The following is a 43,317-nucleotide window of genomic DNA, read 5'->3' on the forward strand; positions in this document are numbered from 1 at the left end:
CGCCGCGAACAGGGCAGGACGCCGTTCTCGCCCCGTGAACTGGTCATCCTCGTCGTCTCGGTCGTCGGTGCCGTCACCGGGATCGTCGCCCTGGCGCTGGGCTGGATCAGTCTGTGAACCCGTCCGCCCCCCGCCCGGAGAGAGGCACACCGTGACCAGTGAAGACACCACGAGCCGTCCGCCGTACGGCGTCCACTCCGAGGTCGGCAGGCTGCGCAAGGTCCTGGTCTGCGCACCGGGCCTCGCCCACCGCAGGCTCACCCCGACCAACGCGGACGATCTGCTCTTCGACGACGTGATGTGGGTGGAGAACGCCCAGCGCGACCACGCCGACTTCGTCGACAAACTGCGCGGACGCGGGGTGGAGGTCGTGGAACTGCACGACCTGCTCGCCCAGACCATGGCCCTGCCCCCGGCGAAGGACTGGCTCCTCGACCGGAAGATCACCGCGAACGAGGTCGGACTCGGACTCGTCGACGGCACCCGGGCCTTCCTGGAGTCCCTCGAACCCGCCGCCCTCGCCGAGTTCCTGATCGGCGGACTCTCCACCGCCGACCTGCCCGACGAGTTCCGCACCGGCTACCTCTCCCTGGCCCGCGAATCGACCGGCGTGCGCGAATACCTCATGCCGCCGCTGCCCAACACCCTCTACACCCGCGACACCACGTGCTGGCTCTACGAGGGCCTGACCCTCAACCCGCTCTACTGGCCGGCCCGGCACGACGAGACGCTCCTGATGAAGGCCGTCTACTCCTTCCATCCGGACTTCACGGGCTCCACGGTGTGGTGGGGCGACCCCGAACTCTCCTGGGGCCAGGCCACCTTCGAGGGCGGCGACATCATGCCGGTCGGCAACGGCGTCGTCCTTATGGGCATGAGCGAACGCACCTCCCGGCAGGCCATCAGCCAGGTCGCGGCCGCCCTCTTCCAGGCCGGGGCCGCCGAGCGCGTCGTCGTCGCGGGCATGCCGAAACTGCGCTCCGCGATGCACCTCGACACCGTCTTCACCTTCGCCGACCGCGACCTCGTCACCCTGTATCCGGCCATCATGGACTCGGTGCACACGTTCTCCCTGCGGCCCAGCGACAAGGCGCCCGGCGTCGAGCTCACCGACGAGGGCTCACGCGCGTTCACCGACGTCGTCGCCGAGGCACTGGGACTGCCCGAACTGCGGATCGTCGAGACCGGCGGCGACGTGTACGCCTCCGAGCGCCAGCAGTGGGACAGCGGCAACAACGCCGTCGCCCTGGAGCCCGGTGTGGTGTTCACCTACGACCGCAACACCCAGACCAACGCCCTGCTGCGCAAGGCCGGGATCGAGGTCATCACCATCGTCGGCTCCGAACTGGGCCGGGGGCGCGGCGGCGGCCACTGCATGACCTGCCCCATCGTGCGGGACCCCGTGGACTTCTGACGCCCGTCCGTTCAGAAGGCGTCCGGATCGGCGGCGGCCCAGTCCGACGCCCAGTCCGGGGGCGGCTCGGCCAGCAGGACCCCGGGCGCCAGCCACTCGTAGAGCTCCGCGTACGACCTCACCGCCGTCGGACCGACGCGCCGCATGAGCAGGTCCGGGGTGAGCCCACCGGCATCCCGCACACCCATCGCGGCCATGATCCGGCTCGCGCCGAGCACGGTGGCCCGCTGGTAGCGCCGTACCCGCTCGGACTTGTCGGCCACGTCCAGGGCGCGGACCCGGCGCGGATCCTGGGTCGCCACCCCGGTCGGGCAGGTGTCCGTGTGGCAGCGCCCGGCCTGGACGCAGCCGAGGGCGAGCATCATCGCGCGGGCCGCGTTGGTGTAGTCGGCTCCCTGGAGCAGGCGTCTGACGATGTCCGGGCCGGTGGCGATGCCGCCGCTCGCGCCGATCCTGACCCGGTCCCGCAGCCCGGTGCCGACCAGCGCGTTGCGCACCGTCATCAGCCCCTCGGTCAGCGGCGTACCGACCGAGCCGGCGAACTCCCGGGGACCGGCGCCGGTGCCGCCCTCCGAGCCGTCCACGACGACGAAGTCGGGTGTCACCCCCTCGGCGAGCATCGCCTTGCAGACCGCCAGGAACTGGCGCCGCGAGCCGACACAGAGCTTGAAGCCCGTGGGCTTGCCGCCCGCCAGCTCCCGCATCCGCGCGATGAACAGCACCAGTTCCCTCGGCGTCGAGAACACCCGGTGACACGCGGGCGACACCACGGTCACGCCCTCGGGCACACCGCGCTCACGGGCGATCTCCGCGCTCACCTTCACCCCGGGCAACACACCCCCCACCCCCGGTCCCGCTCCCTGGGACAGCTTCAGCGATACGCACTTCACCTCGGGCAGCGCGGCCTTGTCCGCGAACTCCCGTGCCTCGAAGTCCCCTTCGGGGGTACGGCACCCGAAGTACCCCGTGCCGATCTCCCAGACGAGATCACCGCCGCCCCGCAGATGGTGGTCCGAGAGGCCGCCCTCGCCGGTGTCGTGCGCGAAACCCCCCAGCGCCGCGCCCCTGTTGAGCGCCAGGACGGCGTTCGACGACAGAGCCCCGAAGCTCATCGCGGAGACGTTCAGGAGAGCCATGTCGTAGGGCTGGGTGCAGTCGGGACCGCCCACCCGGACGACGGGCGGCTCGTCCGGCACCCCGACCGGGCGCAACGACGGCTCCAGGAACTCGTGGCCGTCCTCGTACACCGCACGCCCCGTGCCGGACGGCGCCTCGGCCTCGGCCCCCGCGGCACGCTCGTACACCAGCGCGCGGACGCTTTGGTCGTAGGGCCGCCCGTCGACGGCGCGCTCGACGACGTACCGCCGCCACGTCGGGCGCACGGCCGCCGGCAGGAACGGGACGCGGCCCAGCAGCGGATAGTTGCGCAGCACCGAGTCCCGGCGCTGGGCGAGGTCCCGGGCACCGAGCGCGGTCAGCGCGAGCAGCGGGCCCGCCGCGCACCACCACCACGCCGAGACGGCGCCCGCCAGGAGCAGCGCCCCGGCGGCACCGAGGGCGACGAGCAGCAGTGGGAGCATCCGGCGCACATCCCGAGTCAAACCCATGGGGACGAAAGCCGCCGATCGGGAGACCCGCGCGGGTTGTCACGCTCACTCGGTGGGGTGTCCGTCAGTAGCCGTCCGTGTTCTCCGGACCGCAGGAGCTGCCGCTGGCCGGCAGGGACCCGTACAGCAGGAAGTCGTCGACCTTGCGGTGCACGCACTTCGAGGACGCGTACCCGGTGTGCCCCTCGCCCTTGTTGTCGAGGACCACGGCGGAGGAGCCCAGACGCCTGGCGGTCTCCAGGGTCCAGCGGTACGGAGTCGCCGGGTCCCCGCGGGTGCCGACGAGCAGCATCTTGGAGGCGGGTACGTCGCGGACCTTCTCGCGTATGTAGTCGGTGCCCTTCGGACGGCCGTAGCACATCAGCACCTGCGCGAGCCGGTACTGCCCGAAGACCGGGGACGCCTCCTGATAGGAGGCGCGCAGGGCGGCGACCTGCCGTGCCACCTCGCCGGCGCTGGGCCGGTCGGGGTCGTCGGCGCAGTTGATGGCCATCAGGGCGGCGGGGAGGTTGTCGAGGGGGACGTCCTCCGCGTCGACGAGCCCGCCGTTGTGCGGCGGCCGCTGCCGGACGGGCGTGGCGGTGGCGGGCAGGGAGGCGCCGCCGTAGAGCTGGTCGAGTCCGTGGGTGTCGCCGTCCTGGATCAGCTGACCGAGGGCCTGTTCGAGGACCGGCCACATCTGCTTGCTGTAGAGCGCCTGGCTGATCGCCCCCACCAGGTCCTGCCCCGAGAACGCCGGGCCGAAGGCCGACGGCACCGGGTCCTCGTCGAGCGACTTGACGAGCTGGACCATCTGCTCGCCCGCGCTGCGCGGGTCCTGGCCGAACGGGCAGGCCAGGTTCTTCGCGCACCAGGTGATGAAGTCGTCGAGCGCGGTCTGCTGGCCCTCCGCGCCTATGCGGCCCTGTTCGGTGATCGGCTCGGTGAGGGTGTCGACCCCGTCGAGCACCATCCGCCCCGTCCGCTTGGGGAACTGCGCCGCGTAGACCGCGCCCAGCCGCGTCCCGTACGAGAAGCCGAGGTAGTTGAGCTTCTTGTCGCCGAGCGCCGCGCGGATCACGTCCAGGTCGCGGGCGGCGTCGACCGTGCCGATGTGCGGGAGGACGGCCCCCGAGTGCCGGGCGCAGGTGTCGGCGGCCTTCTTGACCGCCTTGAGCGCCGCCTGCACATCGGTGTCGGCCGCGGCGGCCCCGAATATCTCGTCCGCGCCGTCGCCGCAGCTCACCGGCGAGGAACGGCCCACTCCGCGAGGGTCGAAGGTCACCACGTCGTAGCCGTTCGTCAGGCCCATGAAGTCCTTGCCGCTCGCGGCCAGACCGGGAACGCCCGCCCCGCCCGGACCGCCGAAGTTCAGCACCAAGGAACCCCGCGAATGTCCGGTCGCCCGGTAGCGGGCCAGCGCCAGGTCGAGCGTGCCCCGGCCCGGCCGGGCGTAGTCCACGGGGACGGTGACCTTGCCGCACTGCAGGTCCTTGGGCATGCCCTCGCCCTTGCAGGCCGCCCACGTGACCTTCTGGTCCCGGAAGCGGGACAGGTCGGGCCCGTCGTCGGCGGTCGCCGCGGCGGGCAGACCCGCCGCCAGCAGGGTCAGCGTCGCGGTGGCGGCTCCCGCGACCGCGAAGCGTTGGTGCACGGACAGCATGCCTGCCTCCCGGGTCGCCTGCGGTGGACCGGCGATACCTCCCGGATCACGATAGACGCGGCTTTCGGGGCACGCCTCCGGGCGAGCGGCCCGGCCGCCGTCCCCGCCGGGGGGCCGCCGTGCCCCGTGGCCGTGGGCCGCCCCGCCGTACGGGATGCGGCGGCCGTTCGAAAGAGGTGACGCTCGAAGGGGTGAAAGGCCGACAAGCCATAACTCGGATGGTCCGCAGACGTTCTTGGCAATGTGGGCGAGCGCCCACGTCGTTGTCAGGAAGGCAGTGAACGAATGAAACGGGTGACCCGAAATGGTTTGATCGCCGCGGCCGCCGCCTCGGGCGCGCTGGCCGCGGCCATGCCGGCGCACGCCGACTCCGCGGCGGACGGCGCGGCGGCAGGCTCGCCCGGCCTGATCTCCGGCAACACCGTCCAGCTTCCCGTGCACGTGCCCGTGAACCTGTGCGGGAACACGGTGAACGTGGCCGGGCTGCTCAACCCCGCCGCGGGCAACCGCTGCGCCAACCAGGGCGGCGGCACCGCCGCGACCGGCGGCGTGCGGCACGGGGGAGCCGGAGCGCACGCCGGCACCACCGGCCGCGGCGGCACGGCCGGCCACAGCCGCGACGGCGGGGGTGCGGTCGCGCACGGCCGCGGAAAGGATTCGCCGGGTGTTCTCTCGGGCAACGGCCTGCAGCTCCCGGTGGATCTCCCGGTCAACGTCAGCGGCAACTCCGTGACGGTCGTCGGCCTCGGCAACCCGGCCGTCGGGAACGAGTCGGTCAACACCTCCGGTGCGAAGCCCGTGCGGGCCCACCACGGCGTGAAGCCCGCCCCGAGGCCGTCCACCCCGGCGGCGGTCCCCGCCACCGCGGGCCCGGAGCAGGCCACGGAGCGGGACGGAGCCGTGGCCACCCTCGCCCACACGGGCGCGGACGGCGCGATGCCGGCCATCGCGGCGAGCGCGGCGATGCTGCTGGGCGGCGCCGTCCTGTTCCGCCGGTTCCGGCCCGGCGCGGTGCGCTGACCCGCGGCGGTCACGAACGGGAGGCTCCATCGGACGGGTGACCGGTGGAGCCTCCTTCCGGTCCTTCCCCCGTTACGGGGTCCGGGGGCCCGGCCACGACGGGGTCGAAGGCGGGCGGGTGCGCGGAGGTGGCCGAATCCCTTCCGGCGCGCGGTGCCCGTCGCTGCGAGCGGCACGGAGATCGGCAAGGATGCTGCGCGACCGACCGGCCGGCGGACCGCGTGCCCGTACGCCGGCGCGCATCCGACCCGTACGCATTGGAGTGCCCCCATGACCTCTCCGGGACCCGACGGCCTCGTCGTCAGCCAGGCCACGCTCGACGACTGGAAGGTCGTCGGCGGCTGGGCCGCGGACGAGGGATGGAATCCCGGCCTGTCCGACAGCGCGAGCTTCTTCGTACAGGATCCCGGGGGCTTCTTCATCGGACGTGTCGACGGGGAGCCGGTCTCGGCCATCTCGGTGGTCAACCACAGCGACGACTACGCCTTCCTGGGCTTCTATCTCGTACGCCCCGATCTGCGCGGGAAGGGCTACGGCCTCGCCACGTGGGAGACGGCCCTGGCCCACGCGGGCGGCCGGACCGTCGGCCTCGACGGCGTGGTCGCGCAGCAGGACAACTACCGCAAGTCCGGTTTCGAACTCGCCTACCGCACCGCCCGGTTCACCGGCGCGGTGCCGGCCGAGGAGGAGCCGGCCGACGTGCGCGCGGCCGGGCCGGCGGACCACGCGGCGATCACCGCGTACGACAGCGCCTGCTACCCGGCCGACCGGCCGGTGTTCCTGGAGTCGTGGCTGACCGCCCCCGGACACCGCACCTTCGTCCGGCACACCGACGGCCGGCTGAGCGGGTACGCCGTGATCCGTCCGGCGCGTGACTCCCTGCGGGTCGGGCCGCTGTTCGCCGACACCGCCGACGACGCCCGCGCCCTCTTCTCCGCGCTCGCCGCCGCCGCGGACGGCGGGCCGCTCGCCGTCGATGTGCCCCTGATCAACACGGCGGCGGTCGCCCTGGTCGAGGAGCTCGGTCTGGCCCCCTCCTTCGAGACGGCCCGTATGTACACCGGCCCGGTCAGGGAGTTCGCGGGCGAACGCGTGTACGGGGTGACGTCACTGGAACTCGGCTGAGTCCGCGGCCGCGACCCCGGTGAGCAGGACCATGCCGGAGTCCCCGTAGTCCGGCAGGGTCGGGTCCGACGGGATCCGGCTGACCGTGAGCCGGTCGGTGAGCGGGGTGAACACCTCGGTGATCACGTCCGTGTCCACCGGGCAGCCGGGCCAGCGGGACTCCGCGCCGATCCGGTAGGTCGGCATGTTCTCCATGAAGGCGGCGACCAGGTGCCCGCCCGGTGCCGCGCACCGGACGAACCGGCGGCAGAAGTCCTTGAACTCCTCGAAGTCCTCGGTGGCCCCCTCGGCGACGAAGTGCATGGAGGCGAGGTCGTAGCCGCCCGGTTCGATGGACCTCAGGTCGCCGTGCACCAGACGTACCGGGGACAGGGCCGCCTCCAGGGTCTCGGGGACGTCCGGGTTGAGGCTGCGGCACAGGGCGTGGAACGGCAGCCAGCTCTCGTCCGGCGGCCCGCCCAACTGCCGTGACAGGTAGGCGGCGTTGGAGGCACCCGCCTCCACGGCGTCGATGTGACGGCTCGCGGCGGACGCGAGGATCAGCGGATAGAGGTTGGGGCCGGCACCGACCTCCACGGACCGGCGGATGCCGCCCGGCGCGAACGCGCGGTAGAACGCGCTGTGATGGGTGATGACCGCCGCGTCCGCGGGATGCAACTCGCGGTAGTTCTCGCTCAGATAGTCCTCGACGGGCCAACTGTCCCAGTTGACGTCGTCATTGAGAACCGCCATCGCTGACTCCGTCCCTCGGCCGCAGCCGGTAGCGTTCGGTGAGCCGGGTGAGTGTGTCGTTGAGCCGGTCGACGTCCTCGTCGGAGTTGAGGGCGGTGAGCTGGACCCGGAAACCGACCCGGTCGCGTGGTACGAGGGGATAGGCCGCCAGGGTCACGTAGATGCCGTTGTCCCACAGGAACCCGCCGACCCCGTCCAGGTCGTCGGCGTCGGCCAGGGGGATCTCGATGATCGGCAGACGGTCCGTGTTGAGCGTGCCCACCCCGAGCTCCTCCAGATGGTCGAGCACCCGCCCGGTCTTGCGGTACAGATCGGCCCGGATGTCGTCCCCGCGGCTGTCGTTGACGTCGAGCCCGGCCAGCGCCGTGGCCAGGGAGGCGGTGGGGGAGGGACCCGAGTAGAGGTAGGGGCCCGCCGCGGTCTTGAGGCGGTCCTTGAGCGAACTCGGCAGCGCCACGAACGCCAGCAGCGACGAGTACGCCTTGGAGAACCCGCCGACGAGCACGATCCCCTCGTACGACTCTCCCGTGTGCCGGACGATGCTGTTGCCGCGGTCCCCGTACGGACACGACTCGTTCGGGCCGCGCTCCCCGATGACGCCGAAGCCGTGCGCGTCGTCGATGTACAGCAGGGCGTTGCGCGGCCTGCACACCTCGGTGAGCTTCGGCAGGTCGGGGATGTTCCCGCTCATGCTGTTCACGCCGTCCAGGCAGACCAGACGGGGCGACTCGGCGGGCACGGCGTCCAGCATGGTGGCCAGTTCGTCCGGGCGTCCGGCGTGGAACCGGTGCAGCGTCGCGCCCTGTCCGCGGGCCCCCACGCAGCCGTCGAACACGGTCCGGTGCGCCGTGGCCTCGACGAAGACATGACCCTGACCCGCGAGGGCGGGGATCACCGAGGCGTGGATCAGGGTCAGCGTGGGCAGCAGCAGCGTGTCCGGGGCGCCGAGCAGGTCCGCCAGCCGCTCCTCGATGTCGGGGTACAGCCGCGGACTGCCGATCAGCCGGGACCAGCTCGGGTGGGTGCCCCAGCGGCGCACGGCCGGCTCGATCGCCTGGATGATCTCCGGATCGCAGTCGAAGCCGAGGTAGTTGCAGGAGGCGAAGTCGATCATCCAGTGGTCGCCGCTGCGGATGTGCCGGCCACGTACCTCGTCCAGCACGGCGTCGCTCATGGGGCTGGTCTGGCGCAGGTGTTCCAGATCGCGCCAGCGCCTGGAGCGGCGGGTGCTGTCCGACTGCGCGCCGTCCGACCGGGTGCCGTCGGTCCGCTCGCCTTCCGTCCGCCGGCTGTCGGTGCGTGGGCCGTCGCTCCGTGGGCCGTCCTTCTGCGGGTCGTACGGCCGCGGGCCCTCCAGCCGCGGCCCCTCCGACGGCGGACCTTCCGACGGCGGGTGGTCCGACCGCCCGGTGTCGCTCCGCGCCGCCCCGGGCAGGGCGGGCGGCCGTTCGCGCGGGCCGGCGGATTCCGGATCCGTCTGTCCCATGGAGTACCTCGTTTCCGCCGCCCTGTCGGCGGACCGTGCCGGGGTGCGAACCCCGTCGCGCTGCCGCAGCAGGAACTCGCTCTGCTGCACCGTCATCGGCCGGGCGAAAAGGAAACCCTGGCCGAACCGGCACCCCATTCCGGCCAGGAGATCCCGTTGCACCGGATCCTCGATCCCCTCGGCGATCACCTGGATGCCCAGGGTGTCCGCCAGACCGACGATGCCCTCGACGAGTGCGACCTGCCGGGTGTCCAGCGCGATGTCGTCGATGAACGTCTTGTCGATCTTCAAGACGTCCACGGGGAAATCGCGCAGGTACCGCAATGAGGAGTAGCCGCTGCCGAAGTCGTCCACGGCTATATGTACCCCGAGGTCCTTCAGCGAATACAGGACCGCCTGAATCTGCGCGTCCCGGCGCATGAGCACCGTCTCGGTCAGTTCGAGCTGGAGCGACCCCGGGGCGAGCCCCGGGGTCTCCAGCGCCCTGCGCACCTCGGCCAGGAACCCGCTGTCGCGGAACTGGCGGGGCGAGACGTTGACGCTGACGTAGGGCGGGTCCGCCCCGTCGGCCGTCCGCTGGAGTCCGGCGATGTCGGTGGTGGCGTTCGACAGGACCCACGCGCCCAGGGGGGTGATGTGCCCGGTCTCCTCGGCGAGGGCGATGAACTGGTCCGGCGGAACCGGCTCGTGGTGCGGGCGCGGCCAGCGGGCCAGCGCCTCGAAGCCGACGACCTCGCCCGCGCTGATGTCGACGACGGGCTGGTAGCGCAGGGTGAACTCGGACCGGGCGACGGCGCCGTCGAGGCGTGCCTGAAGGTCGTGCCGTTCCACCATCCGCACCCGCAGCCGGGGCAGGAACCTGCGCCACTGCCGCTTGCCCGCGGCCTTGGCCGCGTAGAGGGCCAGGTCCGCGTGACCGAGGAGTTCCTCGGCGTCCGTGCTGTCCCTGGCGGTGGCCACGCCGACGCTCGCGGACACGCTCACCGAGCCCTCGCGCAGACTGAACGGCCTGCTCAGCGCCTGGATCACCTGGGCCGCCAGGAGTTCGGCGTCCAGCGGTTTCTTCGCGTCCTCCATCAGCACCGCGAACTCGTCGCCCCCGAGGCGCGCCGCGGTGTCCGTGCGGCGCAGCGCCCCCGAGAGCCGCTCGCCGACGGCGGTCAGCAGATGGTCGCCGGTGGAGTGCCCCATCGTGTCGTTGACCATCTTGAAGTCGTCGAGGTCGATGAAGAGCAGACAGGTGAGCGTGGTCCCGCGGCGGCTGCGGAGCAGGGCGCGCTCGATCCGCTCCAGGAGCAGGGTCCGGTTGGGCAGACCGGTCAGCGGATCGTGGAACGCCCGCTCCGTCAGCTCGTGTTCCAGGCGCCGTTGCTCGGTCACGTCCCGCAGGGTGATGACCAGACCGGCGACCGTGGGGTCCTTGCGGAGATCGCTGCAGCGCACCTCGACCTCGATGCGGTTGCCGTCGCGCAGCACCCACCAGTGGTCGTGGGTCTCGGGGGCGCCGCCGTTCCGCAGGGCGGCGAGTCCCCTGACCACCCGGGTCCGGTCGCTGGAGTCCACCAGTTCGGGCAGCGGCACCCCGGTCAGCTCCACCTGGCCGAAGACGGCTCGCGCGGAGGGGCTCGCGTACCGGACGGAGTTGTCGTCCTCGACGATCAGGATGACGTCCGAGGCGTTGCGCACCAGCGTGCGGAAGTACGCCTCGCTCTCCTTGCGGATGATCTCCTGGCGCAGCGCGATGCGCTCGACGGCCAGACCTGCGTGCGAGGCCAGGATCTCCAGCGAGCTCTGGATCTCGCGGAGTTGCTGCTCGGGACCCGCCGCCATCAGCACGCCCGGCAGCTCTCCGGTCGGCTCGTCGGGCGGGATCATGGGGCACACCAGGGTGGTCGGCAGACCGTCGAGGCGGCCCGCGATGTCCGCCCCGAGTTCCGTGGTGGGCACGAGATGCGAGCGGCGAGTCGCCAGCCCGCTCGCGTATTCGGCCGGAAGGACGAGACTCCGGTGCAGGACCTTGGGCCCGAACAGCGTGCTGACGGTGGTGTCGCAGGCCCGCGCCACGTCCTGCGGTCTCGATGCCGAGACGAGGGCCGTGGCCGCCGTGCGCAGTGCCTGCTCGCGCGCGACGGCGTCGCGGTGGGCGACCACCATCCCGGAGAGCCGCAGGATCACCAGGAGGAAGAGCGCGGCGGAGAAGACCGCGATCACGGCGGCGTCCTGCGCGTTGCCGCGTCGGCCCTCGTACAGCAGAATCCCGGGTGCCACCAGGGTGGCCGCGGCGAGCAGGAGCAGCCGTCGGGGCGTGGGCCGCAGGGATTCCTGCCGCATCACGGGCCGGGTGAGTTCCACCATCGAGGGATGGAGCCCGGCGAGCCCCCAGGCGGTGTAGAACACGATCCAGCCGGAGTCCAGCAGGGTCCCGGTCTGCCACAGGTCGTTGAGCTGGAGGATCCCGTACGCGATGTCGAAGGTGAGCAGCGTCGCGGTGCCCAGCACGAGGAGCTGCAGTGAGCGGATGCGGCCGGAGCCGTGGCTGGCGGCCAGCAGGCGGGCCAGCATCGCGAGGACGAGGACGTCGCCGATCGGGTAGGCGATGCTGATGGCGCGCTGCTGCCAGGTCATGCCGGGCACATGGGTGAGCGGCTGTACGAGGAAGACCCAGACCGGCAGGGCGAGCCCCAGCGCGAAGATCAGCGCGTCGAGCAGGCTGGGGAGGTCGTGACCGGGCCAGCGGTAGCGGACGAGGCCGTAGAGGCCGCCGGCGAACAGCGGATACACGGCCAGGTAGCAGGCGTCCGCGGGGGAGGGGAACGGGTTGTTGAAGTGGAAGTACGACTCCATCACGTTGTACGACGTGTCGCCCGCGGAGAAGGCCAGCAGCCCGCCGGCCAGCAGGAGCCACGGCCAGCGGTGGGGCGGGCGGTTGACGCGGATTCCGGTGATCATGGCGGCGACGCCGCCGAGCCCGATGACGGCCCACAACGGGGTCCTGGTCGCGGGAACCGCCATGTAGACGACGGTGGTCGCCCCCACCAGGAGGGCGTAGACACCGAGACGCCGTGGCCGCAGGAGGCCGCCTGCGCGGTGATGTGCCCGCAGCAAGCCGAACCGCCTCCCTACGTCGGACGGCACTGGACCGTTCGCCGGGTTCCGGGGCATTGTTGATCGTAGGCACGGGGGGAGGACGGGTGCATCTTCAGTCCGGGGCGAAGCGGTCCAGGAGGGCGTCCAGGCCGGCGTCCAGTCCGTCCGGTCCGCCCCGCTCGGCGAGGGTCGCGGCGATCGCGCGGAGCCGGGGCAGTTCCTGGGGCGGCATCCGGTGCAGGCCCAGCCGGAAGGCGGGGTCCTCCTCGTCCGGGTTGTCCACCATCGCGCGCAGTTCCACGGACACGTAGCCGAGGACCCAGCCGGTGAAGGCGCGGAAGACGGCCGCCGAGCGGGCATCGCCGAGCCCCGCGTCGTGCAGCAGCGCGAGCACCCGTTCGTGTTCCTTGAGCACGGGGAGCGGTCTGCGGGCCAGCGGAACGGCGAGCATGCGGGTGGCGAGCAGCGGCACGGCCCGGGGATGGGAGAGGCAGACCTCGTACATCGCCCGCGCGATCCGGTGCAGTTCGTCGCGCCACGCAGCGGGGTCGGGCGCGGCGGAGCCCTCCGGGGCGGAACCGGCGGACAGGCGCTCGTCGAGTTCGAGGTAGAGGGCCTCGACCAGTCCGTCCAGCAGGGCGTCCTTGCCCTCCGCGTAGCGGTACAGGGCCATGGCCTCGACACCGAGCCGGCCGCCGAGCCGGCGCATGCTCAGGGCCGAGAGTCCTTCCTCGTCCACCAGGTCCAGGGCGGCGGCGAGCACGAGCTTGCGGCTCAGCCGGCCGTAATGGCCCCGGTCGCTGGCGCGCCGCGCCGGTGTGGCGGCCTCACCGCTCTTGTCCCGCGCCCGTTCCCTGGCCATCTCCGCCTCCGTAGGCCCCGCCCGAAGTCCCGCTGCTGTCGACTCTATTCGCCTATGAGACCTACGCGTACGTATACAGCGTATGTGGAGTGAATGTCCTGGATTGACCGGAACGGGTCGCGGGGTGATGATGTACGTATACGTCGTAAATATACGTATTTGCACAGTCGTCCATCGGTGGTGATCGTTGATGCTGTACGGGACTCCCGCCCCCCGCTCGGGGCGGCCGGGCGGCACGGTGGCCGACGGGACGGCGCCGCTCCCGAAGGTCGCGCCCGTCGAGGCACTGCCCCCGGCCCCGCTCCTGCCGCGGATCAAGGTCCTGTACGTCGTCACCCGCTTCGGGGCGGGCGCGGGCGACACCACCCTGCTGGCGGCCGAGGGCACGGACCCCGACCGCTACGAGGTGTGGGTCGCCGGAGCGCCGGGCGGTGACCTGTGGGAACCGGCGCGTGCCGCGGGCGTGCGCACCCTGGGGACACCGGGCTTCCGGCACGCGCTGGGCCCCGCCGACGTGCTCGTGCTGGGACGGCTCCTGCGGCTCATCCGCCGGGAGCGGTTCACCGTCGTGCACACCCATTCCCCGAAGGGCGGGTCCCTCGGCCGGGTGGCCGCACGGCTGTGCCGCGCCCCCGTCGTGGTGCACACCCTCCACGGACTGAGCTTCCACCCGTACACCGCCCGCCCCGGGCACCCGGCCCACCGCGCCCTGGAGCACGTGACACGGCGACTGGCCCACCGGTTCCCCGCTCTCGCCCCGCGCGTGCCGCGGGCGGCGGGGGCCGGGGAGCCTGTGGCGCCGTCGCACCGCGGGGAGGTCCCGCCCGCCGCCGTACGGCCGGGCGACACCCCCGTGACGTTCGACCCGGCGGCCCGCGAGCGGCTCGGCGTCCCGCGCGAGGCGGCACTCGTCGGGACGGTCGGCAGTGCCGGCACCCGGAACAACTCCCTGGCCTTCGTCCGTATGGCGGCCGCGGTCCGTGCGGAACACCCGGACACCGCGTTCGTCATGATCGGGGACGGCCCGCCGGCGGAAGAGATGCGACGGCTCGCCGCGGACCTCGGCGTCGAGGTGACGCTCACCGGACCGCGTCCGGACGCCGACCGGCTCGTGGCCGGACTGGACGTGTTCGTGACCACCTCCCTGTACGAAGGTCCCGGCCGGGCGCTCACCAGGGCCCTGGCCGCCGCCCGTCCCGTCGTCGCGACGGCCGTGAGCGGGGTGCCCGACCTGGTGGAGCACGGAGCCACGGGACTGCTCGTGACACCGGCCGACCCGGCCGCCACCGCACGCGCGGTGGGCTGGCTTCTCGACCATCCGCGCGAGGCGACCGAGATGGGCCGTCAGGGCGGCCGCCGGGTCCGCGGCCCCGTCGTGTCCGAGCCCGCCGTCACGTCCGAGGCCACGTCCGAGGCCCGCCCGGGTCCGGAGAGCCGCCTCGCGCCGGACGCCCCCGTGGCACCGGGGAGCCCCCTCGCGTCCGAGGCCCGCCCGGCGCACGAGACCTCCTTCGCCGACGAGAGTTCATCGGCACCCGACCCCGCCCGCACACCCGACACCGCCCGAGCGCCCGGCACCCCGCGCGGGGCCGTCCGCGCCCGCCGCCGCGGACGGACGGGCCTGCCCGGCGGCGGGCGCGTCCCGGAAGGTGCCGCCCGCCCCTGAATCCTTCGGTCCCACCGACACCACCAGCCCGGCGGCCACGAGCCGACCACACGCCGACCACGGAGAACGACATGCGTCTGACAGTCATCGGCACCGGATACGTCGGCGCGGTGCACGCCGCCTGCATGGCCGACATCGGACACGAGGTCCTCGGCGTCGACGTCGACGAGGACAGGATCGCCGCCCTGACCGCGGGCACGCCCCCGTTCTTCGAACCCGGCCTGTCCGAGACGCTCATGAGAGCCGTGGACACGGGCCGGCTGCGCTTCACCACCTCACCGGCCGAGGCCGCCCGCTTCGCCGACACGCACTTCGTCTGCGTCGGCACCCCCCAGCATCCCGAGACGGGCGCCGCGGACCTCCGCTATGTGGAGGCGGCCGTGGACGGGCTGGCGTCCGGGCTCCGCGACTGCGGTCACGAACGGGTCCTGGTGGTCGGCAAGTCCACCGTCCCGGTCGGCACCGCGGCCCGCCTCGCCGAACGGCTGCGCGCCACCGCTCCGGGAGCCGACGTGGCCTGGAACCCGGAATTCCTGCGCGAGGGCTGCGCCGTCCAGGACACCCTGCGGCCCGAACGCATCGTGGTCGGCACCCGGAAGGGCGCCGACTGGGCCGAGGCGCGGCTCCGCGAGATCTACGCGCCGCTGCTGGAGGCGGGCGCCCCGTTCATCGCCACCGACCCGGCCACCGCCGAACTGGTGAAGGTCGCCTCCAACTCCTTCCTCGCCACCAAGATCTCCTTCATCAACGCCATGGCCGAGATCTGCGAGGCCGCCGGGGCCGACGTGCTCACCCTGGCCGAGGCGATGGGCCGGGACTCCCGCATAGGACCCCGATTCCTCGCCCCCGGACTCGGATTCGGCGGGAGCTGCCTGCCCAAGGACATCCGGGCCTTCGCCACCCGCGCCGAGGAACTCGGACGCGGCGGCTCCGTCGCCTTCCTGCGCCAGGTCGACGAGATCAACACACGGCAGCGACTGCGCACCGTCGACCTCGCGGCGCGCCTTCTGGGAGGCTCCTTCACCGGCCGGAGCGTCGCGGTGCTCGGTGCCGCCTTCAAGCCCGGCAGCGACGACGTCCGGGACTCGCCCGCGCTCGTGGTCGCCGACGAGATACGCCGCCGCGGCGCACAGGTCCGCGTGCACGACTTCGAGGCGATCGACAACGCCCGAGTCGCGTACCCCGCGCTCCAGTTCGCCCTGGACGTGACGAAGGCCTGCGAGCGGGCCGACGTCGTCCTGCACCTCACCGAGTGGCCCCAGTACCGGGACCTGGACCCCGCCGCGCTCGCGACGGTCGTGCGCTCCCCGGTGCTGGTGGACGCCCGGAACACCCTGGACCCGGAACGGTGGGGCTCGGCGGGATGGGCGCTGCACGCCCTGGGCCGTCCGGGACCCACCTGACCTGCGGGAGGAGAGACCATGCGTGTCGTCGTGTCCGGCGGAAGCGGCTTCCTGGGATCGCATCTGTGCGAGGCCCTGCTGAACCGAGGTGACAGCGTCTGCTGTCTGGACAACCTGTCCTCGGGCCGCCCCGCCAACATCGCACCGCTCCGGCACGATCCCCGGTTCGCCTTCGAGGCGTGGGACGTCACCGAGCCGTTCAGCGTCTCCGGGAACGTGGACGCCGTGGTGCACCTCGCGAGCCCCGCCTCGCCCGTCGACTACCAGCGCTTCCCGCTGGAGACCCTGGCCGCGGGCAGCAGGGGTACCGAGAACCTGCTGCGGCTCGCCGACCGGAACTCGGCCCGGTTCGTCCTGGCCTCCACCAGCGAGGTCTACGGCGATCCCAAGGTGCATCCGCAGGACGAGTCGTACTGGGGACACGTCAACCCGATCGGACCCCGCAGCGTCTACGACGAGGCCAAGCGCTACGCCGAGGCCCTGTCCATGGCGTACCGGCGGTCCCGCGCGGTCGACGTGGGGATCGTCCGCATCTTCAACACCTACGGCCCCCGCATGCGCTCCTACGACGGCCGGGTGGTCTCCAGTTTCATCCGCCAGGCCCTCGCCGGCGAGCCCCTGACCCTCTTCGGGGACGGCAGCCAGACCCGCAGCTTCTGTTACGTCGACGACCTCGTCCGGGGTCTGATGGCCATGGTCGACTCCCACCGGCCGGGCCCGTTCAACCTCGGGAACCCCAACGAGCGGACCGTGCGCGAGCTCGCGGAGCTCGTCGTGACGATCACCGGATCGCGCAGCGGGCTGCGCTTCCTGCCCCTGCCCGTCGACGACCCGGTCCGGCGGCGTCCCGTCGTCTCCCGCGCCCGGGAAGCGCTCGGGTGGTACCCGAGGGTGTCCCTGCAGGACGGTCTGCGGCACACCGTCGACTGGTTCGCGGCGCAGTCCCGGGGAACCACGCGGCCCTACGAGCCGTCCCCCGTGGGACGGTCTTCGTGACGGGGCCAGGAGGCGAACTCCCGTGGCGCGGACATATGCTCAAGGGGCTGCAATCTCCACGGCAGCGCGGCTTCGATCATGAACGCACCCATCGAGGACTACGCCCTCATCAGCGATCTGGAAACCGCTGCCATGGTCGGCAGAGACGGCTCCATCGACTGGCTGTGCCTGCCCCGGTTCGACTCCCCGGCCTGTCTGGCCGCGATGCTGGGCACGGAGGACAACGGATTCTGGCGGATCGCGCCGGCCTCCCGCGCGGTGCGCGCTCCCTGTACGGGCCGCGCCTACCGGCCGGACACGCTCGTCCTGGAGTCCCGCTGGGAGACGCCCACGGGCGCCGTCCGCGTCATCGACTTCATGCCGCCGCGCAGTCAACTGCCGTGCATCGTGCGCATGGTGGAGGGGCTGTCGGGCTCCGTGACGATGCGCAGCGAACTGCGGCTGCGCTTCCACCAGGGCAGGGTCGTGCCGTGGATCCAGGCCGGTGAGGCCTGTACGGTCGCGGTCGCCGGGCCGGACGCCGTGTGGCTGAACGCCGAGGGCATGGAGGCGCGGCCCGGTGGCGAGGCCTCCACCGTCCACGAGTTCACGGTCCTGGCCGGGCGCAGGACGACCCTGACGTTCGTCTGGGCACCCTCGTACGTCCCGGAGCCGCCCGCGCCGCTGTCGGTTCCGGCGGAGACGGTGCTCAAGGAGACCGGTGACTTCTGGCGGCGCTGGACCGCCCAGTGCCACTACCAGGGGCCCTGGCGCGACGCCGTCGTGCGGTCCCTGATCACCCTCAAGGCGCTCACGTACGCGCCGACCGGGGGCATCGTCGCGGCCCCGACGACCTCGCTGCCCGGCCGCATCGGCGGCGAGCGCAACTGGGACCACCGCTTCTGCTGGCTGCGTGATTCCGCGCTGACGCTGTCGTGCCTGCTGCGCGGCGGCTACCGCGAGGAGGCCACGGCCTGGCTGGGCTGGCTGCTACGGGCCGTCGCGGGGGACCCCGCCCACATCCAGACCGTGTACGGCGTCGGCGGACAGCGGCTGCTGCGGGAGACGGAGGCGCCGTGGCTGCCTGGCTACGAGGGCTCGCGGCCGGTCCGCTTCGGGAACTCGGCCATGAGCCAGTTCCAGCTCGACGTGTACGGCGACGTGCTCGACGCGCTGCTGCTGTCGCTGCGGGCGGGCATCCCCATGCCCCGTCAGGTGTGGAGCCTGGTGGAGGCCATGATGGGCCAGCTCCGTCTGCACTGGCGCGAGCCGGACCAGGGCCTGTGGCAGGTACGCGGCCCGGCACGGCAGTTCGTCCACTCCAAGGTGATGGCCTGGGTGGCGGCGGACCGCGCGCTGCGGATGGGCGAGCTGCTCGGCAAAAACGGGTCCTCGGACGTCTGGCGGGCGCTGCGGGACGAGGTGCACCGCGAGGTGTGCCGGGAGGGCTGGGACGCGGGACGTGGGTCCTTCGTCCAGTCCTACGGTTCGCCGGCGCTGGACGCCTCGGCGCTGCTGATCCCCCGGCTGGGCTTCCTGCCCGCGGAGGACGAGCGGGTGCGCGGCACCGTGCGGGCCATGCGGGAGCTGAGCGACGGAGGATTCGTGCGCCGGTACGCGCCGAACGGGCAGGGTGTGCACGGGGTGGACGGGATGCCCGGCGGCGAGGGCGCGTTCGTCGCGTGTTCCCTCTGGTACGCCGACGCGCTCGCCGCGAGCGGACACCGGGAGGAGGCGACGGAGGTGTTCGAGCGCGTCCTGGCGATCCGCAACGACCTCGGTCTGCTCTCGGAGCAGTGGGACCCGGAGGCCGGCCGCCAACTGGGCAACGCGCCGCAGGCGTTCAGTCACATCGCGCTGGTGGAGACGGCGTTCCTGCTGTCGGAGTGATCAAGCCACCCCTGTCGGCGTGACCGAGCCGCCCGTGATTGAGCCGTCACGTGACCGAGCCGTCCGTGATGGAGCTGTCAGGGGGTGAGGGCGGGTGTCGACGGGGGAGTTCGGGTGTCAGTCCTTGCCGGAGGAACGCCGGGCGGACCCGGCGTAGCCCTGCGGGTTGAGCTGGATGAACCGCCACGCGTCCCGGCACATGTCGGCGAGGTCCCGTGAGGGGTGCCAGCCCCAGGCGCGCGCCACGGCCGAGGCGTCCGCCACGAGTTCGGCGACATCGCCCGGACGGCGCCCGACCATCTCGTACGGCAGCGGTCTGCCGCATTCCGCGGAGAAGGTGGCGATCACGTCGAGGACCGAACTCCCCTTGCCTATGCCGAGGTTGTACACGTGCATGCCCCGCTCGTCGGCGAGGTGGTCGAGGGCGACGCGATGGGCCTCGACGGTGTCCATGACGTGCAGATAGTCGCGGATCGCCGTCCCGTCCGCCGTCGGGTAGTCGTCACCGAAGACGCGGAGGCGTTCCTGCCGCCCGATGGCCACCTGGGCCAGAGCCGGCAGCAGGTTCTCGGGGGAGTCGCCGGGGTCCTCGCCGAGGAGTCCACTGGGGTGGGCGCCCGCCGGGTTGAAGTACCGCAGGCACAGCACGGTGTACTCCGGGTGGCGGCGGCAGACGTCGGCGAGGATCTGCTCGCAGATGACCTTGGAGGCGGCGTACGGATTCGTCGGCCGGGCCGGGGTCGACTCGTCGAGGGGTCCGCGGCCGGCGTCGCCGTACACGGAGCAGGACGAGGAGAAGACGAGCTGGTGCACACCGTGCTCGTGCATGGTGTTCAGCAGCGCGGTCGTTCCGCCGACGTTGGTGTCGTAGTACTCGATGGGCATCCGCGTCGACGTGCCGACCGCCTTGTGTGCCGCGAAGTGCAGGACGGCGTCGACGGAGTGACGGTCGAAGACGGCCGAGAGCGCGCGGCGGTCACGGATGTCCAGCTCGTAGACGGTGCCGAGGAAGCGGCCCGCGATGCGTTCCACCCGGGCGAAGACCTGTGGGCTGCTGTTGGAATAGTCGTCGACCACGATCAGCTCGTAACCGTGGTCGAGCAGTTCGACGCAGGCGTGACTACCGATGAATCCTGCGCCGCCCGTGACGAGAATGGTCGAGGGGGCGCTCATGTGCCCGGCTCCTTCGTGTGCGCTCGGGCGGCGGTCGGGTGAAGCCAAAGATCAAACGACGTATGTTTACGACGTATATGTACAACTTTGCACCGTTCCGCCCCCTCCGTCAAGTGGCGGCGGGCCCCCGTGGCCGTCGGGCTGGCCGTCGGGCCGGACGGCCGGTCGGGCTCCCGCCGCCCGGCTCGGTCAGCCGGCCAGCTCCCGGGCACGCCGGGCCGCCTGGCCCACCGGAGCGCGGTGCACGGGCCCGTGTCCGGGCAGCAGCACGTCGGCCTCGAGGGTCTCGATCCGTTCGAGCGAGGCGAGCGCTCCGGCCCGCTCGGTGTCGAACATCCTGGGCAGGAGCTGGGGCCCCCGTATCCGCGAGGTGGGGTGCCCGCTCACCAGGGCGTCACCGGAGATCAGTACGCCGGCCTGCGGCAGGTGATAGACGCAGTGGCCGGGTGTGTGGCCCGGCGTGTGCACCGGGACGGGTCGCCCCGGCAGGTCGAGCGGGCCCGCGTGCGGGAAGGCCTCGGGCTTCGTCATGGCCACGTCCGCCGTGCCGCCGGAACGCAGGGCGTGCACCATCCAGGGCAGCACGCCGGGGCGCCACGCCTGCCGCACCACCTGTCCGACGCTCACCTGGTGGAGGAACTCACGGCGCGCGTGCGGCACCTCGGTCTCGTGGAGCTGGACCGGAGTGCCGTAGGTGGCGTTCAGGAACTCGGCGGAGCCGAGGTGATCGCTGTGGGCGTGGGTGATGAGCACGGCGGTCACCGCCTCGGGCGCGTGGCCGAGGGTCTTCAGTGACGCCAGGAGCCTCTCGCGGTCCCCGGGGTATCCCGTGTCGATCAGGGTGACGGAGTCGCCCTCGGACAGCACCACCCAGTTCGTGTTGCTGCCGTGCACCAGATGGACTCCGGGCGCTGCTTCGACGATCGTTTCCTCGCTCATGACCATCCTGACGTCGGACAACCGCTGCAAGCCCAAGGGGCTCTGACAGGGCGAAAGGTATCGCGAACGCGGGATGCGACCGGAGGCGGAGCCGGGACCGGGCCGGGTCCGGGCCGGTCCCGAGCGGGGACCGAGCGGGGACTGGGCCGGGAGGCGATCCGGGACCGCGCGCCGGCCCGTGGAATCGGCCGCCTCAAGTCCGGTGCCGAACTCCGGCCCGTCGGAAGGGAAAACCTCCGTGCCGAGCTCCGCCCGGCCGGACCGGTCGCGGAGACCCCGGTGCCGCGCCCCGGCCCGCCGGAAGGGGAAACCCCCGTGCCGAGCTCCGCCCCGCCGGGCCGGTCGCGGAAAGCCCGGTGCCGCGCCCCGGCCTGCCGGGCCGGTCGCGGAGACCCCGGTGCCGCGCCCCGCCCCGCCGGACCCGTCTCGGAAAACCCGGTGCCGAGCCCCGGCCCCGTTCCCTACACTCGCCACGGAATCGCACACCACCGCTCCCGGTGACGTGTGCGCCGTGACGAACGAGGGGAGCCGGGCCGTGCGTTACCGCACCGCTGTCGTCGTCCCCCCGTCACAGTACGAGGTGATCCTCGTGTCCTCGTGGGCCCGGTACCGGCTGCGCGGCCGGAACCGGACGCCCGCGACGACTCACTGACCTCCGCCCGCACGCCGGCGACCGCACACCCGGTCGCCGTGCGCCGTGCCCGCGGGAGGTCCGCCACCGCCTGATCCAGGCGTGTCGTCCGGGAATCGCGCCGACCCGTTTCCGGATCGTCCGAAAGGCCCTCGGCCGTGCGTACCGACCTGCACCGTCACCTCACCGACCCCGTCACCGGCCCCCTCGCCGTCGTCCGCAACCTGGGCATCCTCGCCCACGTCGACGCCGGGAAGACCACCGTGACCGAACGGATCCTCTATCTCACCGGCACCATCCACAAACGGGGCGAGGTCCATGACGGCACCACCGTCACCGACTTCGACCCGCAGGAGCGCGACCGCGGCATCACCATCTTCGCCGCGGCCGTCACCTGCGCCTGGGACGGCCACCGGATCAACCTGCTCGACACCCCGGGACACGTCGACTTCTCCGACGAGGTCGAGCGCTCGCTCCGCGTCCTCGACGGAGCCGTCGCGGTGTTCGACGCCGTGGCGGGCGTCGAGCCGCAGAGCGAGTCGGTGTGGCGGCGGGCCGACCGGCACGGCGTCCCGCGGATCGCCTTCGTGAACAAGCTGGACCGCGCGGGCGCCGACCTGGACGCCGCCGTCGACTCGATCCGCGAGCGGCTGCATCCGGCGCCCCTGGTCGTCCAGTTGCCCATCGGCACGGAGGACGCCTTCACCGGCGTGGTCGATCTGCTGCGGATGCGCGCGCTGGTGTGGGCCGACGGCGCCGAGTCCGCCGAGGAGATCCCGGTGCCGCGGGACCTGCTGGAGGAGGCCCGGCGCCGGCGCCGGCTCCTGGAGGAGGCGGTGGCGGAACTCCATCCGGCGGCCCTGGAGGAGTTCTGCGTCAGCTCCACCCTCTCGGCACGGACCCTGGCGTCCGCGCTGCGCGACCTGACCCGTACCGGTGAGGGCGTCGTGGTGCTGTGCGGCTCGGCCTACCGCAACCGCGGTGTCGAACCACTGCTGGACGCCATGGTGGCCTACCTGCCCTCGCCGCTCGACGTGCCCGCCGTCCGCGGCACGCACCAGGGCGCGGAACGGGAACGGGAGGCGGACCCGGCGGCACCGTTCGCGGGCCTGGTGTTCAAGGTGAACGCCACCGCGACCGGACGGATGACGTACCTGCGTGTCTACTCGGGCACGGTGGAGAAGGGACAGACGGTGCTGGACGTCGGCACGGGGCGCACCGAGCGGATCGCCCGCATCCTGCGCGTACGGGCCGACCGCCACGCGGAGCTGGAGCGCGCGGTGGCCGGTGACATCGTCGCCGTGATCGGGCCGAAGTCCGCCCGGGCCGGGGCGACCCTGTGCGCCCCCGGGGCGCCGCTGCTCCTCGAACCGCCGGTCGTCGCCGATCCGGTGGTGTCCGTCGCGGTCGAGGCGCGCACGAGCACCGAGACCGACCGCCTGGTGACGGCGCTGGCGCGGCTGGCCGAGGAGGATCCCTCCCTGGTCGTCCGCACCGACCCCGAGACCGGGCAGACGGTGCTGTCGGGCATGGGAGAACTGCATCTGGAGGTGGCGGTGGAGAAGATCCGGCGCGCCCACGGGCTCGACGCCGCCGTCGGGCGGCCGAGGGTGGCCTACCGCGAGACGGTCGCCCGCGGGGTGTCGGGACGGGTGTACCGGCATGTCAAACAGGACGGCGGCGCCGGGCAGTTCGCCCATGTCGTCCTCGACGTGGAACCGCTGGGGACGGACCCCGGCGGTACCGGGGAGGCGGCGACGGGCTTCGTCTTCGGTTCGACGGTCGTCGGCGGCCGGGTGCCGCAGGAGTACGTCCGTGCCGTGGAGGCGGGCTGCCGGGACGCGCTCGCCGAGGGTCCCCTCGGCGGTCACCCGGTGACCGGGCTGCGCGTCACCCTCACCGACGGGGCGACCCATGCGAAGGACTCCTCGGAGATGGCGTTCCGCGCGGCCGGCCGGTTCGGGCTGCGCGAGGCGCTGCGCGCCAGTGCGATGGTCCTGCTGGAGCCGGTGGCCGAGGTCACCGTCACCGTGCCCGAGGAAGCCGTGGGCGGAGTGCTCGGCGACCTCGCGGCCCGGCGCGGAAGGGTCTCGGGCTCGCTCACCCGCGGGAGCACGTCGGTGATCACCGCCACCGTGCCGCTGGCCGAACTCTTCGGCTACGCGACCCGGTTGCGCAGCCGGACCCAGGGCCGGGGCGTGTTCACGACCCGCCCCGCCGGCCTCGCCCCGGCCCCCGCCCAGGGAGCGCCCGCCCGGTGACCCCGAGCGGTCCCGTTCCCGAGGACGCCCGCTGAGGACGGCTGTTGAGGAAGCCCGTCGAGGACGGCTCCGCCCCGAGAAGGGCGGGGCCGTTCTCGCGTCAGCCCATCTGGTCCTCGTCCGAGAGGTGTTCGACCGTCTTCCCGGTCGCGGTGAACGTGCGGGTCACACGGCCCGAGGAGTAGACCCACAGGATGCGCAGCGGCCCGTCGCCGATGTTCCTGAAGAGATGGGGGACGGGGGAGGGGACGTACGTGGTGTCGAAGCGCCTCAGCTTCGTCACCTCACCGTCGACGACCACCTCCGCCTCGCCCTCCAGGATCGTCACGTGCTCGTCGCAGTTGTGGGAGTGCAGAGGGGCTCCGGAGCCGACCGGGTAGACGCTCATCCCGCTGGTGACGCGGTTCTCCCCGCCGGCCGAGCGGGTGGTGATGAGCGGCGTCGTCACGACGGCGCCGCCCCGGTCCAGCAGGGGCACGGACGCGGCTTCGATGATCGTGGTCATCCGGAGTTCCTCTTCGGTCGACGGTGATGCGTCGACCGACGTTAGGTCGCGCGTCCGTGAACGGGTGCCGTCCGGCGTGCAGTTTTACCTTGCATTCCAGGGAGGGTGAGCTTTCCGCGCCCGGCTGTACCGTCCACTGGCATCGCACGGCATACCCGTACGTGCCGGAAACACGCCGGAAAGAAAAGGCAGGTAGCAGCCACATGAGGCTCCCCGTTCTGACCGATGAGGACATGGAACCGCGCCAGCGGGAACTGGCCGCCCGCATCGCCGGCCGGCGCGGCGCCGTCCGCGGTCCCTTCCGGGTCTGGCTGCACAGCCCGGAGATGTGCGAGCGCGCCGAATCGCTCGGCGCCTTCGCCCGGTTCGACTGCGGTCTGCCCCGGCATCTGCGCGAACTGGCCCTGTTGATGGCCGCCCGGAACTGGGACGCCCAGTACTCCTGGAACGCGCACGTGGACCAGGCCGTCGAGGCGGGCGTCCCCGAGGCCGCGGTGAAGGCCGTCGCCGAGAGGCGGGAGGCGGTCTTCGACGACGAGGCCGACCAGGCCTTCTACCAGTTCTGCCGGGAGGTCCTCGAAGAGCACTTCGTCCGCGACGACACCTTCGCCCGGGCGCTCGGCCACTTCGGCCCCAGGGGCCTGGTGGACACCATCGGCGCGCTCGGCAACTTCACCATGCTCGGGATGTGCCTGAACACCTTCCAGGTGGACCTCCAGGCCGACCGCGAGCCCCCCTTCCCCGACATCCGCGGCCACGGGCGTCTGGGCCACGGCGACGGACCGCGGCCGTGACCACCCTCGCGGACCGGGACGCGCAAGGAGGCGCCGCCGTGACCCCAGGAACTCCGACCACGACGGCCGACGGCGCAGGGACCGCCCGTGGACCCGTCCTGCGCGTCCGCGGTGTCACCAAGAACTTCGGCGGCGCCGCCGCGCTCACGGACGTCGATCTCGACCTGTACCCCGGCGAGGTCCACGCGCTCATGGGCATGAACGGCGCCGGGAAGTCGACGCTGGTGCAGATCCTCTCCGGGGTGCACCAGGCCGACTCCGGCACCGTCGAGGTCGACGGACACACCCAGCACGCACTGACCGTGCGCAGGGCCCGACGGCTCGGCATCGCCTCGGTCCCCCAGCGCCGCGAACTGGCGATGGGCCTGAGCGTGGCGGAGAACGTCATGCTCGGCGACCTGCCCACCCGGCGCGGCGCGGTGCGCTGGAGGACGCTCAAGTCCGAGGCCGCGCGGGCCCTTTCGGGGCTCGGCATCGACATCGACGTGGACCGGACCGCGGGTTCGCTGAGCGTCGCCGAACAGACCATGGTCGAAGTGGCCCGCGAGGTGCGCCGCGGCGGCCGGATCCTCGTCCTCGACGAGCCGACCGCCTGCCTGAGCGCCGAAGCCGCCCGCCAGATCAGGGAGTTGGTGCGCACCCTGCGCGACGAGGGTGTCGCCGTCGTCTACATCTCGCACTACATCGACGAGGTGATGGCCGTCGCGGACCGCCTCACCGTGCTCCGCGACGGAGCCGTGGTGCGCAGCGCGCCGGCCGCCGAGCTCGACCCGGACGCGCTGGTGCGCGCCATGGTCGGCCGCGACGTCGTCTCGCGCCGCTCGGAGCGCCCCGCCCCCAAGGACGAGATCGGCCTCGCGGTCCGCGCGCTCAGCGACGGCCGGGCCGTGCGGGGCTTGGACGTCGAGGTGCGCAGGGGTGAGATCGTCGCGGTCCTCGGACCGGCCGGCGACGCGCAGTCCCGCCTCTTCGACCTGCTCTCCGGCCGCCGCCGCCCCGACTCCGGCGAACTCCTCGTCGACGGAGCCCCGGTGCCCTTCGGCCGGGTGCACGCCTCGCTCGCCGGCGGACTGCGCTGCGTCACGGGCGACCGACGGGCCCTCGGACTGGTGCCGGGCATGTCCCTGGACGAGAACCTGATGCTCGCCGGCGACCGCTTCGCCCGCAGACGACTGCACCGACGGGGCGAACTCGCCCGCCGCGCAAGGCCGTTGCGGCGCAGCTACGGAGTCGTGTCGCTCGCCGGAAACCCGCCGGTGAGCGCCCTGTCCGGCGGCAACCAGCAAAAGGTGCTGCTCGCCAAGTGGCTGCAGACGGAGCCGGTCGCCTGCTTCCTCGAAGACCCCACGAACGGCGTGGACATCGCCGCCATGGCCGACATCCACGCCCTGATCGACGACCTCGCCTCGCGGGGCGCGGCCGTGCTGCTCGCGTCCTCGTCCGCCGAGGAGGTCATGCGGCTCGCCGACCGCGTGATCGTCGTCAGCGCGGGCCGCCCGGTCGCCGAGCACGACATCACCGCCATCACCCGCGACGAACTCGTCGCCACCGCACTCGGAGGTCAGCCCCAGTGAGCGTCAAGACACGTCCCGCCGCGCCGGGGGTCGCGGACCCGCAGGGCCGGAGGCGGCCGGGGGACCGCCTCGGCGCGCTGCGCCGCGCCCCGCACACCGGCCTGACCGCCGTCCTGGCCGTCGTGGTGGTGGCCACCGTGCTGCGGACCGACGCGTTCGCCACCGACACGAACGTGATCAACATCCTGCGGCAGGTGAGCGTCACCGCCGTGATCGCGGCCGGCCTGACCCTGCTCATGACCGCGGGCGGCATGGACTTCTCCATGGGCAGCAACGTCTCCGTCACCACCGCCCTCGGCGCGCAGATGCTGTCGCACGGCCACTCCACCGTCCTCACCGTGGTGGCCACGATCGCCCTCGCCACGGCGATCGGCCTGGTGAACGGGCTCGTCGTGACGTTCACCAACGTCGCCCCGTTCGTCGTCACCCTGGCCACGGCCACCCTGCTCGACGGTGTCGCGCTGCTCGTGCTCGACAGCGTCAGCGTCTCCATCGGCACCCGGATGTTCCCGCTGGGCAACGACAAGATCCTCGGCATCCCCTACCTGCTCGTGCTCGCCGTCCTGGTCCTCGTGGCGACGGCCCTGGTCATGCGGTTCACCGTGTTCGGCCGGGACGCCTACGCCATCGGTGGCAACGAGCACGTGGCCCGGCTCAGCGGCATCGACGTCACCGCCCGCAAGCTCACGCTGTACGCCCTCACCGGCGCCCTGTCCGGTCTGGCCGGTCTGATGCTGCTGTCCCGGCTCGGCTCCAGCAGCCCCGGCACGGGCGGATTCTCCCTCCAGCTCACCGCGGTCGCCGCGGTGGTCATCGGCGGCACCTCGCTGGCCGGCGGCCACGGCACCGTGATCGGTACCGCGCTCGGTGTCGTGCTCCTCGGCGTCGTGGCCAACTCGCTGAACCTCCTTCAGGTCTCCAGCAATTACCAGCCGGTCTCCGTGGGCGGGGTCCTGCTCGTCGCGGCCGTGGCCAACGAGTTCCACAAGGCCCGTTCCGCACGGAACTGACGCCGCCCGCGTCACCTCACCCATTCCCGCCCCATCGCAGGCGATTTCCTTCTCCCGCATTCCGAAGGCGATCCCCCCTGCCCTTTTCCCGTCCTGAAAGGCGTACGACCATGAGACTTTCCGTCCGTTCCCGCCGCGCCCTGATCGCCGCGGCCGCCGGCACCACCCTGGTGCTGAGCGGCTGTGCCGAGAACGACGACACCGCCTCGGCCGGGGCGAGTTCCGGTTCCGTCACGCTCGGACTCGTCAACGGCGCCGACACCGCGTTCCACACGTGTCTCCAGAAGGCCGTCGAGCAGGCGGCGAAGTCGGAAGGAGCAAAGGTCTACACGGCCAATTCCCACCAGAACGCCGGGACCGAACTGTCCAACATCGAGGACATGATCTCCCGCGATGTCGACGCGCTGATCGTGCAGACCGTCAACGTCGACTCGCTCGACGGGGACATCGCCAAGGCCAAGGCCTCCGGCATTCCGATCTACCTGACCTCGGTCGCCCCCGCCCAGGCCAACGACATCCTCGGCGCGGCCGTCGTCGACCTCCAGAAGGTCGGTGCCCTGGACGCCGACTGGGTCGGAAAGGACGCGGACGGCGAGAACGTGAAGGTCGGCGTGGTCGCGGGCGCGCCCGGCGCGGCCTCCGACCTGCTCGTGGGCGGGTTCACCAACGAACTGCCGGCCAACGCGAAGGTCGTGGCGAACCAGCCCGGCATGTTCAACCCGGTCAAGGCCCAGGAGGTCGCCGAGAACATGATCCAGGCGCACCCGGACCTGGACTACGCCTTCGTCGCCAACGAGGAGATGGGTTTCGCCGTCCGCAAGGCGTTCGACGCAGCCGGGGCCAAGGACGTCAAGATCGTGACCGTCAACGGCACCGACGAGGGGCTGGCCGCCGTGAAGGACGGCCGGTTCTCCGCGACCGTGTCCAACTCGGCCATGGTCATCGGCCGGACGGCGGTGGAGAGCACCATCGGTCTGCTGGGCAAAGAAAAGGTTGACAAGATTGCCAACATTCCTCTTCTCTTGGTCACCAAGGACAACCTGACCAAGGCCCCGCAGTACTGCCCCACGTCGTAGCGCCCGCACGCCCGAACACCGGCACCGCCGCCGGGGCCCACCCCTGGCAGTCGTGGGCCTCCGGAGGGAACCATGGACCGCTTGCTCCTCATGCACAGCTTCGTCACCGTCGCACAGGTCGGCAGCTTCAACGGCGCCGCCAAGAAGCTGGGCTCCTCCGGCTCCCTGGTCTCACGCCACGTCGCCGAACTGGAACGGCAGGTGGGCGTCAGGCTGGTCAACCGCACGGCCCGTTCCGTCAGCCTCACCGAACCCGGCCGGCGCTACGCCGACTTCGCCGCGCGGATCCTGGAGGAGATCGAGGCCGAGGACGCGGGGATAGCCCAGCTCCACGACCGCGCCGAGGGCACGCTCAGCATCATCTGCCCCAAGTGGATCGGGAGCCTGGATCTCGGCGACGCGATAGCCGCGTTCTCCGCCTCCCACCCGAGGATCCAGGTCCGGTTCGAACTGGGCGGCATGTCCGACCGGACCTACGACTTCCTCGACAGCGGGTTCGACGTGGCCTTCCACACCCGGGACCTGAGGGACTCCAGCGTCCGCCTCAAGAAGATCGCCTCACTGCCGTTCGTCCTGTGCGCCTCCGAGACGTACCTCGAACGCGGCGGACCGCTCACCGAGCCGAACGGGATCGCCGCCCACGAGTGCCTCGTGCACGTCAACGACCCGGTCTGGCGCATCGGTCACGGCCACGCCTCCACCCTGCACAAGATCCGTAACGTCGCCTTCTCGTCGAACTCGTACATCGCGCTGCAGAAGGCCGCCGTGCACGGGCGCGGCATCGCCCTGCTGCCCCAGCGGTCGGCGTACGACGATCTCATCTCGGGCGCCCTCCAGGTCCTGCTGCCCGAACTCGCCGTCCCCGACCGCCCCTTGTACGCGATCTACGGCCCGGGACAGGGCACACCGCGCAAGGTCAGCGTCTTCCTGGATTTCCTCACCGCGTGGTTCTCCCAGAATCCCATTCCGGCCATCCGCTCCTGAAAACCATCCCGTGCGGAACATCCCGAACGGATCCGTCCGTACGGCATTCCCCGGCCGCAAGAAACGATTGCGCATTCCGTCGAACCCGGACCGTTGAGCCCGCCGGAGCCGGAAACCTACGCTCACCAGGCGACCCGCGAAACGAGGAACCCATGGGAATCCAGAGAATCGAATCGGTCACCTACAGCGTCGACGACCTGGACGAATGCGTCCGGTTCTTCGACGACTTCGGGCTCTTCGCGCTGGAACGGACCGACGAGCACGCCGTGTTCGAGACCCGCACCGGCCAGACCCTCCACCTCGACACCGCACCGGGCAGCCCGCTCCCGCCCCCGGTGGAGGACGGACCCACCCTGCGGGAAGTGGTCTGGGGCGTCGACACTCCCCGGGAGCTGGAGCGCCTGGCCGACGCGGCCGGCCGCGACCGCCCGGTCCGGCAGGACGCCGCGGGGGTGTTCCACACCGTGGACGAGACGGGCTTCGGCGCCGGTCTGACCCTCGCCCGCCCCCGGCCCGCCGACGTCACCCCACGGCCCGCCAACGCGCTGGGCAGTGTCACCCGCTGGAACACCGCGATGGAACCGATCACCCGCGTCCGCCCGCTGCGCATGTGCCATGTGGCGCTCAACATCCGCAAGGAGGGCCGCGAGGAAGCCGTCGCCTTCTACGTCGACCGCCTCGGCTTCCGGCCGACCGACGTCGTCGAACCCATGGGCGTCTTCATGCGGGCACCGGGCGACGACGACCAGCACACGATGCTGCTCTGCCACCGCCCCGACAAGGCCGGCGTCAACCACATCGCCTACGAGGTCCCCGGCTTCGACGACGTCGTCGAGGGCGGCAACCAAATGATCGACCGGGGCTGGCGCGAGGCCCGCAGACTCGGCCGCCACACCGTCGGCTCCAACGTCTTCCGTTTCGTGCACGCGCCCTGCGGCGGACGCGTCGAGTACGCCGCCGACATGGACCGGGTCGACGACTCGTACGAGACCCGCGTCCACACGGCCACCCCGCCGCACCACATCTGGGCCCTGCGCACCAACCGCGACCAGCAGGACGCCTCCGCCTCCTGACCGGACCCCGGCCCCCGCCCCACCCCCCGGCCTCCGCGCCGCGGGCTCCCACCGTCTCGTCCGCCGGCCTGAGAGGGCTCCCACCCATGACCACCGACCACGGCTATCCCGCCGTCCGCCTGCACATAGCGGGGCAATGGTGCCCGGGCGGCACCGGACGCACCGCCCCGATCGTCGACCCGGCCACCGAGGAGGTGATCGGAGAGGTCCCCCTCGCCACCACCGCCGACCTCGACCGCGCGCTCGACGCCGCCGCACGGGGATTCAGGACCTGGCGCGACACCCCCGTCGCCCGGCGCACCGCGATCCTGCACACCGCCGCCGACCTGCTCACCGAGCGGGCCGCCGACGTGGGCCGCGTCATGACCCTCGAACAGGGCAAGCCCCTCGCCGAGGCCACCGGGGAGGCCCGCCGCGTCGCCGACACCCTGCGCTGGCACGCCGACGACGCCCGCCGCGCCTACGGCCGCGTCATCCCCTCCGCCCCGGGGACCCTGCTGTCCGTACGCCGTGAACCGATCGGCCCCGTCGCCGCGTTCGTCCCCTGGAACTTCCCGGCCGGCGGACCGATGCGCAAGATCTCCTCGGCCCTCGCCGCGGGCTGCTCCATCGTCATCAAGGCCTCCGAGGAGACCCCGGCCACGGCCGCCGCCCTCGTCCGCTGCTTCGTGGACGCCGGACTGCCGGACGGCGTCCTCAACCTCGTCTTCGGCGAACCCGCCGAGGTGTCGGCCCACCTGATCGCCTCACCGGTCGTCCGTCTCGTCGCCTTCACCGGCTCGGTCCCCGTCGGCAAACTCCTGGCCGCCGCCGCGGGCGCGGTCATGAAGCCGTCCCTGATGGAACTGGGCGGCCACGCCCCGGTGATCGTCTGCGCGGACGCCGACCCCGCCCGCGCCGCCCGCCGCGCCGCCCAGGCCAAGTTCGCCAACGCCGGCCAGGTCTGCACCTCGCCGAGCCGCTTCCTCGTCCACGAGAGCCTGGTCGACGACTTCACCACCGAGTTCGTGAAGGCGGCCGAGGCGGTCGTCGTCGGCGACGGCCTGGCCGACGGCACCACCATGGGCCCCCTCGCCAACGAACGCCGGCTCCGGGCGATGGAACGCCTCACCGCCGACGCCGTGCGCCGGGGCGCCACCGTCCGCACCGGCGGCGAACGCCTGGACCGCGCCGGCTACTTCTTCGCGCCGACCGTCCTCACCGACGTGCCCCCGGAGGCGGACCTGATGCGCGAGGAACCCTTCGGGCCGCTCGCGCCCATCAGCTCCTTCGGCGACCTCGACGACGCGCTGCGCACCGCGAACGAACTGCCCTACGGACTCGCCGCCTACGCCTTCACCGAGTCCGCGGCCACCGCCGAACACCTGGTGCGCGAACTGGAGGCGGGCATCCTCTCGCTCAACCACTGCGGCGGCTCCGTCAGCGAGGCACCCTCGGGCGGCGTCAAGGAGAGCGGCTACGGCAGGGAGGGCGGACCCGAGGCCCTGGACGCCTACCTGATCACCAAGCGCGTCTCCCACCTGCTGGCGGGCTGACCGCCATGCGATACACCCGCGTGTCGGCCGGCGGACGGGCGGTGTGGGGCCGCGTGGGGGAGGAGGACGTCGAGCTGCTGTCCGGGTCCCCCCTGACGTCCAGGGAGCGGCGGACGTACGACGACGACCCCGGCCTCACCGTCATCGGCACCGTGCCCCGGGCCGAGGCCGTCTGGCTGCCGGCCGTCGTCCCGCCCGTGTTCTACGCCGTCGGCCTGAACTACCCACGCCACATCGCGCACTGCGGCGCCGAGGTCCCCACCCGCCCCGAAGTCGGCTACCGCGCCAACAACGCCCTGACCGGCCACGGATCGCCCATCGTCAAACCGGACGGTGTGTCCGGCCGGTTCGAGGCCGAACCCGAACTCGTCGCCGTCATCGGCAGAACGCTGCGGCATGCCACCTACGAGGAGGCCCGCGCCGCGGTCTTCGGCTGGACGATCGGCAACGACGTCAGCGCCCGCGACTGGCAGCACCGGGACCGCACGTTCTGGCGCAGCAAGAACAGCGACACCTTCAAGCCGATGGGTCCCTGGATCGAGACGGACGTCGACGCGCTCGCGCAGACGACCACGCTCCGGGTCAACGGCGAGGAACGGGCCGCGTTCCCGACCGGCGACATGGTCTTCGACCCCTTCGACCACATCGTCGAGATCACCCGGCACATCACCATGCGCCCCGGCGACGTGCTGTGGATGGGCGCCGAGTCGACCTGCCCGATCGAGCCCGGGGACACCGTCGACATCGAGATCAGCGGCATCGGCGTGCTCTCCAACCCCGTACATCCGGAAGGGAATCCCCCATGAGCAAGGCTCCGCTGTACATCCACCACGTCAACTTCCCCACCACCGACCCCGACCGCACCGCCGAGTGGTACACGAAGGTCTTCGGGATGAAGCGCATCATGCCCAGGTCCAACACCCGGGTCGTCCTGATGACCCGCGGCACCTTCGACCTCCATTTCACCCCGGTCGAGGAGATGGAGCGCATGGCGCCCTACCACTTCGCCGTCGAGGTCGAGGACTGGGACGAGTTCCTGGCCCACCTCAAGGAGCTGGGCATCCGGCACACCCGTCCGATCGAACGCCCCGAGAACCAGTCCAAGTTCTGCTACATCCACGACCCCGACCACACCATGATCGAGCTGGTCTTCCACGGCAGGCGCCCCCACTGAGCGCGCGCGGCCAGGATTCCCCACCCCCGTACCTCCAGGAGCCTTCTCCCATGCCCTTCGCCGACTCCGACGGCACCTCCCTCTACTACGAACGTCACGGCAGCGGACCGGTGATCCTCTTCGTGCACGGCAGCGGCGGCAACCACGCCGCCTGGTGGCAGCAAGTGGCCGCCCTGCGCGAGGAGTTCACCGTCGTCACCCTGGACCTGCGCGGTTTCGGCAAGTCCGACTCCTCCATGCCGGAATTCGACGGCCAGGACTTCCCGGGCGACGTGCTCGCCGTCCTGGAGGCCGAGGACCTCACCGACGTGATGCTCGTCGGCCAGTCCATCGGCTCGGTGGCCGCCCTGCGCGCCGGCCTGCTGCGCCCCGACCGGGTCGGGGCCGTCGTCCTCGGCCACTCCCTCGGCGGCATCAGCCACCCCGAACTGCGCGAACTGGCCGCCGCCGACCGCGCCGAGGCCGTGAAACTCCCCGTCGTCGACCGGCTGCTCACCCGGCGCTTCCAGCGGGAACACGCCGACCGCACGTTCCTCTTCCAGCAGATGGGCACCTTCAACGCCGCCAGGATGGCCGACCTGCGCAATCTCGACACCGACGGTCCCTCGCTGCGCGACATCGAGGAGTCGGGCGTCGCGATCGCCTTCCTCCTCGGCGAGAAGGACGCGGTGCTCAGCGTGAAGACCGTGACCCGCGCCCACGAACTGCTCCCCGCCTCCCGGCTGGAGATCGTCCCGGACGCCCCGCACTCCATGTACTGGGAGACGCCCGGCCCCTACAACCAGGCCGTCGCGCACCTGCGCCGCACCCTCGGACGGAAGGACGCCGCATGAGCAGCCTCACCCTCGACGCCGCCGAGGAGATCGTCACCGCAGCACTGGAGCGGGCCCAGGCGCTCGGCAAGGCGGTCAGCGTCGCCGTGGTGGACGCGGGCGGGTTCGTCGTCAGCGTCCGCCGCTGCGACGGCGCCCGCCCCCTCACCCCGGACATCGCCCGGGCCAAGGCGTACACCGCGGCCGTCATGCAGCGCCCCGGCAGGATGCTGAAGAAGTGGCAGGAGAGCCAGCCGGTGTTCTTCGCCCAGCTCTCCCAACTGCCCGGTGCCGCACTGCCCATCATGGCCGCCGAGGGCAGCGTCACCATCAAGAGGGACGGCGAGATCATCGGCGGACTCGGCATCGCGGGCGGCACCGCGGACGAGGATCAGCGGGTCGCCGACGAGGTCCTCGCGTCCCTCGGCTACGAACTGGAGTTCGCGGCCTGGGGCGTCGCGGGCCCGGCGGCCGGCGACCACGGGAAACCCCGGAGCACCGAGGACACCGGCACGGCAGGCGGCACCGAGGCCGCCGGTACGGCACGGAACGCCGAGGCCGCCGGTACGGCACGGAACACCGGCAGAGCCGAGACGGCACGGAACGCCGAGAACACCGAGAAAGGTGCCTGAGCCATGGCGGACACGTTCAACTACCGCATCGACCACCACGGCAGCCTGGTCCGCCCGGCCGGCCTCACGAACCCGGGCGACGACCCCGCGGCCCTGGACGACGCGGTCAGGGAGGCGGTCGCGCTCCAGCGCACGGTGCGCTCCACCGTCGTCACGGACGGCGGCTTCCCGTACGAGGACTTCCGCGGTGCCGTCCTCGGCGCCGTGTCCGGCTTCCGCCGTACGGGGGACACCGGGCCCGACGGCATGGCCCGCTGGGTGGCCGAGGCCCTGCCCAAGGCCGACGGCCCGCTGGCGGCCGACCGGGCGGCCCGGCTCACCGAGCTGACGGTGATCGCGCCCAAGGTGTCCCTGCCGTCCCCCGCTTACCTCGCCGCCACCACCTTCGATCCCGCCCTCGCGGCCTCCGGCGGCCCCGCCTCGGCCCGTGAACTCGGCGAGGCACTGGCGGAGATCGTCCGCGCGGAGATCGGACTCCTCGTCTCCCGCGGCGTCCGGCTGATCCAGCTCGACAACCCCCTCCTGCTGGGCCACTTGGCGGCCGACCCGGCCGCTCCCGGGGCGCTGACCTTCGAGGACGCACTCGCCGTGGAGTCCCTCGCGGTGCGCCTGGACGAGCGTCCCGAGGGCGTACGGATCGGAGTCTGCCCCGGCCGGCGGGCACCGGACGCGGTGGACCGGGCCAGGGCGGAGCGGCTGTACGGCGAGGTCCCCGCGGACCGCTGGATCCTCCCGTACGACCGGGGGACGACCGCCGAACTCGACCTGCTCAGGGCGCTGCCGGAGGACCGGGACGTGTGCCTCGGGGTCGTGGACGCCACCAGCCCCGAACCGGAGGAGATCGACACGGTGCTCGCCCGCATCGACGCCGGCGCCGAGATCAAGGACATCGAGGACATGGCCCTTTCGCCGTCCCGAGGCTTCGCCGACGTCGCGACACGACCGCTCCTGACCGCCGAGGACCAGCGCCGCAAACTGGTCCTCGTGGAGACCCTCGCCCGGTACTGCTGGGGCAACGAGTTCTGATCCGGCGACCGGGCCGGCCGGGAGCCACGGGGGGGGGGGTCTCGCGGCCGGCCGACCCGGGGGACCGGTGGCCCCCGGTCGCGGTCGCGCTCCATGACCGGCGGTTCAGAGCACCTCGGCGAACGTCACCGTGCGTTCCGTCAGCAGCGGCAGGACGACACCCACGACGAACGCCTCGAAGTGTTCCGTCGCCCGGTGCGCCTCGAAGCCCGCGCGGTCGGTGTAGCGCTCGTAGAGCACGAACGAGCCCGGCCGGTCCACCTCGGCGTGCACCTCGTAGGCGAGGTTCGCCGGTTCCGTGGGGGTGAGTTCGCGCATCTTCAGCAGCGCGGCGCGCACGGTGCCGGCGTCGGCGGGCGCGCAGCGGTAGTGGGCGACGACGGCGAAAGCCATGTGTTTCCTCCGGGGGGCGGGCTGTCGGGTCCGCCGATTCCAGCACGTATCCCCTGATGAGCGACCCGTGCGGCGCGCAAGCAATGTGTGCCGCCGCGGGTCTGGCCGACGGGGTCGCCCCTCGTGTGTCCTGCGGACGTCCCACCCGGTTGACCGCGGCCCGCACCGCGGCGGACGAGAGAAGTGATCCTGATGCGAACCCTGGAAACCCTGATCGGCGGGGAGTGGGTGGCGACCGGCGCGTGGATCGACGTCCACGACCCCGCCGATCTGCGCGCCCCGGTGGCCCGCGTTCCCGCGCTGAGCGCCGCCGACGTCACCGAGGCCTACGACCACGCCGAACAGGGCTTCGCGGTCTGGAAGCGCACCAGCCCCTTCGAGCGCGCCCGGATCATGACGGAGGCGGCCCGGCTGCTGCGCGAGCGTGTCGCCGAGGTCGCCGAGGACCTGAGCACCGAGATGGGCAAGACCCGCGCCGAGGCGACCGGAGAGACCCTCAAGGCCGCCGACTTCCTCGAGTACTACGCGGGCATCGCGCGCCAGGGCTACGGCACGCTCGTGCACGACGTACGCCCGGACACCCGCACCCACCACCAGCGCGAGCCCATCGGTGTCGTCCTCGCGATCACCCCCTGGAACGACCCGCTGATCACCCCGGCGCGCAAGCTCGCCCCCTGCCTCGCGGCGGGCGACGCGGCGATCCTCAAGCCGGCCACCGACACACCGCAGGCCGCCCTGCACCTGGCCCGCGCCCTGCACGACGCGGGTCTGCCCGCCGGTGTCCTGGGCGTGGTCACCGGACGCGGCGCGGAGATCTCCGACGCGCTGCTCGGCGACCCGCGCCTCACCGCCGTCACCTTCACCGGCAGCAACGAGGTCGGCGAGGGACTGCGGGCCGCGCTCGCCCACACGAACGTCCGCTTCCAGGGCGAACTCGGCGGCAAGAACGCCACGGTGGTCCTCGCCGACGCCGACCTGGGGGCCGCGGCCAGGGCGGTGGCCGCCGCGGGCTTCGCCCAGGCCGGACAGCGCTGCACGGCCACCAGCCGGGTGATCGTCGAGCGGCCGGTGTACGAGGAGTTCACCGCGCTGCTCCTGGCCGAGACCGCCGCCCTGCGCGTCGGCCCCGGACTCGCCGCGGGCACCACGATGGGACCGCTGGTCAGCGCCCGGCAGCGGGACGGTGTCCTCGCCGACGTCGAACGGGCCGTCAAGCAGGGCGCCGTCGTCCTCGCGGGCGGGGACCGGCCCACGGACGAGGCGCTGGGGCACGGCTGTTACGTCAACCCGACCGTCCTCGGCGAGGTGGCCCCGGACCTCGACATCTGGCGCGAGGAGGTGTTCGGACCGGTCGTCGCGCTGCGCGCGGTGGACTCCTTCGACGAGGCGGTCGAGGCGGTCAACGACTCGGTCTTCGGCCTCGCGGCCGCCGTGTTCACCCAGGACCTCGGCGCCGCCCACCGGTTCGTGGACGAGGTGGAGTGCGGCCAGATCGCGGTGAACACCACCACCTCCGGCTGGGACGTCCACCACCCGTTCGGGGGCTTCCGCGACTCCGGCTCGCCCTTCAAGGAGCAGGGCGAGGACGGGCTGCGCTTCTACACCCGGGTCAAGACCGTCGCCCTCCATTTCGGTGTCTGACACGGCCGTGGGCGAGGAGAGGAGGAGAGCGGATGGCTGACGAGACGATCGCCGTCGTCGGCGCCGGGATCGTGGGTCTGGCCACGGCACGCGAGATCGCGCTGCGCCGGCCCGGTACGCGTGTCGTGGTCCTGGACAAGGAACACGAGGTCGCCGTCCACCAGACCGGCCACAACTCGGGCGTGGTGCACGCCGGCATCTACTACCGGCCCGGAAGCCTCAAGGCCCGTCTGTGCGCCAGGGGCGGGGCGATGATCCGGGCGTACTGCCAGGACCGGGGTCTGCCCTACGACGAGTGCGGCAAGCTCGTCGTCGCCGTCACGGACGACGAGGTGCCACGTCTGGAGGCCCTGTACGCCACCTCCCTGGAGAACGGGGTGCCGGGCCTGCGCCGCGTCGGGGCGGGCGAGATCCACGAGATCGAGCCGTACGCCGTGGGCCGGGCGGCCCTGCACTCCCCGCGCACCGCCATCACGGACTACACGGCGATCGCCCGGTCGTTCGCCGAGGACGTCGTGGACTCCGGCGGCGAGGTGCGGCTCGGTTTCCCCGTCACCCGTGTCACCCGCCTCACCGGCGGCGGCGTCGAGGTCGCCTCCGGGGACGAGACCTTGCGGGCCGACCGTCTGGTGCTCTGCGCGGGACTCCACAGCGACCGCGTCGCCCGGCTCGCCGACGACGGTGACGAGCCGCGCATCGTCCCCTTCCGCGGCGAGTACATGACCGTGACACCGAGCCGGGCGCACATGGTCCGCGGCCTCGTCTACCCCGTGCCCGACCCGCGGTACCCCTTCCTCGGCGTGCACTTCACCCGCCGCGTGAACGGCGAGGTGGAGGTCGGCCCCAACGCCGTCCTGGCCCTGGCCCGCGAGGGCTACCGCCGCTCCGACGTCGACCTCCGCGAACTCGCCCGCATCGCCCGCTTCCCCGGCATGTGGCGCCTGGCCAGGGAACACTGGCGCACCGGCGTCAAGGAGATCCGCGGCTCGCTGTCGGTGGAGGCCTACATGAAGGCCGCCAGGGCGTACGTCCCCGCCATCCACGCCACCGACGTGGTGCGCGGCGGAGCCGGCGTGCGGGCCCAGGCGCTCGGCAGGGACGGCTCGCTGGTGGACGACTTCGTCATCCGTCGCACCGGCGACGTCACCGCCGTACGCAACGCGCCCTCGCCCGCCGCGACCTCCTCCATGGCGATCGCGGAACACATCGCCGACACCGTCCTCGACGAGCCCCGCGCAACCTGAACATGCCCCGTGCGCAGGGCACTTCCGCGCAAGAACTGCTTGCGCTCCCAGCGCTCGGCAAAGACCCCCCGCCGACCTAGCGTTCCATCCGCACCACCCCGGCACCCCTCCGCAGAGAAACGGCAGATGACATGTTCGTTGTCGACACCCAGATCCACATCTGGAAGGAAGAGACCCCGGACCGCCCCTGGGTCCCGGGCGCACGGGAGCGCATCCGCCTCAACGGACACCGCGAGGACCCGTTCTCGTACGAGGAGGCCCTCGACCTGATGGACGAGGCGGGCGTCAACCGGGCGCTGATCCTGCCCCCGTCCTGGGAGGGCAACCGCATCGACTACGCCCTCGAAGCGTGCGAGGCCCACCCGGACCGCTTCGGCATCATGGCCCGCGTCCCCCAGGACGACCCCGTCGAGGGCACCGCGATGCTGAAGGACTTCGCGCGCAACCCGCACATCAAGGGGACCCGGCTCACCTTCCACCGCCCGCAGGACCGCAACTGGATGATCGACGGGACCAACGACTGGTACTGGCCGATCGCCGAGGAACTCGGCATCCCCACGATGGTCCACGCGCCGATCTGGAAGCGCGAGCTCGGCGAGATCGCCGCCAAGCACCCCGGCCTGAAGATCATCATCGACCACATGGGCATCATGGCCCGCTGTGTGGACGACGCGATCGGCTACTGGGTCCAGGAGACCGCGGACCTGGCCGTCCACCCGAACATCTACGTCAAGGTCTCGGCGCTGCCCGGCTATTCGACGCAGCCCTTCCCGAACAGGAACATCGAGAAATACGTGCGCGAGATGGTCGACAAGCTGGGCCCCCAGCGCTGCTTCTACGGCACCGACATCACCCGCCTGCTCGGCCACGGCATCACCTACACCGACACCATCGAACAGTTCACCCAGCACTGGGACTTCACGCCCGAGGAGCTGGAGTGGATCCTGGGCCGCGGCATCTCCGAGGTCCTCGACTGGCCGATCGAAGGCTGAGGGCGCACCGGAGATGACGGACACCGAGAACACACCGGGTGCCGGCGGCAGGGACGGCGGTGAGGCGCTCGTATCGGCCTTCGACGCCTTCGGCGCCGACTACGTCTTCTGCTCGTCGGGATCGGAATGGGCCCCGGTCTGGGAATCCCTGGCCCGGCGCCACCGCGACGGCCAGCAGGCCCCCGAGTACCTGGACCTCACCCACGAGACGGTCGCGGTCGGCATGGCCACCGGCTACGGCCTCCTCGCCCGCCGCCCGCAGGCCGTGCTCCTGCACGCGGCGCCCGGCCTGCTCCAGGGCTCCATGGCGGTCCACGGTGCCCTGCTCGCGGGCGTGCCCATGGTGGTCGCCTCCTCGGAGTCGACCACCTACGGCGACGGGCCCGGGCAGGACCCCGGCGGTCAGTGGTACCGCAACCTGTCCGTCGTCGGCGGACCGCACGGCATCGCGCGGCCTTTCACCAAGTGGTCCAACGAGGCCGCGGGGGTGCACACCCTGCCCGCCATGGTCACGCGGGCGGCCGAGCTGGCCTGGCGGGCACCGGCCGGACCGGCGTACCTCAACATCCCGCTGGAGATCCTGCTGGAGGAGTGGGACGGCCGGGAGGCCAAGCCGGTCGTCCCACCGGGTTCGACCCACAGCTCGCCCGAAGAGGTGGACCTCGTCGCCGAGTGGATCCGCGCGGCGGCCGCACCGGTGATCGTCACCGAGACGGCCGGCCGTGAGGCGGGCGGCTTCGAGGCCCTGGTCGCCTTCGCCGAGGCCTGGAACATCCCGGTCGTCGAACCCGACTCGGCCGTGTGCGGCAACTTCCCGCGCACGCACCCGCTCCACGCGGGCTCGGACATCGGCCCCTGGACGGACGAGGCCGACCTCATCCTCCTCGTCAACTGCCGCGCCCCCTTCTACCCTCCGTCGCGCCGCCCGGCCAAGGCGCGGATCGTGGTCGTCGACGAGGTCCCGCAACGCCCGCACGTCGTCTACCAAGTCCTCTTCGCCGACCGCTACCTGGAAGGAGACGTCGCCAACACCCTGCGCCAGCTGACCAAGCGGGCGGACACACGCCCCCTCGAACCCGGGGCCACCGCCGCCGTCACCGCGCGCCGGGCGGAGCACGAGGAGCGGCACGCGGACGAGCAGGCCGCCATCGCCGCCGCCGAGGCGAAGGCCGCCCAGGCCGAGGGCGTCGACCCCGTGCACGTCGCCGCCACCCTGCGCGGGCTCCTGGAGGGGCAGGACGCGATCGTCGTCGACGAGACGATCACCCACAGCCGCACGGTCAGACGCCACCTGCTGACGGCCGAACCCGACTCGTACTTCTACGTCCAGGGCGGACTCGGCCAGGGCATCGCCGTCGCGCTCGGCGTCAAACTCGCCGCCCGCGAGCGGCCCGTGGTGCTGACGATCGGCGACGGCGCCTTCACGTACAACCCGGTCATCCCGTCGTACGACGCCTCGAACGCGTACGGACTGCCGCTGCTGATCGTGGTGTTCAACAACCGTGTCTACAAATCCATGAACCTCAACCACCGCAGGTTCTACCCCGAGGGCGCGGCCGCCGAGACCGGCGAATGGCTCGGCACCGATCTGCGCCGGCTGCCCCGGCTCGCGCGGTTCGCCGAACCGTTCGGCATGCACACCGAGACCGTCGACCTGCCGGACGCGCTCGCCCCCGCCCTGGAGCGCGCCCTCAAGGCGGTCGCGGAGGGCACCACCGCCGTCGTCGACGTCCTCGTCACCCGCTGATCCAGGAGGCACCCGCCACCATGACCGACACCTCGACACCCCGGCCGGGCCAGGTGCTCGTCGCCGCCGACGCGCTCCGCGGCCTCGCCGCCGAACTCCTGGAGAAGGGCGGCCTCGGCCCCGAACACGCCCGCACCACCGCCGACGTGTTCGTCTGGGCCGCGCTCCGGGGCATCGACTCCCACGGCACCGCGCGCGTCCCCGCGTATCTGGAGCTGCTCGCCAAGGGGGTCGTCAACGCCCGTCCCGAGATCACGCTCGAGTCGGGCGGCACGGCCGTCGCCGTCCTCGACGCGGACCGCGCGCCCGGTCCGGTGGCCCTCACCGCGGCGGCCGAGGAGGCCGTCACCCGGGCCAGGGCGAGCGGTGCGGCGGCCGTCGGTGTACGACGCACCGTGCACACCGGGGCCATCGGCTACTACGTCTCGAAGATCGCCGAACAGGGCCTGATCGGCATCGCGTTCGTCGCCGGCATGCCCAACATGGGCTACACCGGGGTCAAGGGGGCGGCCGTCGCGACCAGTCCGCTCGCCGTCGCCGTCCCGGCGCGCAGCCACGCCCCGCTGGTCCTCGACATGGCCACCGCCACGATCGCCCTGGGCCGGATCCGGCAGGCCAGGGCGAACGGCACCGCGCTGCCCGAGGGCGCCGCCGCCACCGCGGACGGCACCCCCACCACCGATCCGCAGCAGGCGGTCATGCCGCTGCCGCTGGGCGGCGCCAAGGGGTCCGGCATGTCGCTCGCCTTCGAGCTGCTGACCGGCGTCCTCGTCGGCGCGCCCATCTTCACCGCCTTCCACTCCGAGGATCCCGCGGGCCGAGAGCACCGCCAGAACGCCCTGATCGTCGCCATCGACCCGGCGGCCTTCGGCGACGCCGCCGCCTTCACCGACGCCGTCGACGCCACGCTCGACACGCTCAAGGCGCTGACTCCGGCGGACGCGGCGGTGGGCGTGTTCTACCCGGGGGAGCGCAGCGCCGCGGTCGCGGCGACGCGCGCGGGGGAGGGGGTTCCGGTGGCGGCCAAGGTGTGGCGCGAACTGACCGGGAGCGCGGCCGCGTTCGGCGTCACCGTGCCCGAGGTCCTGGGGTAGCTCCCGGACGCGCGTATCCCCGGAGCGGGGGGGGGGGGGGGGGGGGGGGGGGGAGGGGGGGGAGGGAGGGGAGGGGGGGGGGGGGGGGTCCCCTGGTG

The 43,317-nt window shown here is 72.3% G+C and carries 35 protein-coding genes (1 of these 35 cut by a window edge); 26 read left to right on the forward strand and 9 right to left on the reverse strand.

The window, feature by feature from the left end; translation table 11 throughout:
• Positions 1–117: the end of a basic amino acid/polyamine antiporter gene (locus tag ACZ4TO_RS18125; protein WP_382796596.1), read on the forward strand. The gene continues 1,302 nt to the left of window position 1, outside the view; only the last 117 of its 1,419 coding nucleotides appear in the window; its start codon lies beyond the left edge, outside the window; its stop codon occupies positions 115–117.
• Positions 118–151: 34 nt separating this feature from the next.
• On the forward strand, positions 152–1,414 hold the full coding sequence (locus ACZ4TO_RS18130; protein ID WP_468024699.1) for an arginine deiminase: 1,263 nt from the start codon (positions 152–154) through the stop codon (positions 1,412–1,414).
• An 11-nt stretch (positions 1,415–1,425) separates the two neighbouring features.
• Here the strand turns inward: ACZ4TO_RS18130 and ACZ4TO_RS18135 are convergent, their stop codons facing one another.
• Both ACZ4TO_RS18135 and ACZ4TO_RS18140 read right to left on the reverse strand, forming a co-directional pair.
• On the reverse strand, positions 1,426–2,994 hold the full coding sequence (locus ACZ4TO_RS18135; RefSeq protein ID WP_468024700.1) for an FMN-binding glutamate synthase family protein: 1,569 nt from the start codon (positions 2,992–2,994) through the stop codon (positions 1,426–1,428).
• 91 nt (positions 2,995–3,085) lie between these two features.
• On the reverse strand, positions 3,086–4,663 hold the full coding sequence (locus ACZ4TO_RS18140) for an alpha/beta hydrolase (protein ID WP_382796601.1): 1,578 nt from the start codon (positions 4,661–4,663) through the stop codon (positions 3,086–3,088).
• 285 nt (positions 4,664–4,948) lie between these two features.
• On the opposite strand from ACZ4TO_RS18140, the gene ACZ4TO_RS18145 reads away from it, so the two are divergent.
• Positions 4,949–5,683: a chaplin gene (locus ACZ4TO_RS18145; RefSeq protein ID WP_382796603.1), complete on the forward strand. Its 735-nt coding sequence runs from the start codon at positions 4,949–4,951 to the stop codon at positions 5,681–5,683.
• Between the two features lie 270 nt (positions 5,684–5,953).
• Positions 5,954–6,808 (forward strand): GNAT family N-acetyltransferase, encoded by an 855-nt coding sequence (locus ACZ4TO_RS18150; protein WP_468024701.1) that lies wholly within the window; start codon positions 5,954–5,956, stop codon positions 6,806–6,808.
• Here the strand turns inward: ACZ4TO_RS18150 and ACZ4TO_RS18155 are convergent.
• The 3 genes from ACZ4TO_RS18155 to ACZ4TO_RS18165 form a co-directional block, all read right to left on the reverse strand.
• Entirely contained in the window at positions 6,791–7,540 is a 750-nt protein-coding gene (locus ACZ4TO_RS18155; protein WP_382796606.1) for a class I SAM-dependent methyltransferase, read from the reverse strand. The two genes, ACZ4TO_RS18150 and ACZ4TO_RS18155, sit on opposite strands and share 18 nt — an antisense overlap.
• Positions 7,524–12,038 carry an aminotransferase class I/II-fold pyridoxal phosphate-dependent enzyme gene (locus ACZ4TO_RS18160; RefSeq protein WP_468024803.1) on the reverse strand — a complete coding sequence of 1,505 codons (4,515 nt, stop codon included), beginning with the start codon at positions 12,036–12,038 and terminating at the stop codon, positions 7,524–7,526. Before ACZ4TO_RS18160 ends, ACZ4TO_RS18155 begins: the two co-directional genes overlap by 17 nt.
• A 187-nt stretch (positions 12,039–12,225) precedes the next feature.
• Positions 12,226–12,975, reverse strand: a complete 750-nt coding sequence (locus ACZ4TO_RS18165) for a TetR/AcrR family transcriptional regulator (protein WP_382796608.1) — start codon at positions 12,973–12,975, stop codon at positions 12,226–12,228.
• 190 nt (positions 12,976–13,165) lie between these two features.
• On the opposite strand from ACZ4TO_RS18165, the gene ACZ4TO_RS18170 reads away from it, so the two are divergent.
• From ACZ4TO_RS18170 to ACZ4TO_RS18185, 4 genes are all read left to right on the forward strand, one after another.
• Complete coding sequence (locus tag ACZ4TO_RS18170; RefSeq protein ID WP_468024702.1) at positions 13,166–14,641, forward strand: glycosyltransferase family 4 protein; 1,476 nt, start codon at positions 13,166–13,168, stop codon at positions 14,639–14,641.
• 71 nt (positions 14,642–14,712) lie between these two features.
• Positions 14,713–16,044 (forward strand): UDP-glucose dehydrogenase family protein, encoded by a 1,332-nt coding sequence (locus ACZ4TO_RS18175; RefSeq protein ID WP_468024703.1) that lies wholly within the window; start codon positions 14,713–14,715, stop codon positions 16,042–16,044.
• Between the two features lie 18 nt (positions 16,045–16,062).
• Complete coding sequence (locus ACZ4TO_RS18180; RefSeq protein ID WP_382796613.1) at positions 16,063–17,040, forward strand: UDP-glucuronic acid decarboxylase family protein; 978 nt, start codon at positions 16,063–16,065, stop codon at positions 17,038–17,040.
• A 78-nt stretch (positions 17,041–17,118) separates the two neighbouring features.
• Complete coding sequence (locus tag ACZ4TO_RS18185; protein ID WP_382796615.1) at positions 17,119–18,909, forward strand: glycoside hydrolase family 15 protein; 1,791 nt, start codon at positions 17,119–17,121, stop codon at positions 18,907–18,909.
• A 117-nt stretch (positions 18,910–19,026) separates the two neighbouring features.
• On the opposite strand, the gene galE is transcribed toward ACZ4TO_RS18185, so the two are convergent.
• The gene (gene galE / locus ACZ4TO_RS18190) at positions 19,027–20,082 is read right to left on the reverse strand and encodes a UDP-glucose 4-epimerase GalE (protein WP_468024704.1); all 1,056 of its coding nucleotides are present in this window, start codon (positions 20,080–20,082) and stop codon (positions 19,027–19,029) included.
• A 189-nt stretch (positions 20,083–20,271) separates the two neighbouring features.
• On the reverse strand, positions 20,272–21,021 hold the full coding sequence (locus tag ACZ4TO_RS18195; protein ID WP_382796618.1) for an MBL fold metallo-hydrolase: 750 nt from the start codon (positions 21,019–21,021) through the stop codon (positions 20,272–20,274).
• Positions 21,022–21,810: 789 nt separating this feature from the next.
• Between ACZ4TO_RS18195 and fusA the strand changes: the two genes are divergently transcribed.
• Positions 21,811–23,913, forward strand: a complete 2,103-nt coding sequence (fusA, locus tag ACZ4TO_RS18200; RefSeq protein WP_385044127.1) for an elongation factor G — start codon at positions 21,811–21,813, stop codon at positions 23,911–23,913.
• Positions 23,914–24,013: 100 nt separating this feature from the next.
• Here fusA and ACZ4TO_RS18205 read toward each other — a convergent pair whose 3' ends face one another.
• Positions 24,014–24,418 (reverse strand): cupin domain-containing protein, encoded by a 405-nt coding sequence (locus ACZ4TO_RS18205; RefSeq protein WP_468024705.1) that lies wholly within the window; start codon positions 24,416–24,418, stop codon positions 24,014–24,016.
• A 203-nt stretch (positions 24,419–24,621) separates the two neighbouring features.
• Here ACZ4TO_RS18205 and ACZ4TO_RS18210 point away from each other — a divergent pair, with 203 nt between their 5' ends.
• From ACZ4TO_RS18210 to ACZ4TO_RS18265, 12 genes are all read left to right on the forward strand, one after another.
• Positions 24,622–25,212 (forward strand): carboxymuconolactone decarboxylase family protein, encoded by a 591-nt coding sequence (locus ACZ4TO_RS18210; RefSeq protein ID WP_468024706.1) that lies wholly within the window; start codon positions 24,622–24,624, stop codon positions 25,210–25,212.
• Between the two features lie 38 nt (positions 25,213–25,250).
• Positions 25,251–26,786, forward strand: coding sequence for a sugar ABC transporter ATP-binding protein (locus ACZ4TO_RS18215; protein ID WP_468024707.1), 1,536 nt, complete (start codon positions 25,251–25,253; stop codon positions 26,784–26,786).
• Complete coding sequence (locus ACZ4TO_RS18220; protein WP_468024708.1) at positions 26,783–27,796, forward strand: ABC transporter permease; 1,014 nt, start codon at positions 26,783–26,785, stop codon at positions 27,794–27,796. The genes ACZ4TO_RS18215 and ACZ4TO_RS18220 overlap by 4 nt, the downstream gene beginning before the upstream one ends.
• A 110-nt stretch (positions 27,797–27,906) precedes the next feature.
• Entirely contained in the window at positions 27,907–28,872 is a 966-nt protein-coding gene (locus ACZ4TO_RS18225; RefSeq protein ID WP_468024709.1) for a sugar ABC transporter substrate-binding protein, read from the forward strand.
• A gap of 72 nt (positions 28,873–28,944) precedes the next feature.
• Positions 28,945–29,856, forward strand: coding sequence for a LysR family transcriptional regulator (locus ACZ4TO_RS18230; RefSeq protein ID WP_382796629.1), 912 nt, complete (start codon positions 28,945–28,947; stop codon positions 29,854–29,856).
• Between the two features lie 152 nt (positions 29,857–30,008).
• Complete coding sequence (locus ACZ4TO_RS18235; RefSeq protein WP_468024710.1) at positions 30,009–30,929, forward strand: VOC family protein; 921 nt, start codon at positions 30,009–30,011, stop codon at positions 30,927–30,929.
• Between the two features lie 86 nt (positions 30,930–31,015).
• Positions 31,016–32,464 (forward strand): NAD-dependent succinate-semialdehyde dehydrogenase, encoded by a 1,449-nt coding sequence (locus ACZ4TO_RS18240; protein WP_385044143.1) that lies wholly within the window; start codon positions 31,016–31,018, stop codon positions 32,462–32,464.
• Positions 32,465–32,469: 5 nt separating this feature from the next.
• Positions 32,470–33,270, forward strand: coding sequence for a fumarylacetoacetate hydrolase family protein (locus tag ACZ4TO_RS18245; protein WP_468024711.1), 801 nt, complete (start codon positions 32,470–32,472; stop codon positions 33,268–33,270).
• Positions 33,267–33,638 (forward strand): VOC family protein, encoded by a 372-nt coding sequence (locus tag ACZ4TO_RS18250; RefSeq protein WP_382796636.1) that lies wholly within the window; start codon positions 33,267–33,269, stop codon positions 33,636–33,638. The genes ACZ4TO_RS18245 and ACZ4TO_RS18250 overlap by 4 nt, the downstream gene beginning before the upstream one ends.
• Before the next feature lie 50 nt (positions 33,639–33,688).
• A complete protein-coding gene (locus ACZ4TO_RS18255; protein WP_468024712.1) occupies positions 33,689–34,471 on the forward strand; it encodes an alpha/beta fold hydrolase in 783 nt (260 codons plus the stop codon).
• Entirely contained in the window at positions 34,468–35,082 is a 615-nt protein-coding gene (locus ACZ4TO_RS18260; RefSeq protein WP_468024713.1) for a GlcG/HbpS family heme-binding protein, read from the forward strand. The genes ACZ4TO_RS18255 and ACZ4TO_RS18260 overlap by 4 nt, the downstream gene beginning before the upstream one ends.
• A 3-nt stretch (positions 35,083–35,085) precedes the next feature.
• Entirely contained in the window at positions 35,086–36,108 is a 1,023-nt protein-coding gene (locus ACZ4TO_RS18265; protein WP_468024714.1) for a uroporphyrinogen decarboxylase/cobalamine-independent methonine synthase family protein, read from the forward strand.
• A 105-nt stretch (positions 36,109–36,213) separates the two neighbouring features.
• Here the strand turns inward: ACZ4TO_RS18265 and ACZ4TO_RS18270 are convergent, their stop codons facing one another.
• Positions 36,214–36,501 carry a putative quinol monooxygenase gene (locus ACZ4TO_RS18270; protein ID WP_382796641.1) on the reverse strand — a complete coding sequence of 96 codons (288 nt, stop codon included), beginning with the start codon at positions 36,499–36,501 and terminating at the stop codon, positions 36,214–36,216.
• A 192-nt stretch (positions 36,502–36,693) separates the two neighbouring features.
• On the opposite strand from ACZ4TO_RS18270, the gene ACZ4TO_RS18275 reads away from it, so the two are divergent.
• From ACZ4TO_RS18275 to ACZ4TO_RS18295, 5 genes are all read left to right on the forward strand, one after another.
• Positions 36,694–38,142: an aldehyde dehydrogenase family protein gene (locus tag ACZ4TO_RS18275; protein WP_468024715.1), complete on the forward strand. Its 1,449-nt coding sequence runs from the start codon at positions 36,694–36,696 to the stop codon at positions 38,140–38,142.
• 32 nt (positions 38,143–38,174) lie between these two features.
• Positions 38,175–39,386, forward strand: a complete 1,212-nt coding sequence (gene lhgO / locus ACZ4TO_RS18280; RefSeq protein ID WP_468024716.1) for an L-2-hydroxyglutarate oxidase — start codon at positions 38,175–38,177, stop codon at positions 39,384–39,386.
• 131 nt (positions 39,387–39,517) lie between these two features.
• Positions 39,518–40,378, forward strand: coding sequence for an amidohydrolase family protein (locus tag ACZ4TO_RS18285; protein WP_468024717.1), 861 nt, complete (start codon positions 39,518–39,520; stop codon positions 40,376–40,378).
• A 13-nt stretch (positions 40,379–40,391) separates the two neighbouring features.
• On the forward strand, positions 40,392–42,125 hold the full coding sequence (locus ACZ4TO_RS18290; RefSeq protein WP_468024718.1) for a thiamine pyrophosphate-dependent enzyme: 1,734 nt from the start codon (positions 40,392–40,394) through the stop codon (positions 42,123–42,125).
• A 20-nt stretch (positions 42,126–42,145) separates the two neighbouring features.
• Positions 42,146–43,219, forward strand: coding sequence for an Ldh family oxidoreductase (locus ACZ4TO_RS18295; RefSeq protein WP_468024719.1), 1,074 nt, complete (start codon positions 42,146–42,148; stop codon positions 43,217–43,219).
• Positions 43,220–43,317 lie beyond the last annotated feature (98 nt).

The sequence above is a fragment of the Streptomyces sp. NPDC028298 genome (assembly GCF_055565895.1).

Excerpts from the sequence above, each read along its gene's own strand:
- ACZ4TO_RS18135 (WP_468024700.1), bottom strand. The coding sequence starts at position 2,994 with ATGCTCCCACTGCTGCTCGTCGCCCTCGGTGCCGCCGGGGCGCTGCTC.
- ACZ4TO_RS18140 (WP_382796601.1), bottom strand. The coding sequence starts at position 4,663 with ATGCTGTCCGTGCACCAACGCTTCGCGGTCGCGGGAGCCGCCACCGCG.
- ACZ4TO_RS18145 (WP_382796603.1), top strand. The coding sequence starts at position 4,949 with ATGAAACGGGTGACCCGAAATGGTTTGATCGCCGCGGCCGCCGCCTCG.
- ACZ4TO_RS18150 (WP_468024701.1), top strand. The coding sequence starts at position 5,954 with ATGACCTCTCCGGGACCCGACGGCCTCGTCGTCAGCCAGGCCACGCTC.
- ACZ4TO_RS18155 (WP_382796606.1), bottom strand. The coding sequence starts at position 7,540 with ATGGCGGTTCTCAATGACGACGTCAACTGGGACAGTTGGCCCGTCGAG.
- ACZ4TO_RS18160 (WP_468024803.1), bottom strand. The coding sequence starts at position 12,038 with ATGGCGGTTCCCGCGACCAGGACCCCGTTGTGGGCCGTCATCGGGCTC.
- ACZ4TO_RS18165 (WP_382796608.1), bottom strand. The coding sequence starts at position 12,975 with ATGGCCAGGGAACGGGCGCGGGACAAGAGCGGTGAGGCCGCCACACCG.
- ACZ4TO_RS18170 (WP_468024702.1), top strand. The coding sequence starts at position 13,166 with ATGCTGTACGGGACTCCCGCCCCCCGCTCGGGGCGGCCGGGCGGCACG.
- ACZ4TO_RS18175 (WP_468024703.1), top strand. The coding sequence starts at position 14,713 with ATGCGTCTGACAGTCATCGGCACCGGATACGTCGGCGCGGTGCACGCC.
- ACZ4TO_RS18180 (WP_382796613.1), top strand. The coding sequence starts at position 16,063 with ATGCGTGTCGTCGTGTCCGGCGGAAGCGGCTTCCTGGGATCGCATCTG.
- ACZ4TO_RS18185 (WP_382796615.1), top strand. The coding sequence starts at position 17,119 with ATGAACGCACCCATCGAGGACTACGCCCTCATCAGCGATCTGGAAACC.
- galE (WP_468024704.1), bottom strand. The coding sequence starts at position 20,082 with ATGAGCGCCCCCTCGACCATTCTCGTCACGGGCGGCGCAGGATTCATC.
- ACZ4TO_RS18195 (WP_382796618.1), bottom strand. The coding sequence starts at position 21,021 with ATGAGCGAGGAAACGATCGTCGAAGCAGCGCCCGGAGTCCATCTGGTG.
- ACZ4TO_RS18205 (WP_468024705.1), bottom strand. The coding sequence starts at position 24,418 with ATGACCACGATCATCGAAGCCGCGTCCGTGCCCCTGCTGGACCGGGGC.
- ACZ4TO_RS18210 (WP_468024706.1), top strand. The coding sequence starts at position 24,622 with ATGAGGCTCCCCGTTCTGACCGATGAGGACATGGAACCGCGCCAGCGG.
- ACZ4TO_RS18225 (WP_468024709.1), top strand. The coding sequence starts at position 27,907 with ATGAGACTTTCCGTCCGTTCCCGCCGCGCCCTGATCGCCGCGGCCGCC.
- ACZ4TO_RS18230 (WP_382796629.1), top strand. The coding sequence starts at position 28,945 with ATGGACCGCTTGCTCCTCATGCACAGCTTCGTCACCGTCGCACAGGTC.
- ACZ4TO_RS18235 (WP_468024710.1), top strand. The coding sequence starts at position 30,009 with ATGGGAATCCAGAGAATCGAATCGGTCACCTACAGCGTCGACGACCTG.
- ACZ4TO_RS18240 (WP_385044143.1), top strand. The coding sequence starts at position 31,016 with ATGACCACCGACCACGGCTATCCCGCCGTCCGCCTGCACATAGCGGGG.
- ACZ4TO_RS18245 (WP_468024711.1), top strand. The coding sequence starts at position 32,470 with ATGCGATACACCCGCGTGTCGGCCGGCGGACGGGCGGTGTGGGGCCGC.
- ACZ4TO_RS18250 (WP_382796636.1), top strand. The coding sequence starts at position 33,267 with ATGAGCAAGGCTCCGCTGTACATCCACCACGTCAACTTCCCCACCACC.
- ACZ4TO_RS18255 (WP_468024712.1), top strand. The coding sequence starts at position 33,689 with ATGCCCTTCGCCGACTCCGACGGCACCTCCCTCTACTACGAACGTCAC.
- ACZ4TO_RS18260 (WP_468024713.1), top strand. The coding sequence starts at position 34,468 with ATGAGCAGCCTCACCCTCGACGCCGCCGAGGAGATCGTCACCGCAGCA.
- ACZ4TO_RS18265 (WP_468024714.1), top strand. The coding sequence starts at position 35,086 with ATGGCGGACACGTTCAACTACCGCATCGACCACCACGGCAGCCTGGTC.
- ACZ4TO_RS18270 (WP_382796641.1), bottom strand. The coding sequence starts at position 36,501 with ATGGCTTTCGCCGTCGTCGCCCACTACCGCTGCGCGCCCGCCGACGCC.
- ACZ4TO_RS18275 (WP_468024715.1), top strand. The coding sequence starts at position 36,694 with ATGCGAACCCTGGAAACCCTGATCGGCGGGGAGTGGGTGGCGACCGGC.
- lhgO (WP_468024716.1), top strand. The coding sequence starts at position 38,175 with ATGGCTGACGAGACGATCGCCGTCGTCGGCGCCGGGATCGTGGGTCTG.
- ACZ4TO_RS18285 (WP_468024717.1), top strand. The coding sequence starts at position 39,518 with ATGTTCGTTGTCGACACCCAGATCCACATCTGGAAGGAAGAGACCCCG.
- ACZ4TO_RS18290 (WP_468024718.1), top strand. The coding sequence starts at position 40,392 with ATGACGGACACCGAGAACACACCGGGTGCCGGCGGCAGGGACGGCGGT.
- ACZ4TO_RS18295 (WP_468024719.1), top strand. The coding sequence starts at position 42,146 with ATGACCGACACCTCGACACCCCGGCCGGGCCAGGTGCTCGTCGCCGCC.